We start from the raw sequence: 57,671 nt of genomic DNA, 5'->3' as shown, positions 1-57,671 counted from the left end.
GCTGCAACAGGTTGGCACCACCGGTGAAGTGCACGACTACAGCGCACTGATTGCTGAGCTGAAATCCCGTAAAGTTGTGGTCAGCGTCGCTGCCGACTTTATGGCGTTGGTACTGTTGACTGCACCGGGAAAACAGGGTGCGGATATCGTTTTCGGCTCTGCACAACGCTTCGGCGTACCGATGGGCTACGGCGGCCCGCACGCGGCATTCTTTGCTGCTAAAGACGAATTCAAACGCTCCATGCCAGGACGTATTATCGGCGTCTCCAAAGATGCGGCGGGTAATACCGCACTGCGCATGGCGATGCAGACTCGCGAGCAGCATATCCGCCGCGAGAAAGCGAACTCTAACATTTGTACCTCACAGGTCCTGCTGGCCAACATCGCCAGCCTGTATGCCGTGTATCATGGCCCGGTTGGTCTGAAGCGCATCGCTAATCGTATCCACCGCCTGACCGATATTCTGGCGGCTGGTCTGCAACAGAAAGGCTTAAAGCTGCGTCATGCGCACTACTTTGACACGCTGTGTGTTGAAGTGACCGATAAAGCGGCGGTTCTGGCGCGTGCTGAAGCGGCAGAAATCAACCTGCGCAGCGACATCCATAACGCGGTAGGCATTACGCTCGACGAAACCACTACCCGTGAAAACGTGGTGCAGCTGTTCAATGTTCTGCTGGGCGACAGCCACGGCCTGAGCATCGACACGCTGGATAAAGACGTGGCGCTCGATAGCCGTTCAATTCAGGACAGTATGCTGCGTGACGATGCGATCCTCAGCCATCCGGTGTTTAATCGCTATCACAGCGAAACTGAGATGATGCGTTATATGCACTCGCTGGAGCGCAAAGATCTGGCGCTGAACCAGGCGATGATCCCGCTGGGATCTTGCACCATGAAGCTCAACGCCGCTGCCGAGATGATCCCTATTACCTGGCCTGAATTTGCTGAGTTGCATCCGTTCTGCCCGCCAGAGCAGGCGGAAGGTTATCACCAGATGATCGGCCAGCTTTCCGAGTGGCTGGTAAAACTGACCGGTTATGACGCCGTCTGCATGCAGCCGAACTCCGGCGCGCAGGGCGAATACGCTGGCCTGCTGGCGATTCGTCATTATCACGAAAGCCGTAACGAAGGCCATCGCGATATCTGCCTGATCCCGGCGTCCGCCCACGGTACTAACCCGGCTTCCGCACAAATGGCGGGGATGCAGGTCGTGGTTGTCGCCTGTGATAAGAACGGCAATATCGACCTTACCTGCCTGCGTGAAAAAGCAGAACAACATGCTGCGAATCTCTCCTGCATCATGGTGACCTATCCGTCCACCCACGGCGTATATGAAGAAACGATCCGCGAAGTGTGCGACGTTGTGCACCAGTTTGGCGGTCAGGTTTACCTTGATGGCGCGAACATGAATGCTCAGGTTGGGATCACTACGCCGGGCTTTATCGGCGCAGATGTATCGCACCTCAACCTGCATAAAACGTTCTGCATTCCGCACGGCGGCGGCGGTCCAGGTATGGGGCCGATCGGCGTTAAATCGCATCTGGCGCCGTTCGTACCGGGCCACAGCGTAGTTCAGATTGAAGGAATGCTAACCCGTCAGGGCGCAGTATCTGCGGCGCCGTTCGGTAGCGCATCCATTCTGCCAATTAGCTGGATGTACATCCGTATGATGGGCGCAGAAGGTCTGAAACAGGCAAGCCAGGTGGCGATCCTTAACGCTAACTACATTGCCAGCCGTCTGAAAGATGCTTATCCGGTGCTGTATACCGGTCGTGATGGTCGCGTGGCGCATGAATGTATTCTCGACATTCGCCCGCTGAAAGAAGAGACCGGTATCAGTGAACTGGATATTGCCAAGCGTCTGATCGATTACGGTTTCCATGCGCCGACCATGTCGTTCCCGGTTGCGGGTACGCTGATGGTGGAACCGACCGAATCTGAAAGCAAAGTGGAACTGGATCGCTTTATCAACGCAATGCTGGCAATCCGCGCTGAGATCGACCGCGTGAAAGCTGGTGAATGGCCGCTTACAGACAACCCGCTGGTTAACTCCCCGCACACGCAAAACGAGTTGGTCGCGGAGTGGAATCATGGTTACAGCCGCGAAATCGCCGTCTTCCCGGCAGGTGTTGCGAACAAATACTGGCCGACCGTGAAACGCCTTGATGATGTTTACGGCGACCGTAATCTGTTCTGTTCCTGCGTGCCGATGAGTGAATATCAGTAACTTTTCCGCGTAGTAAAGCAGTTTCCAGGCCGGGTAAGGCGAAGCCGCCTCCCGGCTTTTTCATATCTGGAGGTATCCATGGGAATCGCACTTGTTACGGGTGGTAGTCGCGGTATTGGTCGGGCAACCGCGCTGCAGTTAGCGCAAGAGGGTTACACGGTGGCCGTTAATTTTCACCATAATATTCGTGCTGCAACCGAGGTGGTGAATATCATTGCCGCTGCCGGGGGAAAGGCGTTTGCTCTGCGGGCTGATATCAGCGATGAAAGTCAGGTTGGAGCGATGTTTGAGTCCATTGACCGCGAAGGGGAGCCGCTGACTGCGCTGGTGAATAATGCCGGGATTTTGTTTGAACAGAGCACGGTGGAAAGCCTGACTGCCGAAAGAATCAACCGCGTACTGGCAACCAATGTTACCGGCTATTTTTTGTGTTGTCGGGAAGCGGTAAAGCGCATGTCGTTCAAACATGGAGGGCAAGGTGGGGCGATTGTGAATGTCTCTTCGGCAGCGTCAAGGCTTGGCGCCCCTTTCGAATATGTTGATTACGCGGCCTCAAAAGGCGCAGTAGACACGCTTACCACCGGCCTGGCGCTGGAGGTTGCGGCGCAAGGGATCCGCGTGAACTGTGTGCGACCGGGTCTTATCTACACTGAAATGCACGCGTCTGGCGGCGAGCCGGGAAGGGTTGATCGAGTGAAATCCTCGTTACCTATGCAGCGCGGCGGACAGCCGGAGGAGGTCGCGCAGGCGATTACCTGGCTGCTGAGCGAGAAGGCATCATATGTGACGGGGAGTTTTCTGGAACTGGCTGGCGGGAAGTAGAGATTTATTTGCCGGATAGTGCTGTGCTTATCCAGCCTACGGGCGCATAACCTGTAGGCTGGATAAGATGCTTACGTCGCCATCTGGTAAAAAATCACAGATTCTCGCCGTTGCTGGCAATGACCTCTTTGTACCAGTTAAAACTTTTCTTGCGTGAACGCGACATATCGCCGGTGCCGTCGTCGTGTTTGTTCACGTAAATAAAGCCGTAACGTTTGCTGTACTGGCCGGTGGTGAACGAGACGCAATCGATGCAACCCCACGGCGTGTAGCCCATCAGGTCTACGCCATCATAGGTCACCGCTTTCATCATCTCTTCAACGTGGGCGCGCAGGTAGTCGATGCGGTAGTCATCGTGGATGCTGCCGTCTTCTTCCACTTTGTCGTAAGCGCCAAATCCGTTTTCAACGATAAACAGCGGCTTCTGATAGCGCTCGTACAGTTCGCATAACGCGTAACGCAGGCCGACCGGATCAATCTGCCAGCCCCAGTCGGATGCTTTTACGTGTGGGTTCGGCACGCTGCCCTCAAAACCGGAAATGGCATCGCCGCTGCCGCCTTCCGCTTTTACCGCGTTGGTCATGTAGTAGCTAAATCCGAGATAGTCGCAGGTGCCTTCTCGCAGGATTTGCTCATCGCCAGCTTCCATTCGGATGTTGAATTCGCGGCGCTCCCATTCGTTCAGCACATAGGATGGATAGTAGCCGCGCAGTTGAACGTCGGTGAAAACGTAACGCTCACGCATAGACTCCTGGGCGAACATCACATCTTCAGGCTTACAGGAGTATGGGTACAGTGGCACCATCGCCAGCATGCAGCCGACTTTCATTTCCGGGTTGATGCGACGTGCGGCTTTCACCGCCAGAGCGCTGGCCACGAACTGGTGGTGCAGCACCTGGTACATAGTTTCTTCCGGGTTTTCATGCTCGGTATACACCACGCCGGAGCAGCAATAACCAAACAGTGGCGCGCGCCAGTTTCGCTGGTTGTTGATCTCGTTAAAGGTCATCCAGTACTTGACCTTGTGTTTGTAGCGCTCAAAGACCACTTCAGCAAATCGGACAAAGAAATCGACGACTTTACGATTGGTCCAGCTACCGTACTGCTGGACCAGATGCAGCGGCATTTCAAAGTGAGAAAGGGTGATGACTGGCTCGATGTTGTACTTAAGCAGTTCATCAAACATGTCGTCGTAGAACTTTAGTCCTTCTTCGTTTGGCTGGGTTTCGTCCCCTTGAGGAAAGATGCGGGTCCAGGCGATTGACGTACGGAAGCATTTGAAGCCCATCTCGGCAAACAGCTTAATGTCTTCTTTGTAATGACCGTAAAAATCAACGGCTTCGTGGTTGGGATAGTACTTACCTGGCACAACTTCCTGAGTGATTTCCCGCGGAATGCCGTGTGCGCCACCGGTCAGTACGTCGCAAATGCTGGGGCCTTTACCACCTTTGTTCCAGCCTCCTTCAACCTGGTGCGCCGCCACCGCGCCGCCCCATAAAAAATCTTTTGGTAAGGTAAGTTTTTTCATCTGCGTCAGTCTCAAATTAATACAATCTGATTTTGAGTCTAACAAAGGAAAGATAAATGTCACGCTATAACAAAATAGCGTTAATGTGATTTGTTACATCAAAAAAACAGATTGTTTTTTTACGCTATTCTTTTCGCCAGCTTGCGGCCAAGTGATTCCAGAATATAAATAACAGGGATTTGCGTGGTTATATCGTATACCCCGGCAATGCGCGTTTGTGGAACGTGCCAGGAGAGGTTAAAGTCAGCGAGTTTCGCCAGACGCGAATGTTCATGGCTGGTGACCGACAGGACCTTACAGTTGTGCAGGCTGAACTGGCTGGCAAAACGCAGGATCTCTTCTGTTTCACCAGAAACGGAAAGCACGATCGCCAGCGCATTTCTGGCCATATCATTCGTTACCGGGAAATAAGGGTCATCAATGTGATTACTGAATTTTCCGACATTTGAGAAAAAACGTGCGCCATATTTGGCTAAAGCTCCGGATGTTCCCGCTCCGACGAATATAATACGTTCGGAGGATAATATAATATCAACAGCCTGATCGAGCAGATTATCGAACTCGTCGTTATTGACGCCTTTAAAGAAGCTGATGATTTCGCTGGCACCGAAATTAGCCTGTTGCGGTTCATTCTGCTCTAAATATAATTTGAAGCGTACGCGAAATTCTGAGTAACCTTCACACTTAAGCTTGCGGCAAAAGCGCAGCACGGTGGTTGTAGAAACGCCCACGGCATCGGCCAGTTCGCGAATGGTCATGTACATGACTTTGTCACGGTTTTTGATGACATAGTTGTAGACCAGCATCTCAAGATTGTTGAGACTGGCGATGGCAGCGTGGGAGAACATACTCACAATGGCAAAACTCACTCATCAGACTTCATCTACAGGGAATAATAACATGCAGCCAAATGACATCACTTTTTTTCAGCGTTTCCAGGATGACATTCTGGCCGGACGCAAAACCATCACCATTCGTGACGAGTCCGAATCACACTTCAAAACCGGTGACATTCTACGGGTTGGACGCTTTGAGGATGAGGGATACTTCTGCACGATTGAGGTTGTTGGCACCTCAACCGTTACGCTGGATATGCTGACGGAAAAACATGCCCAGCAGGAAAATATGACGCTTGAAGAACTTAAACATGTCATTGCTGAGATTTACCCGGATCAAACGCAATTTTATGTGATTGATTTTAAATGCCTTTAATTATAAAGGTACGCCTGTTAGCTGAAATTATAAAATTAACATAATGATTTTTATGGGTTAATTTTTATCTGGGAATTATTTTAGCTAACAGGTGTTCACTGGAACCATTCTCAGTTACGCTAGAGGAGCAATCACGATAGTGCACGTTTCTCGGGAGTAAGTTATGGTTCAGAAGCCATTAATCGCGCAGGGATATTCGCTGGCAGAGGAAATAGCCAACAGCATCAGTCACGGTATCGGGCTGGTGTTTGGGATTGTCGGACTGGTGTTATTGCTGGTCCAGGCAGTGGATACCAACGCCAGCGTTATGGCGATAACCAGCTATAGCCTGTACGGCGGCAGCATGATCCTGCTGTTTCTCGCCTCAACCTTGTATCACGCGATCCCCCATCAGAGAGCGAAAGTCTGGCTGAAAAAATTCGACCATTGTGCGATTTATCTGCTGATTGCCGGGACCTACACACCATTTCTGCTGGTGGGACTGGATTCGCCACTGGCACGTGGGTTGATGATTGTTATCTGGAGCCTGGCGCTGATCGGTATTTTATTCAAACTGACCATTGCGCACCGGTTTAAGGTTCTCTCACTGGTAACCTACCTGACAATGGGCTGGCTATCACTGATTGTGGTGTATCAACTGGCGGTTAAACTGGCTGTGGGGGGCGTGACGTTGCTGGCCGTTGGTGGTGTGGTGTATTCGCTGGGCGTAATTTTCTACGTTTGTAAGCGTATTCCATACAACCATGCTATCTGGCACGGCTTTGTGCTGGGCGGCAGCGTTTGCCACTTTCTGGCGATTTATTTGTATGTTGGACAGGCGTAATCCTTGATTCCGGATGGCGGCTAACGCCTTATCCGGCCTACAAAATGTGCCTGTAGGCCGGATAAGCGTAGCGCCATCCGGCGTTAATCTTTTACTCTTCCAGTGAATACGGCAGCGGCACAATATGCAGCGTTTTCGCGTCGTCACGAACGCGGAACACGCTGTCGGCTTCCATATCGTTATTCATCACAACCTGCACCAGTATCTGACCATCAGCCAGTTGCACCGCGGCGAGTACGGTGCCGGTACGGCGCCAGTTCTCGCCCATTTTCAGCTCCAGGTCTTCACCCGCTTCTGGTACCCGACTGGCCGCACCTGCCAGAGTCCACATGGCGCGTTTGTTGGCTCCGCGGAATTTTGCGCGAGCAACCATTTCCTGACCGGTATAGCAGCCTTTTTTAAAACTGATCCCGCCCAGTGCCTGCAGATTGGTGGCTTGCGGAATAAACTGCGCACTGTTGGCAGTATCAATAACAGGAATACCTGCTTCTATATCCAGCGCCAGCCACTGCTGGCTGTTATTTAACTCCGCTTCACCGCGCAGCTTCTCTACCAGGGTTTCCGCCGTTGCAACATTAACGATCAGCAGGAAACGCTCAGCAGGATGTTCGAACCACAACAGGGTGGAAGAACCGTCAGTAATAACCTGTTTATCGCTGTTTGGTAATTCGCTAAAGAGATTGGCCAGCGCCGCACGCGCCTGGAACCCCGCTACACCCAGCAGTACTCGCTCGTCGTCCGGGACAATCGCCACCTTCGAGAAAACCGCATATTTTTTCAGCTCAGTGAGCTGCGCATCACGCAGGCTACGGCGCTCAAGCCATGCAAAACCGTCACCCTGGCGGAACAGACGCAGGTTGCTCCACATTTTACCTTTGGCGTCACAATGTGCAGCCAACAGGTGCTGATGCTCGGTCATCTGGCTGACATCCGCCGTGACCTGACCCTGAATATACTTCTCACTGTCGACACCGGTGATGGTGGCGAGCGCCCAGTCATCGAGCGTCATTAGCGTCAGAGGCAAACGCGTTGACGCGAAAGGCTGGCGAGGAGGAAAAGATGTAAAAGCCATAATAATGTCCTGATTTGCTTAACGCAGTGATAATGACTAATGGTAAAAGAGCTATGGCCCATTGCAAGCGGTTTAAACAGGCTATTTGTGCCATATATTAAGCTTTGCGAGGAGACATCCAAAAATGCTGAATCCTTTGACTTAATGCGGTTTTATTTAGCGAACACGCTTCCGTTTAATGATATTCCCGTAAATGTGCGGGAAAAACACGTTACAATAGCGGGATACTTCGTTTTCGCGAGACAGGGAGAAGAACATGGATATTAACAACAAAGCGCGTATTCATTGGGCATGCCGTCGCGGTATGCGCGAGTTGGACATCTCGATCATGCCGTTTTTCGAACATGAATACGACAGCTTAAGTGACGAAGAAAAACGTATCTTTATCCGTCTGCTAGAATGTGATGATCCAGACTTGTTTAACTGGTTGATGAATCATGGGAAACCAGCTGATGCTCAGTTGGAGCAGATGGTGCGACTTATCCAGACACGGAATCGGGAACGTGGTCCAGTGGCAATCTGATTTACGCGTTTCATGGCGCGCGCAATGGCTTTCGCTGCTCATTCATGGGCTGGTGGCGGTATTCATTTTATTGATGCCCTGGCCATTGAGCTACACCCCATTATGGCTGGTTCTGCTCTCTCTGGTGGTGTTCGATAGCGTCCGAAGCCAGCGCCGAATTAACGCCTGTCAGGGCGAGATTCGGCTGTTGATGAACGGTCGACTGCGCTGGCAAGGGCAAGAGTGGTCTATTGTTAGCGCACCCTGGATGGTCAAAACGGGCATGATGCTGCGTTTGCGTTCTGATGTCGGAAAGCGTCAGCATTTGTGGCTGGCGGCAGACAGTATGGATGATGCTGAGTGGCGGGATTTGCGACGGTTAATACTGCAACAGGCGAAGCAGGGATAACGTCGATAAATGCCTGGTGGGGCGCAGCTTTAAGGTCTCGGTTCGGTCAATAAAGTAGGCCGGATATGGCGTATACGTCAGGATCCGGCAAAGTGGTTATCAGGACCAGTGTTCGGCCATTTCACCAAGAATTTGCTCGCACCAGGCCTGAATGCGTTCATCGCTGAGATCGTACTGATTTGTTTCGTCCAGCGCCAGGCCAACAAACAGCTGTCCATCGGCAATGATGGGTTTATCGCTGGTGAATTCATAGCCTTCGGTTGGCCAGTAACCAACAAATTTTACGCCCTTGGTGACCAGCTTATCATGCAGCATACCCAGCGCATCCAGGAACCATTCGCCGTAACCCAACTGATCGCCCATACCGTAAAGCGCAACGATTTTGCCCTCCAGGTTGAGGTCGTCCAGTTGCTCCCAGACTGCTTCCCAGTCCTCCTGAATTTCACCGAAATCCCAGGTCGGGATGCCCATAATGAGCACGTCATACTGCTCCATTAAGCTCGGGGAATCATCTTTGAGGTTGTGCAGTGTCACCAGTTCGGGACCCAGGATATCGCGGATTTTTTCTGCTGCCATTTCGGTGTAGCAGGTGCTGGAACCGTAAAAAAGACCCATGTTCATGACGTAAACATCTCAATTCTGCTGTAGCGTTGCGGGTAGTGTAACAGAATCGCCGCATTCTCGGCACAATGAGGCATAATGCATCAAAAATGAGAGTGGATTAAGGGGCGCGAGTGGAACAGGATCTGGCGCGCATCGAGCAGTTTCTTGATGCCCTGTGGCTGGAACGAAATCTGGCGGAAAACACATTAAGTGCGTATCGTCGCGATCTGACCATGCTTGTCGAATGGCTACATCACCGCGGCGCTTCGCTTGCGACTGCGCAGAGTGATGACCTGCAAGCATTTCTGGCTGAACGGATGGATGGGGGATATAAAGCCACCAGCTCCGCACGCTTGCTCAGTGCAACGCGGCGTTTTTTTCAGCATCTGTACCGTGAGAAATATCGCGAAGATGACCCCAGCGCCTCGCTTGCATCACCTAAACTTCCGCAGCGTCTGCCCAAAGATCTCAGTGAGGCACAGGTAGAACGACTGCTGCAGGCACCGCTCATCGAACAACCGCTGGAGCTTCGCGACAAAGCCATGCTGGAAGTGTTGTATGCCACGGGCCTGCGCGTGTCTGAACTGGTGGGGCTGACGATGAGTGACGTCAGCCTGCGTCAGGGCGTGGTCCGGGTGATCGGTAAAGGTAATAAAGAGCGCCTTGTCCCGTTAGGTGAGGAGGCGGTGTACTGGCTGGAAACGTACCTGGAACATGGTCGTCCATGGTTGCTCAACGGTGTATCGATTGATGTGCTGTTTCCCAGCCAGCGGGCGCAACAGATGACCCGTCAAACGTTCTGGCATCGTATTAAACATTATGCTGTGTTGGCTGGAATCGACAGCGAAAAGCTGTCTCCGCACGTCCTGCGGCACGCGTTTGCCACCCATCTGCTCAACCATGGCGCTGACCTGCGCGTGGTGCAGATGCTACTGGGGCATAGCGATCTCTCGACAACGCAGATTTATACTCATGTCGCAACGGAGCGCTTGCGGCAACTACATCAACAGCATCACCCGCGAGCGTGAGTGCTGACAGGAAAGGATAGGTTATGAAAAAACGTTTTATGATGTTCACTCTGCTGGCGACGGCGTTTTCCGGCATGGTACATGCAGACGATGCGGCGATTCGCCAGTCATTAGCGAAGCTGGGCGTTCAGAGTACCGAGATTCAGTCAGCTCCGGTTGCGGGCATGAAAACGGTACTGACCAATAGCGGCGTGCTGTACGTTACTGAAGACGGTAAACATATTATTCAGGGACCGATGTATGACGTGAGTGGCGCGAGCCCGGTAAATGTCACCAATCAGCTGCTAATGAAACATTTGAACGCGCTGGAGAACGAGATGATCGTCTACAAAGCGCCGCAGGAAAAACACGTCATTACCGTTTTTACCGACATCACCTGTGGCTACTGCCACAAGCTGCATGAAGAGATGAAAGATTACAATGCGTTAGGGATCACCGTACGCTATCTGGCCTTCCCTCGTCAGGGACTGGAAAGCCAGGCCGAGCAGGACATGAAGTCTATCTGGTGCGCGAAGGACAAAAACAAAGCCTTTGACGACGCCATGGCTGGCAAAGATGTGAAAGCGGCGACCTGTGATGTGAACATCGCTAACCACTACGCGCTGGGCGTACAGTTTGGCGTCAGCGGTACGCCGGCGATTGTGCTGAGCAATGGCTACGTAGTGCCAGGCTATCAGGGCCCGAAAGAGATGAAAGAATTCCTCGATGCGCATGCAAAACAAACCAGCGGTAAATAATTCGCGTGAAACAACAGATACAACTTCGTCGGCGTGAGGCCGACGAGACCGCCGAGCTACCTGCTGACTTGCCGCCATTGCTGCGCCGTTTATACGCCAGTCGCGGCGTGCGCAGCGCGCAGGAGCTTGAGCGTAGCGTGAAAGGCATGCTGCCGTGGCAGCATTTGAACGGCGTCGAAAAAGCGGTAGAAATCCTCTATAACGCCTTTCGTGCGGGAACCCGCATCATCGTGGTCGGTGATTTTGACGCCGATGGCGCCACCAGTACAGCGCTCAGCATCCTGGCAATGCGCGCGTTGGGCTGCAGCAACGTGGACTACCTGGTGCCTAATCGTTTTGAAGACGGCTATGGCTTAAGCCCGGAAGTGGTGGATCAGGCTCATGCTCGTGGCGCTCAACTGATTGTCACCGTAGATAATGGCATCTCGTCCCATGCGGGGGTTGAACATGCCAGAACGTTGGGGATCCCGGTCGTTGTGACCGATCACCACCTGCCAGGGGACACGCTGCCGGGCGCTGAAGCGATTATCAATCCTAACCTGCACGATTGTGAATTCCCGTCTAAATCGCTGGCAGGCGTTGGCGTGGCCTTCTATCTGATGCTGGCGCTACGCACCTTCCTGCGTGACAAAGGCTGGTTTGATGAACGAGGCATTACGCCGCCGAACCTGGCGGATTTGCTCGATCTGGTCGCGCTTGGCACGGTGGCCGATGTGGTCCCGTTGGATGCCAATAACCGCATTTTGACGTGGCAAGGCTTAAGCCGTATTCGTGCCGGAAAGTGTCGCCCGGGTATTAAAGCGCTGCTGGAGATTTCCAATCGCGATCCACTCAAATTGGCTGCCAGTGATTTAGGTTTTGCCCTCGGGCCCAGACTGAACGCGGCGGGGCGCCTGGACGATATGTCCGTTGGCGTGGCGCTGTTGCTGTGCGACAACATTGGCGAAGCGCGCGTGTTGGCTAATGAGCTGGACGCACTCAACCAGACGCGCAAAGAGATAGAGCAGGGTATGCAGGCCGAAGCGCTGACCCTGTGTGAAAAGCTGGAACGCAGTAGTGATATGCTACCGGGCGGTCTGGCGATGTATCATCCCGAGTGGCATCAGGGGGTGGTGGGGATTCTGGCATCGCGTATTAAAGAGCGCTTCCACCGTCCGGTGATTGCGTTTGCTCCTGCCGGTGACGGTACGCTGAAAGGCTCCGGGCGTTCGATTCAGGGGCTGCACATGCGCGATGCGCTGGAGCGCCTGGACACCCTTTATCCGGGCATGATCCTCAAGTTTGGCGGTCACGCCATGGCGGCGGGATTGTCGCTGGAGGAGGCGCAGTTTGAACGTTTTCAGCAGCGTTTCGGCGAACTGGTAACCGAGTGGCTGGATCCCGCTTTACTGCAGGGCGAAGTAGTGTCAGACGGACCTTTGAGCGCGGCGGAGATGACCATGGACGTCGCGCAAATGCTGCGTGATGCCGGGCCGTGGGGGCAAATGTTCCCTGAACCGCTGTTTGACGGGCATTTCCGTTTGCTCCAGCAGCGTCTGGTCGGTGAGCGTCATCTGAAGGTGATGGTCGAGCCTGTTGGCGGCGGTCCACTGCTGGACGGTATTGCGTTTAATGTCGATACCACCTGCTGGCCGGACAACGGTGTTCGTGAAGTTCAGCTTGCCTACAAACTGGATATTAACGAGTTTCGCGGCAACCGCAGCTTGCAGATTATTATCGACAATATCTGGCCAGTCTGACGAATTTAGTGTGTATAAAATTGAGCCGGGATCCGGTACAATCCCGCTCTTATAACCGCATTTTGACTAGTCCAATAAAAGAAATCAGACAATGTTTGAAATTAATCCGGTAAATAACCGCATTCAGGACCTCACGGAGCGCTCTGACGTTCTTAGGGGGTATCTTTGACTATGATGCCAAGAAAGAGCGTCTGGAAGAAGTAAACGCCGAGCTGGAGCAGCCCGACGTGTGGAACGAACCCGAACGCGCTCAGGCGCTGGGCAAAGAGCGTTCCTCCCTTGAGGCCATCGTTGATACGCTCGATCAGATGAGCCAGGGCCTGGAAGATGTCTCCGGCCTGCTGGAACTGGCTGTAGAAGCCGACGACGAAGAAACCTTTAACGAAGCCGTAGCAGAACTCGATACCCTGGAAGATAAGCTGGCCCAGCTGGAATTCCGTCGTATGTTCTCCGGTGAATATGACAGCGCAGATTGCTATCTCGATATTCAGGCTGGCTCCGGCGGTACGGAAGCGCAAGACTGGGCAAGCATGCTGATGCGTATGTATCTGCGTTGGGCTGAAGCGCGCGGCTTTAAGACCGAAATTATTGAAGAATCTGAAGGTGAAGTGGCGGGTATTAAATCCGTGACCATCAGAATTGCTGGCGAATATGCGTACGGTTGGCTGCGGACTGAAACCGGCGTACACCGTCTGGTTCGTAAGAGTCCGTTCGACTCCGGCGGTCGTCGCCATACGTCGTTCAGTTCTGCGTTTGTTTATCCGGAAGTTGACGATGATATTGATATCGATATCAACCCGGCGGACCTGCGTATTGACGTTTATCGCGCCTCTGGTGCGGGCGGTCAGCACGTTAACCGTACGGAATCTGCGGTGCGTATTACCCACATCCCGACCGGGATCGTGACGCAGTGTCAGAACGACCGTTCCCAGCACAAGAACAAAGACCAGGCCATGAAGCAGATGAAAGCGAAGCTTTATGAACTGGAAATGCAGAAGAAGAATGCCGAGAAACAGGCGATGGAAGACACTAAGTCAGATATCGGCTGGGGTAGCCAGATTCGTTCTTATGTCCTTGATGACTCCCGCATCAAAGATCTGCGTACCGGGGTTGAAACCCGCAACACGCAGGCGGTGCTGGATGGCAGCCTGGATCAATTTATCGAAGCAAGTTTGAAAGCAGGGTTATGAGGAACCAACATGTCTGAACAACACGTACAGGGCGCTGACGCGGTAGCCGACCTTAACAATGAACTGAAGACGCGCCGTGAGAAGCTGGCGAGCCTGCGCGAGCAGGGGATCCCATTCCCGAACGATTTCCGTCGCGATCATACCTCAGACCAACTGCATGCTGACTTTGACGCGAAAGAAAATGAAGAGCTGGAAGCGCTGAACATCGAAGTATCCGTTGCTGGCCGTATGATGACCCGCCGTATTATGGGCAAAGCATCATTCGTTACGCTGCAGGATGTTGGCGGTCGCATTCAGCTGTACGTTGCTCGCGACGATCTGCCGGAAGGCGTCTACAACGAGCAGTTCAAAAAATGGGATCTGGGCGATATCCTCGGCGCGAAAGGTAAGTTGTTCAAGACCAAGACTGGTGAGCTGTCTATTCATTGCACCGAGCTGCGTCTGCTAACCAAAGCGCTGCGCCCGCTGCCGGATAAATTCCACGGTCTGCAGGATCAGGAAGCGCGCTATCGTCAACGCTACCTGGATCTCATCTCTAACGATGAATCCCGCAACACCTTTAAAGTGCGTTCACAGATTATGGCGGGTATCCGTCAGTTCATGGTGGGTCGCGGCTTTATGGAAGTAGAAACCCCGATGATGCAGGTGATCCCAGGCGGTGCGGCAGCGCGTCCGTTTATCACTCATCATAACGCGCTGGATCTGGACATGTATCTGCGTATCGCGCCGGAACTGTACCTCAAGCGTCTGGTGGTTGGCGGCTTCGAACGCGTTTTCGAAATTAACCGTAACTTCCGTAACGAAGGCATCTCTGTTCGCCATAACCCAGAGTTCACCATGATGGAACTCTACATGGCTTATGCGGACTACAAAGATCTGATCGAGTTGACCGAATCACTGTTCCGTACGCTGGCGCAGAACGTTCTGGGAACGACTGAAGTGCCTTACGGTGAAGAAGTCTTCGACTTCGGTAAGCCGTTCGAAAAACTGACCATGCGCGAAGCGATTCAGAAATACCGTCCGGAAACCAATATGGCCTCCCTGGATAACTTCGACTCTGCAAAAGCGATTGCTGAATCTATCGGCATCAAGGTTGAGAAGAGCTGGGGTCTGGGCCGTATCGTGACCGAGATCTTTGAAGAAGTTGCGGAAGCGCACCTGATTCAACCAACCTTCATTACCGAGTACCCGGCAGAAGTTTCTCCGCTGGCGCGTCGTAATGATGAAAACCCGGAAATCACCGATCGCTTCGAATTCTTCATCGGTGGACGTGAAATCGGTAACGGTTTCAGCGAGCTGAACGATGCGGAAGATCAGGCGCAGCGTTTCCAGGATCAGGTTAACGCCAAAGATGCGGGTGATGACGAAGCGATGTTCTACGACGAAGACTACGTTACCGCTCTGGAACACGGCTTGCCGCCGACTGCGGGTCTGGGTATTGGTATCGACCGTATGGTTATGCTGTTCACCAACAGCCATACCATCCGCGATGTGATCCTGTTCCCGGCGATGCGCCCGGTTAAGTAAGATGTGAAATGCCGGATGGTGGCTGATGCCTTATCCGGCCTACTATTTATTATGTAGGCCAGGTAAGCGTCGCCCCATCAGGCAGTCAATTCCTGTTGGCAAACTTGCGCAGTAATTCTCGCGCCTTATCGTTTGCAACCTGTAATACCATCCATGGGCTAAAAGCCCATGGCGTCGCGTCAATTCCGCTTAAGACATCCTCAAGATTGCCCCACTGGCAATCCATCACTTCATCTGGGTTTAGCTGTAGCTCACTGACGATCTGTGCGGCATAAACCGGGCATACTTCGTTTTCCACTATTCCACTCGGGTCCGCAGCGCAATAACGAAAATCAGCATACACGGGGCTGAGCGCGTCAATGTCTACACCCAGTTCGAAGCGAGCCCGGCGGACAATAGCGGCTTCGGTACTTTCACCCAACTGCGGGTGACCGCAGACAGAGTTGGTCCAGACGCCTGGCCAGGCTTTTTTATGCAGTGAGCGGCGGGTCACCAGCAGTTGTCCCTGGTCGTTAAATATCCAGCAGGAAAACGCAGCGTGCAGAGGCGTTGTGGCGGTATGCGCCGCATACTTTTCCAGTGTTCCACAAGGCTGGTCCTGCTCATTCAATAATATGACATGTTCCTGTCGCATAGCATCCACCATCAATCTTAAGCACCCATATTATATGCTTAATTAAGTCATAATGATTAACAGAGGGTGTGAAATGCCAGCGTCGACGTCTCGTTGCGCGATATGATTTGGCTTCCGGTTTCTGGCTGCTATGATAAAGCGTCTGAAAATGTTGCGAGGTATTGTTTTGAGTGCAGGACGCCTGAAGAAAAATGGCCTGAGTATCGCGATGCTGCTGTGTGTCGGTCTGCTGTTAGCAGGGTGTTCCGGGAGCAAGTCGTCTGATACAGGAAGTTATTCCGGCTCCGTGTATACCGTGAAGCGGGGAGATACGCTATACCGTATTTCGCGCGCCACCGGGACCAGCGTGAAAGAGATCGCCCGCCTGAATAATATTTCACCGCCCTATACCATTGAAGTAGGACAAAAGCTAAAAGTTAGCAGCGGCGCGAAATCCAGTTCTGGCTCTGGCAAAGCAACCAAAAAATCCGCAACCAAAACGGCGGCGGTCAGACCATCTTCTTCTGTGCCGCAGTCGTCGTGGCCGCCAGTGGGGCAACGCTGTTGGCTGTGGCCCGCCAGCGGTAAAGTGATCCTGCCTTATTCAACCGCGGACGGCGGCAATAAGGGCATTGATATCTCGGCTGCGCGCGGTACGCCGATTTACGCGGCCGGAGCCGGGAAGGTGGTTTATGTCGGCAATCAGCTGCGGGGTTACGGTAATCTCATTATGATTAAGCACAGTGAGGATTACATCACTGCGTATGCGCATAATGACACCATGTTGGTGAACAACGGTCAAAACGTGAAAGCCGGGCAGAAGATCGCGACGATGGGCAGCTCGGATGCGACTACGGTGCGGCTGCATTTCCAGATCCGCTACCGGGCGACAGCTATCGATCCGCTGCGTTATTTGCCGCCGCAGGGCAGTAAACCAAAATGCTGACGGTGAATTAATCGCCAGTCAGTCGGTTAGTCCCTTGCCAAGAAGAGCGTAAGGTTTATAATCCCTTACGCACTTCAATGCGGGCGTAGTTCAATGGTAGAACGAGAGCTTCCCAAGCTCTATACGAGGGTTCGATTCCCTTCGCCCGCTCCAGTTCTTCTACTCACTGACTCTCCTGATTCAATTATCCTTCTAAATTTCAATGTGTTACTTCGTTTATCGTTAATCGGACTCATGTCATAACTATGTAGGCCAAAGCGACTGTGGTAGAAAGCTGGTGGGATTTGATACTCCTTCTGAGAGATACTCCCTGTGAAACTAACAATCCACATGAGCTAATAAAGGAATGTTTAAAGCGTCTGCACATCTACCAAAATTAATAAATTACATGTTTATTAAGGTAACTGATTTAATTCTAATCATCCGACCACGAGATTGTTCAAATACATAAAAAATACGAGTTAGCCTACTACTTCTTACCATTTCTAATACTTGCAAGGTCGAGCGGATCGTAAGCCTTGTATATATTACATCAATACTGTCGAAGAATACGGAAAATATAGTGAGATTGGCTATAGTTATACTGATTAAGATCTCACCCAGTACCAATAAAAATTTAAGCGTAGGGACATGCGTGACAATTCAGGCATATCACCTCTAAGCGTGGTGTGTATGTCGTGAATTTGTAAGATAATGTTTCTGTGGGTTTTGAGACTTTTCTCATTTTGAATAAAAGATGAAAGTTTGTTTTCACAGTCATTGCTAATAATACAACCAATAAGAGCAATAAATTGCCAACATTCATTAGTATTTCAAATCCAAAATGGAATGATTGATAGGTTTTAGTTATGGATGGTGAGGGGTTGATATCACATCCTTGTTGTGTAAAAGTTCATTTCATGTACTTAGCAATATTAATAAAATAAATTACTCGGTTGTTAGGTATTTGCTTAGAGGGTAGGTGTGCTTGAAAGTACGCCTTTACCTTTACCATGGATGAAATAGAGTTGTTTGAGGTTATGGAGGCTTCATGAAGTATCAACATTTCTGGCCACCAAATGATATTTACTTTGGGGTTGGCGTCGCTGGTATTATTGATGAAATGTCACTGATTACAAACGAAAGAAATTATTTATTCGTGAGCCTTAATCGATACAGCTTGCGCAGTACGTTGATCTTTTTTTCACGGAATAAAGATATTAATAAAATCATAATCATCATTTCCAGTTCACGATTGATGCCTTTAGCTCTTTTTTGGCTGGATAATATCAAAAATGTTATTGCTGTTTTCGATACCACAACGCCAGTGCCGGAGATGATAAAAAAAATAAGCCTGTATCGAAATGGTGACAAGATAACGGCAGGGCGGAGGGAATGCAGCTTTAAGATCAGCAAAAAAGATATCATGAAGATGAAGTATTTCTTGACCGAAAGCGGTATGGAGGAGCTACAGGATAGATTTATGAACTCACCGTCTACATTGTATCGTTGGAGAAAAGAGGTCGCCATGAAATTTGGTGTGCGGGACCCTCGGTATCTTCTATTGCCAGATTAAACAACCATGCATTAACTCAGTAACAATTACATTTTAAGATCCGGAATTTAATTACTGTTTTAGTACGGATTCTGCATACGACTTTCGTATGATTATAATTAGAAAATATACAATTCTAGTCTTAATTAGACTGAAAATTATCGCAATCACAATACCAATAGATATGCTGGCTAAGCTCGCCAGGGGCGGTAGCATTCCAGAAATATCTGGGATTAGTTTAAAATTAATAAATACTAAATAAAGGACTTATCAGTAATGATCAGCAAAGATGATGTGAAAATTGCCATTATCGGACTCGGATATGTTGGTTTACCGTTAGCCGCTGAATTTGGGAAAATTCGTCAGGTGGTTGGTTTTGATGTTAATCATAAACGTATACTTGAGCTAAAAGAAGGGATCGATGTCAATCTCGAAACTACAGAAGAAGAGTTACGTGATGCTCGTCATCTGACATTTACTTCATCAATTGATGAAATCAGAGAATGCAATTTTTACATCATTACTGTCCCGACGCCGATCAACGATTACAAGCAACCAGACCTCACCCCTTTGATCAGGGCAAGTGAAACCGTTGGCAAGGTACTGAAACCGGGGGATATTGTCGTGTATGAGTCTACGGTATATCCAGGATGTACCGAAGAAGAATGCGTGCCGATACTGGAGCGCATATCAGCGATGACATTTAACAAAGACTTCTTCGTTGGCTATAGCCCAGAGCGTATCAATCCCGGCGATAAAAAATACCGACTGACAACTATTAAGAAGATTACCTCTGGTTCAACTGCGGAAACGGCCTGTTTGGTTGATGCAATCTATCGACAGATCATCACGGCAGGAACATACAAAACCGAAAGCATTAAGATCGCGGAAGCGGCAAAAGTGATCGAAAATACCCAGCGTGATCTCAATATCGCGCTGGTAAATGAATTGGCTATTATCTTTAACCGATTAGAGATCGATACTGAAGCCGTGCTGCGAGCCGCGGGAAGTAAATGGAACTTCCTGCCATTCCGTCCGGGACTGGTTGGTGGTCACTGCATTGGTGTCGATCCTTACTATCTGACTCATAAATCTCAGGGCATCGGTTACTATCCAGAAATTATCCTCGCAGGCCGTCGACTCAACGATAATATGGGCAACTATGTTTCGGGACAGTTGATTAAAGCCATGATCAAAAAAGGAATTAACGTTGAGGGTTCTAACGTTCTGATTCTGGGGTTTACTTTTAAAGAAAACTGCCCGGACATCAGAAATACCCGCATTATTGATGTTGTAAAAGAATTGGGTAATTACAGTTGTAATGTTGATATTTATGACCCTTGGGTTGATGCCGAGGAAGTGGAAGAAGAATACGGGATTATACCTGTATCGGAAATCAAAACTGCATCTTATGATGCCATTATTGTCGCAGTCGGACATGAGCAGTTTAAGCTGATGGGGAGTCATGATATTCGTGGGTTTGGAAAAGATAAACATGTGCTTTATGATCTGAAGTATATTCTTCCCCCTGAGCAGTCAGATGTGAGGTTATAATCATGACAGCTTATGATGAATTAAAAATACAACTTGTTCTTGAACCAAAACGTTGGCTTATTACTGGCGTAGCCGGTTTCATCGGCTCAGGGTTATTGGAAGAACTGCTCTTTTTAAATCAAACGGTAATTGGGTTGGATAATTTTTCAACTGGCTATCAGCATAACTTAGAGGACGTGCGCGCCGCTGTCAGTGAAGAACAATGGTCCCGGTTTACCTTTATTCATGGGGATATTCGATCGTTTGCCGATTGCCGGGCTGTTTGTGAGAACGTCGATTACGTTTTACATCAGGCTGCTCTGGGAAGCGTACCACGTTCTTTACAGGATCCTATCACGACAAATAGTGCTAACATTGATGGTTTTTTAAATATGTTGACGGCGGCGAGAGATGCACATGTATCTGGTTTCACCTATGCAGCAAGCAGCAGCACTTATGGCGACCATCCCGATTTACCTAAAATAGAGGAACGGATCGGCCGACCATTAAGCCCGTATGCGGTAACAAAATACGTCAATGAATTATATGCTGATGTGTTTGCACGTAGTTATGATTTTAACGCTATTGGCTTACGCTACTTTAATGTCTTTGGCCGCCGCCAAAATCCTAACGGCGCATACTCCGCAGTCATTCCACGTTGGATACTATCACTACTTAAAGATGAACCGATTTATATCAATGGCGATGGTACAACGAGCCGTGATTTTTGCTATATAGAGAATGTAATTCAGGCCAATCTATTATCAGCAACGACTAATAACTTAGCCTCAAAAAATAAAGTCTATAATGTGGCTGTCGGAGATAGAACGTCACTTAATGAGCTTTATTATCTTATTCGCGATGGATTAAATTTATGGCGGGATGAGCAAAATTGTGCTGAGCCAATTTATAAGGATTTTCGTGACGGTGACGTTAAGCATAGCCAGGCTGATATAACCAGAATAAAAAAATTGCTTTCGTATGAGCCAGAGTTTGATATCAAAGAAGGACTGAAACAAACTCTAAAATGGTATATTGATAAGCAAACTATCTTGTATTCCTGAGTATAACTGCTCATTTTCTTTTTACGTGGATGAATTTAATGAAATCGTCAGGGATGTTTACGCTTACAGCAATTGGTAGTTGCCGTATTGTGAGTCCAGTAAAACGAGCTCAGCCTTATTTTAATTTTCAGGCTAACTTTAAGAAAATTTACGGGTTTACGCATACGAGCAGTGAGGCATTACAGCAAATTCGTTTTTTTCTAGGCTTGATAGATATTCCGGATCAGGTCCGACCATTTATTTTTAGACCTGCTGTAAGTTATTTAAACACCGATGTTCATAGTCCTTCTGATTTCTATATCGTTGAAATTTCGAGTCAGAAGAAGATTATGGCCTATGGATTCTGCTTACAAATAAATTATTTAACTCGTCATTTCTATGAGTTTTTTAGCCAAACAGAGCGAGCACGCGCCTACTGGTCGCTAGCGTCGCAAGGAAATCAGCACAAACTACTGGCCTATCTCAAAGACGATCCCTGTTTTGCAGGAATGTCGGAAAGCGATCGTGCCTTATTAAGCAGTATCAATGTCGAGCAGATGGATGAGCATGCTATCGAACAGGATATGCAGGAAATCGTTCAGCTTCTCGGTCGCGATCGCGTTATGTTTATGACCCATATTGATGCTGTCACTCGTGCAGGAACTGTCATTCAGTCCCGCAGTCGGTTGATTAAAAATGTCGACACCATCGCCGCAAGGATGGGTATTCCCTGCGTTAATCCAACAAATTTGATGGAAAAATGGGGGCAAAAACGTGCGTTGGAAAAAAATGGCGACGATCTTACTCATTATACCGACATGTTTGGTGATGCTATCGTTGCGACCATTTTTAAGAATGTGATCAACAGTACTAATCATCATCTTGATGAGGGGCGGCAAGAGAAACAAGACCAAATACGTGAACTTACCTTATCGATCACGAAGCAGCTTGCGGATGGCGACATTATTGCCGCGTCACAGCAACTTTTTGCCGCATTAAGACATCAACAGAAAGAGCCCGTTCTGATTCAACTTCGATCCGTAATTTTTAGTCGCTTAGGTTATTATGAACAGGCTTATCAGGATATTAGTGATGTTGAGAAAATTATCGGTACGACTGACAGTACCTTACGTTGCCGGCTGAGGTCTCTACATGGATTAGCGCGTTGGCAGGAAGCTTTATCGACGGCCGAGATGATGCTTTCTAATGAGATTGAAGATGAAGAAGTACTTACCGTTGCCGCCAGCTCAGCCGATGCTTTACAGCTATTTGACAAGTCATATCAATACTGGAAACGTGTACTGTTATTGAATCCTGTAACCCAAAGCGGATGGGTTAGTTTCCTGAGTAGCACACAATATTTCAATGGTGGCAACGCATTTTCCGACGCTTTCCAGGCCGGCATTCAATCGCAGTGTTTAAATGATGCGTTTATGGAGACAGCGCTATCATTGGCAGTCAAATTCAGGGATGAATTGATTTTCATGAAGACGCTCGAGCAGTTACTCCGCCATGAGTCAGAATTTGCGCTGACGGTGTTGTCGACAATTCATGATACCGGCCTCGTAATCCGAACGGCTTTCTGCATCAAGAATATGAACTATCAACAGGCGCTTAGCACCTCGTATAAAGATAAACTCCACGATGTTTTTGAGGCATGGAACAATACTGCGCTGTCGCTACATTCGGTTGAAGATTTTGTCTCACTGAGTACTTCGCTGGTGTACAGCTACTCTGCATTTATGGTTTATCCCCACGCACGTATTTCTCGCTTTAATAATGAAGTTAAAGCGGCATGGCGCGATAAATTAAGAGAAATGTATGAGCGCGAGGATTATGAAAATATCCTGGCAGGGGCAAAAATTGTGTGGCCGCTTCTGGAGTTCGATCCTGTTAGCACCGTATATTGTGCAAGAACGTTGGTGAATCTTGGTGCCTGGAAAGAAGCGTGCACACTGGCCCACATGACCTTGATTCGTAACTCGAACATTACCAGCCTGCAGTCGATTATGTTACGTAGCATACGTCACATTAACGATATCCCATTTCTCATAGATTTGATTGCTAACGTCATGAGCATTTCTCCATCCTTCCAGAATGCATCAATGAACGACTTGTTCGAGAAAGAATGTCGCAATGTCGCTACCAGAGCCCTTAAATGTGTCCGCCAGAAGAAAAGCGAAGGGCGTCTGGATGAAGCATTGTCTTTATTGATTAGCATGAAACGTATTGATCCTGATGTTTCTCGTCTGATGCGTGAATATAAGCAAATTATCAGATTATTTAATGATTCTCTGAGGGATGGCGGTAGCGCTATCGCTTCTTATGAACATCTTGATTATGCGAAAAAATTACTCGTTTTTGATAGCGAAAATGCCTACGCCTTGAAATATGCCGCATTAAATGCGATGCATTTGCGCGACTACTCGCAGGCTTTGCAGTATTGGCAGCGACTGGAGAAAGTGAACGGGCCAACGGATTCGGTGACAAGGCAGGTAACGACCTGCATAACCGCATTGCAAAAGAATACATCAGGGAAGTCATAATGATAACGCAGGAAGAAAAGTTAGCGGCGCTAGGAAACACGCTTTCAGCATTGAAAAAAGAGAGGAAGCTTGCGCAAGCTATTGCGTTAATTGACAGTGAATTACCGGCCGAGGATTTAACTTCATTAGCGACGCTAAAAAAAGCAGAATTTCTTCATGATTTTAATGAAACGGAACGTGCGTACGCGCTCTATGAAACGCTGATTGCACAAAACAATGACGAAGCTCGTTATGAGTATGCGCGTCGTTTATATAATGCTGGGCTAGCCAAAGATGCACAGATGATTCTGACAAACGTTAGCAGCGGCGTTCAGAAAAAATATAACAATTATTTAGGCAAAATAAATAAGATCTGCGATTTACTCGAGCGCCTTGAAGGGGAAGCGATCCCTGTGGGGACCAACACCCGTATTATTGCGATGAAGCATGCCATCTTGTCATATCGAAATCGTCAGACGCGGCGGCTTCCTGTCGGGTCTTTCGGTCGCCTTTCACTCTGTACTGGCTCGTTAGGTAGCGGTGGCGCAGAGCGTCAGATTTCCAGGCTGGCTATCGAGATCGCCAGAAAATACCAGCAACAGGGGAAAATTGGCGGCCTAAAAGTAGAAGAACCGGTGGAACTTATTATTCGCTCCCTGTCACCGGAGCTCAGACAAGACTTTTTCCTAAAAGAAGTGCTGGAGGAACAGGTTGAGGTACTGGAAATCGCAAAGATTACCGGAAACTTCTTTGACGATGCGACAATCGAATCTCCGGAACTGCGCTTATTGCTCTCTCATCTCCCACCAGTGTGTAACTATGGCATCAAGCATCTGGTGCCCCACTTATGCGAGCGTAAGCCGGACTATCTCTCCGTCTGGCAGGATGGCGCTTGTCTGATGATTGCGCTTGCAGCGCTGATTGCTGGCGTACCCAGAATTCAACTAGGATTACGCGGGTTGCCGCCTGTGGTGAGAAAACGTCTTTTCAAGCCGGAATATGAGCCTCTCTACCGGGCACTGGCGGTCGTGCCTGGCGTTGATTTTATGAGTAACAACCATTGTGTGACCCGGCATTATGCCGACTGGTTGCAGTTGGATGCGCAGCACTTCCAGGTTGTATATAACGGCGTCTTACCGCCATCCACCGAACCTTCTTCTGAGGTGCCACAAAAAATCTGGCAGCAGTTTACGCAAAAAACGCAGGATGCGGACACGACTATTGGCGGTGTTTTCCGCTTTGTAGGCGATAAGAATCCTCTCGCCTGGATTGATTTTGCAGCACGCTATTTACATCACCATCCCGCCACGCGTTTTGTGCTTGTTGGCGATGGGGATTTGCGCGTTGAAGCTCAGCAACGCGCCGAGCAATTGGGGATTCTGGAGAGGATATTATTTGTCGGCGTCTCGCGTGACGTGGGGTATTGGTTGCAAAAAATGAACCTATTCATTTTGTTCTCTCGTTATGAGGGATTGCCCAATGTGCTTATTGAAGCACAAATGGTCGGGGTACCAGTGATTTCGACTCCTGCAGGCGGATCGGCTGAATGCTTTATTGCGGGTATTTCAGGTTTTATTCTTGATGATGCACAGACGGTCAATCTTGACCAGGCTTGTAGCTATGCAGAACAGTTGGTCAATTTATGGCGTAGCAGAACCGGTATTTGCGAACAGACGCAGTCATTTTTACAAGAGCGTTTTACCGTGGAGCATATGGTGGAAACGTTTGTACAGACCATTGCCTCACAGCCACGTTAATTATTGGACGGCATTTTTTCAATTTTTTTATTTATATAATAAGTTATGAAAAAAATTATTATTGTATTAATGACATTTATCCTGCTCTCAGGATGCACTATTCCCAGAGCGGGATTTAAGTCCAGCTTGATTAATCAGGATGATCCTCATTATCGTCTGGTCGAAGTCACGCCAGAATTAAAACTGAGTGATGCCGATAATGCGACGAAAACTATTGTCGATCCGGTCTTTGCCGAAAATAACTGGCACTGGACATCTTTGGCTAAAGGTGATGTGCTGCATATCACTATTTTATCCTCGGGCGGCGCGGGGTATTTGTCCAATAACGCGAGCGGCGACCGGGCGGATTTTGAAAATATTCTTGTGACTGACAGTAATATTGTTCAGGTGCCTTATGCTGGGACAATTCCTGTTACCGGCATGGATGTGACGCAACTGGCTGAAGAGGTCAGAAAGCGGCTTTCGCGCGTTGTCCTGAACCCTCAGGTACTGGTAACGCTCACTGCCCGCACGGGGGCCATGGTGACCGTCGAGGGCAGTGGGAAAACGGGGCGTTACCCTCTTGAACGGAGTATGAATCGTCTAAGTCATTTTTTGGCAACGGCGGCGGCGATGGAAACTACCAGCGCAGATATGATGGAAGTTCACGTGACGCGTCAGCAGCATTATTTTAATGCGCGCCTGTCAGATATTTATCAGTATCCAGCGTTGGATATTGTCTTACAGCCGGATGATCGCATTACTCTGCGCCAGGTGACCGAATATGTGAATGTTCTTGGTGCGGCGGGTGTTCAGGGGAAACATGCTCTGGTTCAGCGTCATTCCAGCGTAGTGGATGCCTTGGCGCTGGCTAAAGGATTAAACGACAATCTTGCCGATCCGCAATCAGTGTTTCTGTACAAGCATAATGAAGCAGAACAAGCGAAGCAGCAGATGCGTAAGTTGAATATCTATCATGTCAATATGGGTCTACCTGATTCATTTTTTTTAGCGCAGGCCATGCGAGTGGAAGATGGTGATATTATCTATATCTCTAACGCCTCTTTGACAGATTTCGCTAAGGTAAAAGCCGCATTCGATAGCTTTTTGATCCGTGGCTCTAATTCTTTCTAATGTCGCTATATGAATATTTTGAAAAATAATACTTATTATTTTGTAAAACTCATTTCCGTCTGTGAGTTGATTATTTTACTCATGTCGCGCGACATCAAGACGCGATATAATGGTAATGTGCTAAATTATATGATGGTATTGGCCGTGCCATTGGTATGGATAACCATTACCGTTATTTCCTTCCAATATTTGAATCGTGCAGTTCCAATATTTACTGACGATATCAGCTTTGTTATTTCAGGTATATTACCGTATCTGTTATTTCGCTACACCATTACTGCAACCATGCGCACTCGTTCATTCTTTACATCACTGGCGGTTGTCTCTCAGGTTAAAAAACGATATGTGATTTTTGCTCTCGCCGCAGTCGAATTTGTTAATGCGGTTATCATTTATATTATTGTTTCATTGATTAACTTTCTTATCTTCTCCCGTTGGGAAGCCCATAAACCGATCCTTATTTTTGAAGGGATGGTTATCGCCTGGCTGCTGGGGCTATCGTTTGGTTACTTTTGTGATGCTCTGTCTGAACGGTTTTCGCTGGTCTATAAAGCGGTTCCTGTGGTGTTAAGACCTATGTTTTTGATTTCAGCTGTATTTTATACTGCGAATGAATTGCCATATTCATTATTAAGTATATTCAGTTGGAATCCTCTTCTTCATGTCAATGAGATAGTCAGAGAAGGAATGTTTGAAGGGTACCACTCTTTTTACCTTGAACCTTTTTATCCTCTGGCATTTTCCGCAACGTTATTCCTCGCGGGCATCATTTTTCACCGGGTTTATGACACTAAAAATCACTGACTTTAGCTTCAGGAGAGACGCGTTCGTGTTCGGTTTATTAGGTTGTACACGCTATTTTGAGTCTGATAAAGGCCCGCGAGTGGTCCTTGATAAAACAGATTTTGTCATGGATTACCATGAGCATATCGGTATTCTGGCGGCTCCTGGTTCAGGCAAAACGACGCTAACTCGAGTGCTGTGCGGCATAGATGCTCCTGATGAAGGGGATTTTCTGGGGCTGCGGGGTGATGCACTTCCGCTGGGGGCAAATGCTTTTGTTCTGCCCGGATTAACCGGCGAAGAGAATGCGCGCATGATGGCCAGTCTTTATGGTCTGGATGGAGATGAGTTTTCACATTTTTGCTATCAATTGACCCAGCTTGAACAGCGCTATACCGACAGGGTGAGTGAATACTCTGTCACGATGAAAGCGCATCTGGCATTTGCCATTAATTTACTGCTTCCCTGCCGTCTTTATATTGCCGATGACAAGCTGTATACCGGGGACAATGCCTCACAATCGCGTATGCAGGAGGCGCTAGCTCATGAGCTAAAGCAGAAAGGGTTGATTGTGCTAACACGCAACCCCCGGCTTATTAAAGAACACTGCCATGCCTTTGGCGTATTGCTGCATGGGAAAATTACCATGTGTGAAGATTTAGCCCAAGCGTCTGCGCTTTTTGAACAATATCAGTTAAATCAGGCGATGATGCAAACTGATGATTATTCTTTTGATATTTAAATAGAAAATATACGGATAGCGTGTGGAAAATTCAGAACGTATTAAAAAATGGAAAGAAGGAAGGGCGAAGGTAGCAGAAGAAAGCCGAGCCTCGCGACTGCAACAAAAAGAAGAATGCGCCCTTCGCCAGAAGGAAAAAATGGCAGAATCGATAAGTCATAATCGACCAGACTCAGTCTGGTCCGCGACGGATGCTGATTCTGTCCGTAGAGCATCATTGGTTATTAAAGAACGGCGTGTTCAGCAAGCCAAACGATCGCTACGTCGACTCTTTCTTTATATTGCTTTGCCGCTACTGATTATTATGCTTATGTCGTGGTTATTAACCTCGCGTTTTTACAGCGCGGATGCCACCTTTATTGTGCAAACTGATGCCAGCCAGGATAATTTTTCTGGAACAGCTTTCTTTGGCGCAGGTAATGAGATGTCAGAAGGCTTTCAGGTTCGCGAGTTTATTCTTTCGAAAGAAATGATGGATCGAATGGAAAAAGAACTCGGCTTTTTATCTTATTTTGCGCAAGATGATATCGCATTATTTTCCCGCTATCACGCGCCGCTGGGAATTAATGATGATCCCTATCGTTACTATTTATCAAAAGTCTCGGTCGCTATTGATATTCAACAGGGCATGCTGCGTTTAAACGTGAAGGCACGGAGTGCGGAACAGGCTGAGTTTTTTGCCCAGCGTATTTTGGCTTTTGCGGAACAGCACGTTAATACCGTTTCAGCGCGGATGCAGCAGGAACGGATATTATGGCTGGAGAACGATGTTAAATCGGCCCAGGAAAATCTGGGGGCGGTTCGGCTTGAATTGCTAAAAATACAGCATATACAAAAAGATATTGAACCACAGGAAACAGTGACCGCGATTTATCAACTGATTGCAGGTTTTGAAACGCAACTGGCGGAGGCGAAAGCGGAATATGCGCAATTAATGGCTAATGGTTTGGATCAAAACCCCCTTATTCCCAGACTGTCGGCCAAAATCAAGGTCCTGGAAAAGCAGATCGGCGAGCAGCGTAACCGTCTGTCCAATAAGTTAGGGTCGCAGGGATCTTCAGAAAGTTTGTCTTTGTTTGAAGATCTTCGCCTGCAGAGTGAAATCGCTAAAACACGCTGGGAATCTGCGTTACAAACCTTACAGCAGGGGAAGCTGCAAGCGCTACGTGAGAGGCGGTATTTGCTGATCATTTCTCAACCAATGGTGGTGTCGGACACCACCCGCTATGCCGATGGTACAAAGTGGTTACTGTTCTTTGTGTTGCTGGGTATCGCGTACCTGGTGACCTCGCTCCTGATAACCATCAGGCGGATGCGTGAATAAAGCTTATTAAGGAAAAACGATGAGCTTGCTCTCTACATGTGAAAAAATATCGCCTACCACCCTGCTCAAACAAGAGGATTGGGATGGGCTATACCGCTATTTTGCTCAGCATCCTGAAAAAGTGCTCGATAGTGCCGGAAATGAGCAGAATATTATTATCTTCGCCATTGCGTGTTTACGTAAAGATGAAACAGATGCCGGGATGGCGTTATTGTCCGACCGTGTGCTGACGGCAAGGAATAGTCGTAATTTATTGCGACGATGGGTTATTTCGCCGCTGGCATCACATCATCGGGACACTGTACTACAGGTGGTTAACAAACTGCTGGCGGTGAATGCGTGCCAGCCGGATGATGTTCTGCTGGTCGCAAGCGCACTGCTTAAAAGTAAACAATATACGACTGTTGCTGATTTAACCGAGCGGGCACGGCTCGTTTTTTCTGGTAACAGCAAAATTTTTGCGCTCCATTTGCGCAGCTTGACTCTGGCGGATAAAGGGCAACAGGCAATCTCGCTGGCCAGAATTCAGGCGCAGGAAGTTCCCCCACGGGTAGATATGATTGCGACCTGCCTCAGTTTCTTAAATAAAAGCCCCCTACCAGGCGATTATGACCTGGCCTGCGCATTGCTCCCTTTCTTCGCTTTAGAAAAGCAGGAGTCGGCGGGTCTGGCGATTGATACGCTCTGCGCTGTTGGCAAATATCAGGAAGCCATTCAGACTGGAGAATCCGCATTAGCCCGTGGGTTAGATGGCGCTGCGCTGCGTCGTAGCCTGGGGCTTGCCTGCTATCAATCCGGCCGCAGCCAGGAAGTGAAGCTTCAGGCCGCTGAGCATTGGCGTCATGCTCTACGTTTTACCCCTGATAATTTGCGTATCGTGACCCTGTATACCGATGCCTTAATCAGAACGGGTCAGAACGAGAAAGCCATTCCGTTGCTGCAACAGTCGCTCGCTTGTCATCCTGCACTTCATTATGTCAGAGCAATGTATGCTCGAGCGCTGCGTCAGGTGGGGCAATACGCTGCTGCCAGCGATCAATTTGTACAACTGGCAAAGGAAAAAGGGGTTACGAGCAAATGGAACCGTTATGCCGCGGCGGCGTTGTTACAGGCGGGGAAAACAAGCGAAGCGGAAAACGTTTTTGCACACTATGTTCGGGCCAGGGGAAATCATCTGCCTCAGTCATTCGAGGAGGGGCTGTTGGCGCTTGATGGGAAAATTTCCGCCGTTAACCTGCCGCATGAGCGCCTTGACTGGGCATGGGAAATTGCCGGCAAACAGTCAGGTATCGAGCGCCATGAATGGGAGCGCCGAGCGAAGTGGGGCTATCTTGCAGATAATTTTCTCCTCGACTGGCTTGAATGCCGAGGAGAGCAGGCCGACGAACCCATGTACCGATTGGCCGATATATCGCATGTTGAGCAGTTTTTCCGAGGGCTGCAGCTCGATCAGCGTGGCTGCATTATTGTCTCGGCTCATCTGGGCGCAATGTATGCCGGGCCGATGATCCTGTCTTTGCTGGAGATGAACAGCAAATGGGTGGCTTCCACTCCTGGCGTGCTCAAAGGGGGCTACGGTGAGCGATTGATTTCGGTTAGCGATAAAAGCGAAGCGGACGTGGTCAGGGCATGCATGCAGACCTTACATAGTGGGCAGTCGCTTGTGGTGGCGATAGACGGTGCGCTGAATTTGAGTGCGCCGACTATCGACTTTTTCGGTCAGCAGATTACCTACTCTTCCTTTTGCTCTCGCCTTGCCTGGAAAATGCACTTGCCAACCGTATTTGGTGTTCCGGTTTGGCGAGACGGGCGCATCCATTTTGTGCTGGAGAAAATGGTCTCTCCGCATAGATTCGAAAGTCAGTCTTCTTTCATTGCTCGCTGGAAGGACAATTACCTTAAATGTGTTACTCAAATCCTGAAAAGCGGTCCGGAAAACCTGAGACTTTCGGGAGGGATTTGGCGAAACATCACGCGTAGGGATGAATCAACTTCGGGCTGAAAAGACGTCAGTCCTACGATGCTTATGACGCATCAGGTGGGACCGCCCGCTAAGTAAAACTGAGTGAGTGTATTTTTAAAGCATCCGTTCATTAACGTTCGGGTGCTTTTTTCGTTCTAACAGGCTTAACTATTTGAGAATTAAATAATAACTACGTTATGCCGGGATTGTTATTCTGTTGGTCTGAATGTACGACATATTGGCCGGATGACAGGAGGCATTACTATGCGCTTGGGTCACACAAATTTAGCTGTGGGTTACCAGAGGGCAGTATCCTGAAGTCATCCCTAAGTAGTGTTAAATAGCGGCACCGGAATCTGCTGGTAGGGTGCTGTCGCCTGCGCCCAGGTTGCGTTGCAGTAATACCGTATCAAGCCAGAGTCCATGTTTAAAGCCAATGTTCTTTAGCGTGCCGATTTGCGTAAATCCGGCCTGTTGATGGACCTTCAGCGATCCCTGATTATTGCTGTCGCCGACGATGGCGATCAACTGCCGATAACCGTGCGTTTCGGCCCAGTCAATGACATGGCGGAGCAACGCTTTTCCCGCCCCCTGACGCTGTGCCGTCGGGTCAATGTAAATCGAATCTTCGAGGGTATAGCGGTAGGCATAACGCTCGCGATAGCGAGTGAGATAACAATACCCTATGACCTTATCTTCCTGCAGCGCAACAACCCACGGCAGTCCCAGACTGCGGATTTTTTCCAGACGTGCCAGCATCTCGCGGGTATCCGGCGGGTCAGTTTCAAAGCTGCCGGTACCGTGAATAACATGATGGGCGTAGATATCGCGTATGGCGTGGATGTGCTCTTCTTCTGCGTTAACGATTTTCATTGTTCAGTCCCTGTTGGCGTCTTAGTCAAGATTACCTGAAAGGCTGAAGGGAAGGTAAGTGCAAAAAATTATGCTGAGAGCGCTACGCTCAATAAAATTAAGCTTGCTATCTGTAGGGTTAAAAAGTTGTTTGTGGTTGATATCGTCAATAATACACAAGGTTGATAAATACATTCCCGAGTAGAGCAAAACACAATTTCTCGTGCAGGTATTCTGTCGAATATCAAAATACCAATTATGGTAGGTTTCACTCATGGATTAAAAAACTCGTTTGATTTCATTGGATTTTTACTGTACCTAATTCTTCTCGCAACTGTATCCTTATTTTCATCTTATTGGTCCTGTTTGAGGACGGAAATTAAGTTATATTACGTATATTGTTATCTTTATTCTTAGCAGAGTGCACATATCAGATTTTTCTCTATCCATCTCGCAAAATAGTTACCATGCAAACAGTTGCGCGGTGTAGCTATGCTAACCAGCAATAGTTATCAGCAGCACAAGGTTTCGTCATGCAAACTTAATCTAAATCCAGAATTCAATCCCAAGAGTATTAGGAAAATTTGGTCTAAAATACTTTTTTTGTCTAAGAATTTTCTTATCACATAGCCACGAACTACGCTGAGTGATAAAATTTTTGAGTTTACGCCTCCTTTCCAACGATTAGAGGACGAGGCTCGGGTAGTCAATAATACGAAAGAATTAATTGCTTCATAACCCTATTACGAAATAAGCGATAGTGCATGTTACATGGTCGGCAACCGTCAGGGATTGACCGTAATCTATTGAAAACGCTTATTTTTACTCTGATGTAAGTTATAAGGGCAGATATGTTAAGTATGCGTCGACATGCCAACTTCATTAAACGTTTTAAGTCTTTAAGCTGTTTATTTACGGCAAGCGTTCTTTTTCCTATGCAAATCTCTGCAGCGGTATCAGATTATGACGCTTTGGTTATTGAAGCGCGAAGTGGTAATAGTGCGCCGTTATTGCGCTATCTTGAGGATCAGGGAAAGCAAAGCGCGCTATCGCCAAATCAGGTTGCCGACTGGCTGCAAGTTTCCAGTTGGGTTGAGAACAACGATAAAACCACCATTGCAATCTGGCAGCGCTATCGTGGGCAGATGGAAGTGCCTGCGCGCGGCAAAGTCGCCGCTGCTCGTGCGTACCGTAACCAGAAAAACTGGAATGATTCATTGGCGGTATGGGAAAGCGTTTTACAGGAAGAACCTGACAACGTTGACGTACGTACCGGCTGGATAATGACATTGGCGGATGCTCGCTACAACCAGCAAGCCCTTACTGAAGCGAATAAATGGGCACAGGCGCATCCGGGCGCAGACTCCGACGCGTTACTTGCCTATGTCTATCATTCCCAGGGGAAAAACTGGGACGCGCTGTTGGTTGCCAGCCAGGCAGATGACGTTGATCCAGATAATAAAAATGCAAAATCCACGCTGCTATCTGCTCTGTCAGCAAACCGCGTTTCCGGGCCCGCTCTAAATATGGCGGAGGTAGTACCTACAGCAGATCCTGTGAAGCGTCGCCTTGAACTTGATGCTGCCGCCGAAATGGTACGTTCCTCCTATACGTCCGCGCGGAATGAAGAAGAACGGTTTATCGTGGCGGATAAAGCCCTGGCCCGTTATGACCAGTTACTGGCTGCCTGGAAGGATGAACCATCCGCGCAGAATGATGTTCGTCGGGCGAGAATTGACCGCATGGGCGCTTTGCTGGTTCGTAAACGTACTTCTGAAGTGATTAATGAATACGAATCGCTGTCTGCAAGCGGCGAAGTGCCAAACTACGCAAAACGCTGGGTAGCATCGGCATGGTTAAGCGAGCGCCAGCCAGAAAAAACCGAAGCGATGCTGATGAGCATCTACTATCCGAACGGACCGATTCCTGTTATGCCGCTCGGCCCAGAGGATCAACAGGATCTGTTCTACGCGCATATCGATAATGAAAACTTTGATGCTGCTAAAAAGCAGGCCGAAAACTTAATCAAAGAGAGTCCGTACCTGCGACGTATCTATGGTTCGCCAACGCCGCAGCCTAACGATAACTGGCTGCTCGGACAGTCGCTGCTGACGCAATATCATATTGCTGCCAATGAATTGCCAGAGGCAGAAAAGCTCGCAGAGCATCTGGCGCGAACAGGCTCAGGTAACCAGGGACTGCGCATATCTTATGCCTCTGTACTTGAAGCGCGTGGCTTGCCACATGCGGCGGAGAAAGAGTTGAAGCTTGCGGAAGTGATTGAGCCAAGCAACCTGGAGCTGGAGCGTCAGCAGGCTTACGTTGCGCTGGATCTCCAGGAGTGGAAGCAAGCCGATGAACTGACGGATGACGTTATCGCCCGTAGCCCGGATGATGAAGCGACGCTGCGCCTCGCGCGTATTCGTGATGTCCACAAAATGTCGGAAGTGCGTATTAGCGGCACGCAGGGGATCTCGTCCGATAGCCCGGTCAGCGGTAAGAATGATTTCAACATCAACACGGCGATTTACTCCCCGCCAATTAACGACAACTGGCGACTGTTTACCGGATTCAACTTTGCTACCGGTGAATTTGAAGAAGGGAAGGGGATCAGCCGCGATCTGGCGGCAGGCGCGGAATGGACTTCCCGTGATTACTGGGCGGAAATGGAAGTGTCTGGCCGAAATTATGGCGATGGTCAGAAGATTGGTGGACGTCTTTCCGGTTGGCATGACTTCAATGACAACTGGCGCGTAGGCGGTTCGGCCGAGCGTTTGTCGCGTAATACGCCACTGCGCGCGCTGCGTAGCGGCGTGTATGCCAACGGCGGCGATATGTTTGTCCGCTGGTATCAAAACGAACGACGTGAATATCAACTGTCGTTCGCCGCATCACATTTCTCAGATGGTAACGATCGCATCGAATACGGACTCAGCGGAAAAGAACGCATGTGGACGACGCCGCGCTTCACTCTGGACTTTACCCCAGGCATCGGCGGGAGCACTAACACCAAAGAGAATGTGCCGTATTACAACCCGAAGAGTGATTTTTCCGTTGTTCCGGGCCTGAGCGCGGAGCAGGTTCTTTACCGCCACTATGACACCGTCTGGACTCAGCAAGGCCTGGCAGGTGTCGGTGGCTACTGGCAGCAAGGCCAGGACGCTGGTGCCATCGTTCAGGTGGGATATGGACAACGGCTCAAATGGAACAACGTCGTAGATGGTGGGGTGATGCTGATTTGGGATAAACGCCCCTACGACGGTAAACGTGAGCGGAATATCTCCCTCGCTTTCGATTTAAATGTCAGGTTTTAAGGATTGTTCATGCTGAAAAGATGCCTGTGGCTTAGCGCATTAATCGCTGGCTGGTTGATGATTACCGCGTGCAGTAGCGCGCACAATACAACGCCTCGCTATGTTCCTCCCGCGCAGAGAACGCCGCTGACGGCGGATCATCCGTGGCCGAAAAATAGCTTTCTGGTGCTCGGCTACCACGACGTTGAGGATGGCGCCGCCGACCAGCGCTATCTTTCTGTGCGCACCAGCGCGTTGAGCGACCAAATGGCGTGGCTGCGTGATAATGGCTATAACCCGATCAGCGTGCAGCAAATTTTGGACGCCCATGACGGTAAAATCGTGTTGCCAGAAAAAGCGGTACTGCTCACCTTTGATGACGGATATAGCAGTTTTTATACCCGCGTCTGGCCGCTTCTGAAAGCCTACAACTGGCCTGCGCTTTGGGCTCCGGTAGGGAGTTGGGTTGATGCCCCCGCCAACAAAAAGGTCGATTTTGGCGGGCTAATGACGGCGCGAGATAAATTTGCCACCTGGAAAATGGTCGAAGAAATGGGCAAATCGCCGTTGGTGGAAGTCGGTGCGCACACCTGGAACTCGCATTTCGGTGGCGAAGCCAACCCGCAGGGAAGTAAAGAACCGGCGGTGGCGAACCGCCTGTATGATAAGAAGACCGGCGCTTACGAAACGGACGAACAGTACACGCGACGCATAAACGCGGATATCTCTCTTATCACCAATAAGATTAAATCGGTGACCGGGAAATCGCCACGCGCGTGGGTCTGGCCTTACGGCGCGGCCAACGGCACAACGTTAAACCTGGCTAAAGATCATGGCTATAAGATGGCCTTCACGCTCAACGAAGGGCTGGCGAATGCCGCGTTTCTCGACGATATTCCACGCGTGCTGATCTCTGATAACCCCTCTCTGAAGCGCTTTGCCAGCCAGGTTGCGCAGGTACGTGAACCGCAGACGATGCGCGTGATGCATGTCGATCTGGATTACGTGTATGACAAAGATCCGGCCCAGCAGAAGCGAAACATCGACAAGCTTATCCAGCGCGTTTATGACATGCGCATTTCTCATGTCTTCCTGCAAGCCTACGCCGATCCGCAGGGCGACGGGAATATTCGCGAGCTCTATTTCCCCAACCGCTGGCTGCCAATGCGCGCCGACCTCTTTAACTATATCTCCTGGCAGTTACAAACGCGGGCAGGGGTGACGGTGTATGCCTGGATGCCGGTTCTGGCTTTCGATCTCGACGCTTCCATTCCACGCGTAACCGCCTGGGATCCGAAAACGGGCCGTACTGCGATCAACCGCGAGAACTATGTTCGTCTGTCTCCCTGGGACAGCGAAGCGCGTAAACGCATCACTGAAATCTATGAAGACCTGGCGAAGCATGCCAGCTTTAAAGGGATTTTGTTCCACGACGATGCTTTCCTGACGGATTTTGAAGATGCGTCACCGGAGGCGGTAGCCGCCTACCGCGCCGCAGGTCTTCCGGGCAGCATTGAGCAAATCCGTAGCAACCCACAGTCGTTTGAGCGCTGGACGCGACTAAAAAGTAAGGTGCTGATCGACTTCACCAAACAGCTGACCCAGGCGGTGCGTAATATTCGCGGTCCGCAGGTGCAAACTGCGCGCAATATTTACGCGATGCCGGTACTGGAACCGGAGAGTGAAGCCTGGTTTGCGCAGAATCTGAATGATTTCCTCAATACCTATGACTGGACGGCACCGATGGCGATGCCATTCATGGAGCAGATCCCGGCTAATGATGCCAACGCCTGGCTCGACAGATTAGTGAATGCCGTTGCACAAACGCCCGGCGCGCTGGACAAAACCGTGTTTGAACTACAGGCACGAGACTGGCGTAAATCCGGGGACGAGGCTGAAATCAGCGGAAAACAAATAGCCGAATGGATGCGCCAACTGAAATTAAGCGGTGCAGGTAACTACGGCTATTACCCGGATGATTTCATCAGCGACAAACCTGAGATGTCAGAGATTCGCTCGACGTTCTCCTCATACTGGTACCCGCAAAAATGACAGATCGCATTATTGCTTTCCTGATACTTTGCCTGATGTTCAGCCTGCCGTTTGGCGTGGCTGTCGTCTTTACAGGTGAAGTGATGTTGAACTTTGTCTTCTTCTGGCCCTTATTCATGTCAGCATTGTGGATAAGCGGCGGGGTCTATTTCTGGTTTTACCGTGAACGCCACTGGAAATGGGGAGATGACACGCCGCCGCCGACGCTACAGGGAAATCCGCTGGTTTCCATTTTGATCCCTTGTTTTAACGAAGGGATCAATGCGCGTGAAACCATTGAGGCCGCGCTGGCGCAGCGATATAAGAACATCGAAGTGATTGCCATCAACGATGGTTCAACGGATGATACCCACGACGTGCTGGAACAACTGGCTGTGGAATACCCCAGTCTGCGGGTGATTCATCTGGCTGAAAACCAGGGCAAAGCGCTGGCGCTTAAGACCGGGGCAGCCGCGGCGCGCAGTGATTACCTGGTGTGTATTGATGGCGATGCGTTATTGGACCGTGATGCCGTTGCCTATATTGTGGCTCCGCTTATCCAGTTCCCGCGCGTCGGTGCAGTGACCGGGAATCCACGTATTCGAACCCGCTCCACCTTAATCGGTCGGGTGCAGGTCGGTGAGTTTTCTTCCATTATCGGCTTGATTAAGCGTACACAGCGAGTCTATGGGCAGATCTTTACCGTTTCTGGCGTGGTTGCGGCGTTTCGTCGTCGCGCGCTGGCCGAGGTCGGTTACTGGAGCCCGGACATGATCACCGAAGACATCGACATCAGTTGGAAGCTGCAATTGCGCCACTGGTCAGTATTCTTTGAGCCGCGAGCACTGTGCTGGATCTTAATGCCTGAAACGTTAAGAGGGCTGTGGAAGCAGCGTCTGCGCTGGGCTCAGGGGGGAGCAGAGGTGTTTATCGTTAACATGCGCCGCCTGTGGTCGTGGGAGTTCCGCCGCATGTGGCCGCTGTTTCTTGAGTTCTGTTTTTCTACCGCCTGGTCGTTTGCCTATGCTGTCAGTATCGTGTTGTTCCTGTTAGGGCTGATGATCCCGATGCCGGACTCGCTGTATGTACAACATCTGTTCCCGCCGGCCTTTACCGGACTTATCCTCGGCGTGGTGTGCTTGCTGCAGTTTGCGGTGAGCCTGATGATTGAGCGGCGCTACGAAAAAGGCATTGGCGCGTCGTTGTTCTGGATTATCTGGTTTCCGGTGGTGTACTGGATGCTAAGCCTGTTCACCACGCTGGTCGCTTTCCCGAAAGTCATGCTCAAACGCAAACGCGGCAGGGCGCGTTGGGTGAGTCCCGACCGTGGAATTGGGAGGATCGAATCATGAGCCAGCCACTGATCTTTACGGAGCGGCGTTTGTTGCCGCGCATTATTGACGTGCTGTTGACGGTCATCGCCTGGGTTGGATTTATCTATTTGATCTATAAAGGGCTGATCGCGGCTCTGGCGCACTCACCTTATATGGGCGTGCGACCCTTTTTCACCACGCTGGATACGGTCACGTTTTACATCCTTGTCGCGCTGGTCAACGGACTGGTGCTGATAAGCTGGGCGAAGTACAACCAGTATCGTTTTCGTGTAGAACGCCGCAGCCGCAGGCCCGGACTGGAAGACCATGAGCTGGCGGAAAGTTTACGCATTACCCGGGAACTGGTTACAGAACTCAACAAAGCGCGGGTGCTGACGGTCCACCATCATGAGAATGGTGAAATCAGTCATATCGATGTGGACAGGGATATCGCCGATAACCGCCTGCCGCCGCCGACGCCTGCGATGCTGGAGTATTTGCCGCCAGAGCCGCAGCCGTCGATGCAGAAAAGGTCTGAGTGATATTTCTGGTGCCAACTGCTTTCTTCGGCCTCGCACAGGTCTATGATTAGACCCAGACAATAAAAAATGCGAGGCAATGTCGTGGATAAGGAACTACTGGATGCAGGTTACCGGGCCTATACCGGCGAGAAGATTGATGTCTACTTCAATACGGCGATATGTCAGCATTCGGGCAACTGTGTGCGGGGAAGCGCTAAGCTGTTTAATCTGAAGCGTAAACCGTGGATCATTCCGGATGAAGTGGATGTCGCAACGGTCATTAAAGTGATTGATACCTGTCCGAGCGGTGCGCTGAAATATCGCCAGAAATGAGTGAGGGGACCATGGAAATTCTTGCAGGCCACAATAAGTTTTATGTTAACGATGCTGAAGGCAATCAGGTTGCCGAGATTGTCTTCGTGCCGACGGGTGAGCATCTCAGCATTATTGAACATACCGATGTCGATCCCAGCCTGAAAGGTCAGGGCGTTGGTAAACAGCTGGTGGCGAAGGTGGTGGAGAAAATGCGTGCCGAAAACCGCAAAGTTATTCCGCTGTGCCCGTTTGCCAAACATGAGTTTGATAAAACCCGTGAGTACGACGATATTCGCGCCTGAAAAGATTACGTACCCCGGAAGGCATAATCGCCGTCCGGGGCATCACTCCCGATGCAGCAAATCCTGATAAATTCCCGTCAACACCCCTTGTGGGCCAAACTCCTTTTTAATCCACTGCGTTACCCGACCGGTTGCTGAATGCTGGGTTGCCAGCAACATCCGTGAATCCTGACGCGGGTTGTGGATCTTCCGCGTGACCAGCAACGACTTTTCCATCGCCTCGCGCACCATATAGTCCGGCAGAAAACCGATGCCCTCACCCAGGATCTGGCACTGGCATTTGGTATTAAAATCGGGAACCAGGATCGACTCCTGGCCGTGTAACAGCCAACCGACCTTTTTGTTGATGGTGTGCGCGGTGTCTTCCACCATGATGTTCGGGTACAGGCGCAACTGGCTCTCAGAAATCGGTTCAGGCATAAAAGCCAGCGGATGATCCGGGGCAATCGCAAACGACCAGCGGATCGCGCCGATCTCGGTGTAATCAATCCCGCCGCCATCCAGTAAAGTATCCGGCGCGCCGATAGCGATGTTGGCAAGGTTGTTGATGATCGAATCCCAGACGCCGTTATACACCTCGGTGGTGACGGTTATCTGGCAGGTAGGGAACTGTTTCTTGAGTACCTGCAGCAGTCGCGCCGTGTGTTGAGGGGTATATAACAGCTGGTTAATACAGATACGTACCCGGGCTTCAATACCCTGAGCAATGGTATCAATGCTGCGCTTGATGGCGTGGAAATCGTTGAGCAGGTCGGTGGCCTTGCGAAACAGATAGCGACCAGATTCGGTCAACTCAATGCTACGGGTGCTACGCGTAAACAGCACCACATCAAGCCCCAGCTCCATGCGCTTAATGGTGTAACTAATTGCCGATGTGGTTAAGCCAAGTTCTTCAGCCGCTTTGCTAAAGCTGCTATAGCGGGCAGCCATGGTAAATGCCAGCAGGTTTTCCTCGGTAAAAATTGAATTCATCTTTCTCCCCTCCGGCGGCAAACGCGTATCCGCGATGCGATGATTGTTGAATGTATTTGTAATCCTTATACAGAGCAATCAGTTTTGAACAGAATTTAACACTAGTTTTACATTTGATTTGAAGGCAATCACACTTCTGTATATTAATTGCAGGCCGCTATCCGTGCAGCATCGCGCCTGATTTTCCTGACTATTGATTAATGGCAAAAAGCAGCTCTGTCATAAGGAAAAGATTGCACTACAGCACGTTTTGTTCTCATTGTTAAATATAATTCAATAATCGACACGCTTACGATGAATGAATTTTAAGCGGATATTATTCTCTGCGCTCTGTTGCTATTCTCAGCTTATTGGATATTTAAAAAGTCTAAAAAACTGCAGGAGAGCGATTATGTCAGAGAAAGAACTCATTACTGAATTTCTGCTGGCGGCAGAGCAGGGCAGTGCTGATGGATTAAAATCCTGCCTGGCAAAAAGTGTGGATATTAATGCCACTAACCGCCAGGGACGCACCGCCATTATTATTGCCAGCCTGAATAAGCATTATGACTGTGTTTCTTTATTGATTGCCGCTGGTGCCGATATTAATAAACAGGATCAAACCTGTTTTAATCCATTCCTGATTAGCTGTCTGACTAATGATTTAACGTTGCTGCGTATCGTATTGCCGGCCAACCCCGATCTCAATTGCCTGAGCCGGTTTGGCGGCGTTGGTATTACGCCTGCCAGCGAAAAAGGCCATGTCGAGATCGTCCGCGAACTTCTGCTGCGTACCGATATCAATGTTAACCATACCAACTTTGTCGGCTGGACGCCGTTACTGGAAGCCATCGTGCTTAATGACGGCGGCGCGAAGCAGCAAGAAATCGTTAAGCTGCTGCTCGACCATGGCGCAAACCCACACATGACGGATAAATACGGTAAAACCCCGCTGGAACTGGCGCGGGAGAAAGGGTATCACGAGATTGCCGAACTGCTGATTGCGGCCGGAGCCTGACAGAGGAGCGCCACTATCGCTACGCCATCACGGCGATGCGTACAGGCGCTAACCGCAGACGGCGCGTTTCTCGCTTTCCGGGGAACGGGACGGGTGGAACAGGTTTTTTCCCGCGCGGTAAACCTGTTAATACCCGAACAGCAGCGACTGCTGACGTTACTGAGTGAAGGTTGTGATAACGCGCCTAACAGCTGTCGGCTGGCGCTGACGCATTGTGAAGAGCTGTTTTACCCCGGTGAGTGGGTCAGTTTTACCAGGTCGGGAATAGCAGTTGGCAACGATAAATGGATAGAAACCTCCGGGTGCCTGCCGTGGCGCATACCACGCTGGACGCCAGATGCAGTAAGCCTTGCCGCAATCCGCTGGCTGTGCTGGGAAGAGCTTATCCGCCAACAGCTAAGAAGCGATGACTCATTATTTTTGTACCAGGGAGATAACCCGTTTTATCAGGAAATCACCCGTCAATTACTCAACCGCCGACAAACTTTACTGGCGGCGTTACATACAGGAGAAAATATCTCTACAGCGGTCAGCCATTTAATTGGTCTGGGGATTGGTCTGACGCCCTCATCGGATGATTATTTAGTGGGCTTAAGCACCATTCTATTTATTCCCGGGCATCCGCTGGGGAAATATCGTGAAGATTTTTTAGTTGCCTTACAACGTGCTGGAAATAATACAACGTTACTCAGCAAAATAACGCTGGAGGAAGCCTTTCATCAACGTTATCGGGAAAGCGTCGGACGGCTGCTGAACCATATTATTACTGAGCAACAACTCGTTTCTACGCAATATATTACTGACATTAAAAATATCGGCTCAAGTTCTGGCTGCGACATGCTGTATGGCATGGCGGATGCCTGCGCCCTGAGCCACAGGTCCGGAGGGAATTATGTCGATCAGGATAGTTGTTAAAAAGAACACGTATTTTGATTCTGTCTCACTGATGTCTATTTCCACACGCGCAAATAAGCTCGATGGCGTTGAGCAGGCGTTCGTGGCTATGGCGACAGAAATGAATAAGGGCGTACTGAAGAATCTCGGCCTGCTGACGCCTGAACTTGAAGAGGCGAAAAGTGGCGACCTGATGATCGTCATTAAAGGCGCCAGCGAGGCGGCGAACGACCAGACGCTGGTGGCGATTGACGATCTGTTTACGCATAAAGAGCAGGGCGGTCAGCATGAAGCGCGCTATGCCACGCTGGCCAGCGCGAAGAAGCACGTCCCTGACAGCAATCTGGCGGTGATCTCGGTCAATGGCCTGTTTGCCGCGCGTGAGGCGCGTCAGGCGCTGCAAAATAACCTCAACGTGATGTTGTTCTCTGACAACGTCTCTCTTGAAGACGAACTGGCGCTTAAGCAGTTGGCGCATGAAAAAGGGCTGTTGATGATGGGGCCAGATTGCGGAACCGCCATTATCAACGGCGCGGCGCTGTGTTTTGGCAACGCGGTGCGTCGCGGCAACATCGGGATTGTTGGTGCGTCCGGTACCGGTAGCCAGGAACTGAGCGTACGTATTCACGAGTTTGGCGGCGGGATTTCCCAACTGATTGGCACCGGTGGTCGCGATCTAAGTGAGAAGATTGGCGGCCTGATGATGCTTGACGCGATTGGCATGCTGGAGGCCGATCCGCAAACTGAGATCATCGCACTTATTTCCAAACCTCCTGCGACCGCGGTGGCGCGCAAGGTGCTGGAACGTGCGCGCGCCTGTCATAAGCCCGTTGTGGTGTGTTTCCTCGGCCGTGAAGCCGCGCCTGCAGATGAAAAAGGTCTGCAGTTTGCACGCGGAACTAAAGAGGCGGCATTGAAAGCGGTATTGCTGACCGGCGTGAAAAAAGAGAGCCTGGATCTCCATCCGCTCAACTGGCCGCTGATTGAAGAGGTTCGCGCCCGCCTCACCCCGCAGCAAAAGTACATCCGTGGCTTATTCTGCGGCGGCACGTTGTGCGATGAGGCGATGTTTGCCGCCATGGAAAAACATGCCGAAGTTTATAGCAACATTCATCCGGATCCGGCGTTCCGCCTAACGGATCTCAATCGCAGCGTGGCGCATACCTTCCTCGATTTCGGTGATGACGATTTTACCAATGGTAAACCGCACCCGATGATCGATCCGACCAACCGCATTAGTCGTCTGTTGCAGGAAGCGCGCGATCCTGAAGTCGGCGTGATCGTTATGGACTTCGTTCTTGGATTTGGATCGCATGAAGATCCGGTTGGCGTGATGCTTGGGGCGATCGTTGAAGCCAAAGCGATCGCCGCCGCAGAGGGGCGTCCGCTTGAGATCCTCGGCTATGTGCTGGGAACCGATCTTGATACGCCGTCACTGGAAAAACAGTGTCAGATGCTGACCGATGCTGGCGTTATCTGGGCGAGCAGTAGCACCAACACCGGATTGCTGGCGCGTGAATTTATCTGTAAGGGGGAGGAAGCCTGATGAGCCAGACACTGTTTAACCAGCCGCTGAACGTGATTAACGTCGGCATCGCGATGTTCAGCTATGACCTGAAAAAGCAAAACGTACCCGTGACTCAACTCGACTGGACGCCGCCGGGCCAGGGCAACATGCAGGTCGTGGCTGCGCTGGACGACATTGCCGATTCGCCGCTGGCAGACAAAATTGCTGCCGCTAACCAGCAGGCGCTGGAACGCATTATTCAGTCGCATCCGGTGCTGATTGGCTATGACCAGGCGATCAACGTCGTACCGGGCATGACCCGTAACACCATCCTGCACGCCGGGCCGCCAATCCGCTGGGAAAAAATGTGCGGCGCAATGAAGGGCGCGGTAACCGGTGCGCTGGTGTTTGAAGGGCTGGCGAAAGATCTGGATGAAGCCGCCGAACTGGCCGCCTCGGGTGAAATCATCTTCTCACCCTGCCACGAGCATGACTGTGTCGGCTCGATGGCGGGCGTGACCTCGGCATCGATGTTTATGCACATCGTTGAGAACAAAACTTACGGCAACCGCGCATATACCAATATGAGCGAGCAGATGGCGAAGATCCTGCGCATGGGGGCGAACGATCAGAGCGTTATCGAGCGCCTGAACTGGATGCGCGATGTGATGGGACCGATGCTGCGCGACGCCATGAAGCTGGCGGGCGAAATCGATCTGCGTCTGATGCTGGCTCAGGCGCTGCATATGGGCGATGAGTGTCACAACCGCAACAACGCCGGGACGGCGCTGCTGATTCAGGCGCTGACGCCGTGGATTATTCAGACCGGCTATCCGGTTGAGCAACAGCGAGAGGTGTTCGAGTTCGTCCTCAGCAGCGATTACTTCTCCGGACCGACCTGGATGGCGATGTGTAAAGCCGCAATGGACGCCGCACACGGTATCGAATACAGCACCGTGGTGACGACGATGGCGCGTAACGGCGTTGAGTTCGGTCTGCGCATCAGTGGCTTACCGGGTCAGTGGTTTACCGGTCCGGCGCAGCAGGTGATTGGTCCGATGTTTGCGGGCTACAAGCCCGAAGATTCCGGGCGCGATATTGGCGATAGCGCGATTACCGAAACCTACGGCATTGGCGGTTTCGCCATGGCGACGGCACCGGCCATCGTGGCGCTGGTGGGCGGTACGGTCGAGGAGGCGGTTGATTTCTCGCGCCAGATGCGTGAAATCACCCTCGGCGAAAACCCCAACCTCACCATTCCATTGCTTGGTTTTATGGGGGTACCGACCGCTATCGATATTACGCGCGTGGGCAGCACCGGCATTCTGCCAGTGATCAACACCGCCATTGCGCACAAAGATGCGGGGATCGGCATGATCGGCGCTGGAATAGTTCACCCGCCGTTCGCCTGTTTTGAAAAGGCGATCCTCAACTGGCGCGACCGCTACTGCCAATAACAATAACCGGGGCTAACGCGGTTAGCCCCACAGTAGCGAAGCGAAAAACGTTGCTTACCTGCAGGGCTGGGCGATCTCCGCGATCGCAAACGATGCTTAACCTGTGAAGGATATTCCATGAACAGCATAAAACTTGAATGGAAACGTGGTGACTGGGCAGCTTACTTCGGGCTGATGACCAACAACCTGACTAACCTGCTGACAATGATGGGGCTGCTCATTTTTGTTGTCGGGATCCCTACCGAAATTGTCTATGGTCGCATTGCGCCTGCCTTTGGCCTGGCGGTGCTGGTGGCCAGCGTCTGCTATGCCTGGTTTGGCCTGCAGATGGCAAAACAAACCGGACGTAAAGACGTGACGGCGCTGCCGTCCGGACCGAGCGCACCGTCGATCTTTACTGTGACTTTCCTGGTGCTGATGCCGGTTTATCAGCAAACCAAAGATGCCAACTTCGCTATCCAAATCGCGCTGGTGTGGTGTTTTGTTGAAGCGTTGATCCTGGTGGGCGGCTCCTTCCTGGGTGAGACCATCCGCAAGATGATCCCGCGCACGGTACTGCTGTCTTGTCTGTCCGGCCTGGGGTTGCTGCTGCTGGCGATGAACCCGATGCTGCAGGCATTTGAAGCGCCGACCGTCTCTTTCATCGTCCTGTTGCTGATCTTCATTAACTGGTTCGGTAAGAAGCCGATTTTTGCCCGTATTCCTACCGGTTTGCTGCTGCTGATTGCCGGTACGGCCCTGGCGTGGATCTCTGGTTTGCAAAGCCCGGAGGCCATTAAATCGTCGATGGCTTCCTTTGGTTTTAACCCACCGGAAATCCATGTCGACAGCTTCCTGCAAGGTTTGCCGCACGCGCTGCCGTATCTGGCTTCTGCTGTTCCTCTGGGTCTGGCGAACTACATTTTTGACCTCGAGAACATTGAAAGCGCGCATGCGGCGGGGGATGAGTACAACACCCGTAAAGTCATGATGGCGAACGGTTTTGCTTCCATGCTCGGTTGCATGCTCGGCAACCCGTTCCCGGTGACCGTGTATGTTGGGCATGCGGGCTGGAAAGCGATGGGTGCCAGCATCGGTTATACCCTCGCTTCAGGCATCACCATGTTCCTGGTGCCGTTATTTGGGTTAGGAGCGTTTATGCTCGCCATTATTCCGATGACCGCGATAGTGCCGATTTTGGTATTTATCGGTGTGGTGACCGCCAATCAGGTGGTGCGAGAGACGCCCAAAGTCGAGGTTCCCGTTATCTTCATCTGCTTGTTCCCGTGGATTGCTAACTGGGCATTGACCATCGTCAACAGCGTGATGGGGGCCGCCGGAACATCTGCGGGGAAACTGGGGAGCGATCTGCTGCACAGCAAAGGTGTCTATTACGACGGACTGGTGCATCTGGGAAGCGGCGCGCCGCTGGCCAGCATGCTGTGGGGCTGCGTCGCTATCTTCGCCATTATGAATAAGCCGCTGCGCGGGGCGATTGCCGCAGCCTTTGGTGCGCTGTTATCGCTGTTTGGCGTGATCCACTCTCCAGCGGTTGGCTTTGCCGAAGGCAGCTCGATGATGTTTGTTGTGGCCTACCTGATGATGAGCGGCATGTTTGTCCTCAAGCATGTTCTTGATAGCCGTGAAGCGGTGACTGCGCCAGAGCAGGAACCGACGAAAACGACCTGAATCGCCTGCACGCGGAAGATAACACTATGAAAGAACTTGTAGTCGTTGCCATTGGCGGCAACAGCATTATCAAAGATAACGCCAGCCAGTCGATTGAACATCAGGCTGAAGCGGTGAAAGCGGTGGCGGATACGGTGCTGGAGATGTTGGCATCGGACTACAACATTGTGCTGACGCACGGTAACGGGCCGCAGGTTGGGCTGGATCTACGGCGTGCGGAAATCGCACACGAGCGTGAAGGGCTGCCGCTTACCCCGTTGGCAAACTGCGTCGCCGATACGCAAGGCGGCATCGGCTATCTGATCCAACAGGCGCTGAACAACCGACTGGCACGACGCGGCGAGCAGAAGGCGGTCACGGTGGTCACGCAGGTGGAGGTCGACAAAAACGATCCGGGCTTCGCTAACCCCACCAAGCCTATCGGGGCGTTCTTTAGTGAAGCACAGCGCGATGAACTGCAGCGGGTCAATCCGGGCTGGCGCTTTGTTGAGGATTCAGGGCGCGGTTACCGCCGGGTAGTCGCCTCTCCACAACCGAAGCGCATTGTCGAGGCGGAGGCGATCAAAACGCTGACCCAGCAAGGCTTTGTGGTGATTGGCGCAGGCGGTGGCGGCATCCCGGTGGTGCGTAGCGAGCAGGGGGATTACCAGAGCGTGGACGCAGTGATTGATAAAGATCTCTCCACGGCGCTGCTGGCGCAGGAGATTCGCGCTGACATTCTGGTCATCACCACCGGCGTCGAGCAGGTCTGTATTCATTTTGGCAAACCCAACCAGCAGGCGCTGGATACGGTGGATGTCGCAACGATGACCCGTTACATGCAGGAGGGGCATTTCCCGCCGGGTAGCATGTTACCCAAGATCGTTGCCAGTCTGGCGTTTCTGGAGCGTGGCGGTAGACGAGTGATCATCACCACGCCGGAATGCCTGCCTGCCGCACTGCGTGGCGAAACGGGCACCCATATTGTCCATTCCTGAGAGGAAACGTGAATGAAGGAAAGTAACAGCCGCCGTGAATTTTTAAGTCAGAGTGGAAAAATGGTGACAGCTGCCGCGCTGTTTGGCGCAGTGGCTCCGGTCGCGTATGCTGCTAATCCTGTCGGGAACACCTGCGGGTCGAAGAGCACAATGACGATTAACGATAAGCACTATTACCTGGATAACGTCCTGCTGGAAGCCGGGTTTGATTACGAAAATTCGGTGGTGGTGCATACCCGTACCGCGCTACAAACCGTTGAAATCCAGGACGGGAAAATTGTTGCGCTGCGCGAGAATAAGCAGCATCCGGATGCGACGCTGCCGCACTATGATGCGGGAGGAAAGCTGATGCTGCCCGCCATGCGCGACATGCACATCCATCTGGATAAAACCTTTTATGGCGGTCCCTGGCGTTCGCTGAACCGTCCGGCAGGCACTACCATTCAGGATATGATCCGCCTGGAACAAAAGCTGCTGCCTGAACTCCAGCCTTACACACAGGAGCGCGCGGAAAAGCTCATCGATCTGCTGCAGTCAAAAGGCACCTCGATCGCGCGCAGCCATTGCAATATCGAACCGGTTTCCGGGCTGAAAAATCTCGAAAACCTGCAGGCGGTACTGGCGCGTCGTCAACCGGGTTTTGCCTGTGAAATCGTGGCGTTTCCGCAGCATGGCCTGCTGTTATCAAAATCTGAACCGCTGATGCGCGAAGCGATGCAGGCGGGAGCGCATTATGTCGGCGGTCTTGACCCCACCAGCGTCGATGGGGCGATGGAAAAATCCCTCGACACCATGTTCCAGATTGCGCTGGATTACGATAAAGGCGTGGATATCCATTTGCATGAAACCAGCCCGGCGGGCGTGGCGGCAGTGAATTACATGGTGGAGACGGTGGAGAAAACGCCACAGTTAAAGGGCAAACTGACCATCAGCCACGCGTTTGCGCTGGCAACGTTGAACGAACTGCAGGTAGATACGTTGGCGGGCCGCATGGCGGCACAGCAGATTACCATTGCCTCGACGGTGCCGATCGGTACCTTGCACATGCCGCTTAAACAGCTGCGTGACAACGGTGTGGAAGTGATTACCGGAACAGACAGCGTGATTGACCACTGGTCGCCGTACGGGCTGGGCGACATGCTGGAAAAGGCAAATCTGTACGCGCAGCTCTATATTCGCCCCAACGAACTCAACCTGTCGCGGGCGTTGTTCCTCGCTACTGGCGATGTGTTGCCGCTCAACGATAAAGGTGAGCGCGTCTGGCCGAAAGCGCAGGATGAAGCCAGCTTTGTGCTGGTGGATGCCTCCTGTTCGGCGGAAGCCGTCGCGCGAATTTCCCCACGCACCGCGACCTTCCATCAAGGGCAACTGGTGTGGGGGAATGTCGCAAGCTAATCTGGTTTTACGCGCAGCGGCAATCGCTGCTGCGCTCTTTGCTTGTTAGCCGACAATTCCCAGATAGCCGTGGATCCCCATATACAGCCCCACCATGCCAATGAGTGCGCTGGAAAAATAGGGAGCTTTGCGTGCCAGCGTGTTAAATCCGCTCCAGCGTTTGGCCGCCTGTTGCACACTGATTGCCGCTCCCACACCCACCGTTACCAGCGTCAGCGCCAGCCCGAGGCTGAAGCACAGTACCATGGTCGCGCCCAGCGTGAAGGCTTTGAGCTGGATGCAAATCAGCAGTACCGTAATGGCGGCAGGGCACGGGATCAACCCGCCGGTCAGACCAAACAGTAATATCTGGCCGTTGGTGACCTCTTTGTCCGCAAAGCGCCGCTGAATATCGGTGGCATGCGCTCGTTCGTGGGCATCCTGATACTCTTTTGAACCTTCGTTCAGCCCGGCCAGTGCGGCATGATCGTGTTCATGATGATGATGGTGATCGTCATCGCGGCCATCATGATGGTGGTGATGACCGTCATGATCATGGTGATGCTCGTGAGCGTGGTGATGATGCCCATGATCGTGGTCATGATGCGTCTGGGCCAGCCAGTTCTGCTCTCCCTGCCTGGTCCGCCAGAACATCCAGAATGCGGTCCCGAGAATAATAATCGCCGAGACAAACTGCAGCCAGGGCTCGACGGCCTGGGCGGTAAACGCTTTGCTGATATACATCCCGCCTAGCGCAATCAGCCATACCACGGCGGTATGCGACAGCGTTGCCGCCAGCCCCAGCATCACCGCCTGTTTGATGGTTCCCTTAATAGCAATAATAAAGGCCGCCATCATCGTCTTGGAATGCCCTGGTTCCAGCCCGTGTAACACACCCAATAGAATCGCGCTGGGAATGAAAAACCAGGCGTTGCCTTGCTGAAGAAGCGTAGAAAACTCACCCATGAGAATGATTCTTAGTTGTTTAATTTTGCTTGATTCTACTCCCCCCCAGTATTAAATACTACCCCCCAGTAGAATGAGGATGGTATTGTCGCTACAGCCAGACGTTAAAAAGGTAAAGCTATGTCACATACGATCCGCGACAAACAAAAGCTGAAAGCCCGAGCCAGCAAGATTCAGGGGCAGGTAGCGGCGTTGAAAACCATGCTGGATGAACCGCATGAATGCGCGGCGGTATTGCAGCAAATAGCGGCGATCCGCGGTGCGGTAAATGGATTAATGCGTGAAGTGATTAAAGGTCATCTAACCGAGCACATTGTGCATCAGGGCGATGAAATTAAGCGCGAAGAGGATTTGGATGTGATCCTGAAAGTGCTGGATTCGTACATCAAATAAGTCAGTTTAACGGCTCATCCACGTTCAATACCGTCCAGTTAAGCATGTAGGGTGAACATGTGATTCTTTCTCAGGGTTCCGTTCACCTCAGCAGTGTTATTTTTCTGAAGCATTGATACCCGTGAACGTGTAAAGGGCGTTCTTCGCCACGCCCTTTACAATCCCGGCTCCCGGCGGGAAAATTGCCGCTCCGCGGTCCCCTCCGCTTATTCCTCCAGGCTACCGGGTCGGGCGCGAGGTAGCGTCCCTGCAAAGCGCGCCCTGAGCCAGCATCCATGCTGGCTCTCCCCGGCTTACGGAAACACGTCGGCAATTTTCAGCCGGACCAGCCCACACCTCACCATCTGCGTTTTTGGTCTGAACAGCAAAACAGATTTAACTGGAAATCAGAGCGTTGAAGCGATGACTCGGGTCCGGCTGAAAATCGATGAGGAGTTGACGTCTGACCGGGGCTGTCCGCAGGGATGCGGACAGAGGGGACGGGCTGCATGGACGCAGGCTCGGCCCCGACCCGACAGGCAGACGGCATAAGACGAATGAATCGCGTAGCGACGATTTTCCCGCCGGGAGCCTGGGTTGCAAGGGAGGCGGCGGTGAGCCTCCCTTGCACGTTCACAGGAATCGGTGCTTCAGAGAAACGATGAACATGAGGTGAACGGAACCCTTCTCTGAGATAGCATGTTCATTACTTCCGCCAACACAGGTTGATACTTTCTGAAATTGAGTTGTTAACTGAACGACATCGCACCCACTTTCAGGAGAATGAGCCGTTCAACAACACGTTCTAGCCAAAAAACATCACAGATACGCACAGCAGACCGACAATCAGGGTGATCAGATTACCCACTGAACGGTACGGCTTCAGTGCCGGGATCAGATAGGTCGATAATGTCGGCATGATAAACAGAATCATGGCAATCAGTGGCCCGCTTATCGCGTAAATCATTGAAATGGCATTAGGGTTAATGCAGCAGATGATGAACGTAATGGCCGAAACCAACATAATGGACAGGGCGCGGTTAAAAGCCCGGCTTTTCTTCACTCCCACCTGATGCAACGACGTTTTTACTACTTCCGTTGCCCCTTCAATCACGCCAAAGTAGGTGCCGAGGAACGATTTTGACATCGCCACAACGGCAACGATGATCCCGGATATCGACAGCCAGGCCGGCGCGTTGGGCATCATCGATAGCGCTGACAGAATGGTCACGCCTTCATTTTTCGCGTCTTCGATATAGTTTGTCGGAATCGAAAGCAAACAGCTGAAGACGAAAAACAGCACGCTCAGGCAGATGATGACGTAGGCTACCTTCATGATTTTTTTGCATTTACCCATGGCCTGCTCGCCGTATTTCTCACGTCGGTCAATGGCGAACGTAGAGATAATTGGCGTATGGCTAAAAGCGAAAACCATCACGGGAATAGATATCCAAACCTGATGCAGCGTGTGCTGATCGAAAGACATCTGGCCAGTGAGTAACGTTGGTTGCCAGCTTCCGGTCAGGTAAAGCGAAAGGAATAAAAAGTATGCGATCAGCGGGAACACCAGAAAGCCCATGACCCGAATGGTGGCTTGTCGGCCCATCAGAAAAATCAGGTTCAGCACCAGCACCACGCCAAAACTGACCAGCATGCGGATCCGCAGATCGATGGTGATATGTTTTGCCAGCTGTTCGGTGAGTGAATTGGTTATCGCTACGGCGTAGATCAGCACCACCACAAAGAAGGCAATAAAATAGAGAGTGGTAATCAGGCTGCCAATCTTCTTGCCGTAGTAGTGCGTAACCGCGCCGGTAATTCCTTCACCTGCCGAGGTTTTTGAGGACAGGATAAACTGGCACAGCGCCTTGTGCGGCCAGTAGGTTAAAGGCCAGGCGACGAGTGCGGTGATAAACAATACCACCGCGCCTGCAGAACCCAGCTGTATGGGGAGGAAGAGGGTTCCTGCGCCGACGGCAGTCCCATATAGTGCGAAGCTCCAGAGAGTCTCTTCTTTTGACCAAAATTTCGACATTATTTGAACGTATCAACTATAAAATAAACAAAAAGAAGCGCAATTTACCACAAATGGCAGGGGCTGGGGGAGGTGTGAACGAGTGGGCTAGTGAATGGATTAATAGCCGGAACCGAGAAGATTCCGACTATTATTTTAATTATCAGGCAGTAACGCGCTGCTGGCGACGCTTCATAACACGCTCGCGTAACGTGTCATAAGCCCAGTTATAGAACATGGTGTACGGCAGGAAGAACAGGAAGAAACCTATTTCCAGCGTGAATGCCTGAATCAGGCTGACGTTTAGCACATACGCCACGATGCTCACCCCGATCACAATAAAACCGCTCTCGAAGCCTAAGGCGTGAAATGCCCGCACTTTCGCCGTACGTTTTACCAGATGTGATGGCCACAGGCGGTCAAACAGGGCGTTATAAATGATATTCCAGATCATCGCCGTGGTGGCGAGAAGAACGGTCAGTCCGCCCATTTCCAGCACCGAGCGCTGCATCAACCATGCGGTGGTTGGTGCGAGAACAGCGGTGGCAATGCCTTCAAAGCAGACGGCATGAAAAATACGCTCCACTAGCGAGCGGCGTTGGACTGTATCGTGTTGCATAACCTAAAACCTTCTTTAATGCCCGGATAACGGAATGGTGGCAATTTTATCGTTTTATGTGATATCTAAAAGATAGTATCCATCGATAAAGTAGATAGTTCATGCGTTACTCTCCTGAAGCGTTAACGGCATTTGTGGAGACCGTGTCCTGCGGCTCATTTTCTGCGGCGGCCCGGCGGCTGCGCAAAAGCCAGTCCACCATCAGTACGGCCATTGCGCATCTGGAAGCCGATCTTGGTTTTGCGCTCTTTGACCGCTCATCCCGCCAGCCAACGCTGACTGAAGAAGGTAAGCGGGTGCTGGGCTATGTGCAGGCCATTTTGACGGCCAGCGAACGTCTCGATGAGGCGGCGATCTCGCTGTCGGGTGAGACGGAAGCGCGTCTGACTTTCGTGCTTTCGGACACGCTACACCCGGATGTGCTGGAAGAGTTGATGGTGCAGTTTGACCGCAAGTTTCCCCATACCGAGTTTGAATGTCTGATTGGCGAAGATGAAGACGTGATCGATCTGCTGCAAAAAGGACGTGCTCAGGTGGGGTTGATCGAAGCGCGCGAGGATTACCCGACCGACATGGGCGTTACGCGTCTGCCGATGCAAACCTGGATGGGATTATACGTCGCGGCGTCGCATCCGCTGGCGGCTCATGAAAAACTGCAGTGGGAACAGCTACATACCTGGCGCGAGTTGCGTCTGAATACCTATCTGGAAAACGGCACCAACGTGGCGCGTGGCCCCGTCTGGTCGGCGCCTAACTATTTGTTGCTGCTGAGTATGGCGGTGCAGGGATTCGGCTGGTGCGCGCTCCCTTGTGCGCTGGTGGAGGAGTTTGCGGCAGAAAAACCGCTGGTTCAATTGAATCTGCCCGGTTGGCCAAAGGCTATCTCTATCGATCTGTTGTGGAATAAAAAATCCCCCCCTGGCGTGGCGGGAAGTTGGCTGCGCGACCATTTACAGCAGAGTGGCGTTCAGATGACCAATAAATGATACGAATTTCCTTTGTGATAAAAATCACCGTTTTTAAACAACCTTGATAACTCTTTTTAACAATCATCTACTATTGCGGTGTTATTTTGCGCTGAGGTGGTGATGAAAGAGGTTGTGATAGTCGGGGCGTTACGGACACCGATTGGCTGCTTCCAGGGGACGCTGGCGCGCCACTCTGCCGTTGAATTAGGTAGCATGGTGGTCAGGGCGTTACTGGAACGCACTGGCGTGGATGTTCACGCCGTGGATGAAGTGATCCTCGGACAGGTACTTACCGCAGGCGCCGGGCAGAATCCGGCGCGTCAATCCGCCATCAATGGTGGGCTACCCAATACCGTTTCCGCCATCACCATTAACGATGTCTGCGGCTCGGGTCTGAAAGCGCTGCATCTGGCGACCCAGGCTATCCAGTGCGGCGAAGCCGACATTGTGATTGCGGGCGGGCAAGAAAATATGAGCCGTGCGCCGCATGTTCTTACCGATAGCCGCACCGGTGCACAGTTGGGAAACAGTCAACTGGTCGACAGCCTGGTGCATGACGGACTGTGGGACGCTTTCAACGATTACCATATGGGCGTTACTGCGGAAAACCTGGCGCGGGAATACGGCATCAGCCGTGAATTACAGGATGCCTACGCGCTGCACTCACAGCACAAGGCACGGATGGCAATCGATGCCGGACGTTTTAAAGATGAAATCGTGCCGGTGGTAACGCAGCGTAATGGGCAATCTTTCGTGGTGGATACCGACGAGCAGCCGCGCACCGATGCCAGCGCCGAAGGGCTGGCGCGTCTGGATCCTACCTTTGACCGGCTCGGTTCGGTCACCGCGGGTAACGCTTCATCCATCAACGATGGCGCCGCCGCGGTGATGATGATGAGCGAAGCCAAAGCGCAGGAGCTGAATTTACCGGTGCTGGCCCGCATTCGCGCCTTTGCCAGCGTCGGGGTTGATCCCGCACTGATGGGGATTGCGCCAGTGTATGCGACGCGCCGCTGTCTTGAGCGTGTGGGCTGGCAACTGGCTGATGTTGATCTTATTGAAGCTAACGAGGCGTTCGCCGCGCAAGCATTATCCGTTGGGAAAATGCTGGAGTGGGATGAACGGCGGGTAAATGTGAACGGCGGAGCCATTGCTCTCGGCCATCCGATTGGCGCATCTGGCTGCCGAATTCTGGTTTCACTGGTACATGAAATGGTGAAGCGTCGGGCGCACAAAGGACTGGCAACGCTGTGTATTGGCGGCGGTCAGGGGGTGGCGCTCGCTATCGAACGAGACTAATCCCCGTCATACTTCAAGCTGCATGTGCGTTGGCTTTACTCGCTCACCCCAGTCACGTACTTATGTACGCTCCGGGGAATTCGCTGCGTCGCCGCCTTCCTGCAACTCGAATTATTTAGGGTATATATTTTTCTTCTCGAACAGTTTTCTGCCGTGTTATCTCTTCCTCTATAAAAAAGCCCTCCAACAGGAGGGCAAGGCCAGTTACAGAAACATACACTCTAAACCCTGCCAACATATCAAAACGTTGTTTCATTTCATGTGATTGACTGCGCACTTTGTTTGAAAAGGTGTGCAAACATCGTATGAGCCCGACTGTATTTTCAGTGTCTTATCCCTACCACTAATGAACTACTTTTTTGTGTATTTATCTATCTAATTGTTTTAAATAATTTTATTTGAAATGTTCTCGCGAATTATATGCGCTAGCGTGATCGCAATTACACTTTTGACAATAAGATGCAGAAAAAGTGAAACATCGTTTTAGTTGTAATTGAAAACCCATTCCGGGAGGGATATCATGAGCGCATAAGATAAAACGGAACAGCGTTTTGCTATTCGTTTAAGCATTCACGGTCAATTTATCACTGGAGGTAAATGTGGACGTAAGACAAAGCATCCATAGTGCGCATGCGAAAACCCTGGACACTCAGGGGCTGCGTAATGAGTTTTTGGTCGAAGAAGTGTTTGTCGCAGATGAATACACCATGGTCTACAGCCACATCGATCGCATCATTGTTGGCGGCATTATGCCAGTGGCCAAAACCGTCTCTGTGGGTGGCGAAGTCGGCAAACAGCTGGGCGTAACCTATTTCCTCGAGCGTCGTGAGCTGGGTGTGATCAACATCGGCGGCCCTGGCACGATTACCGTTGACGGCCAGTGCTATGAAATTGGCCATCGCGATGCGCTGTACGTCGGGAAAGGGGCAAAAGAAGTGGTATTCGCCAGCATCGACACGGCGAAACCGGCGAAGTTTTACTACAACTGCGCGCCGGCACACACGACTTACCCAACCAAAAAAGTCACGCCAGCAGACGTTGCGCCAGTGACGCTGGGCGATAACCTCACCAGTAACCGTCGTACCATCAACAAATACTTTGTGCCGGATGTGCTGGAAACCTGCCAGTTGAGCATGGGCCTGACGGAACTGGCGCCGGGTAACCTGTGGAATACCATGCCGTGTCATACCCATGAACGTCGTATGGAAGTCTACTTCTACTTCAATATGGAAGAAGATACCTGCGTCTTCCACATGATGGGTCAGCCTCAGGAAACGCGTCATATTGTGATGCACAACGAACAGGCGGTGATTTCTCCGAGCTGGTCAATTCACTCCGGTGTCGGCACAAAAGCTTATACGTTCATTTGGGGCATGGTCGGCGAAAACCAGGTCTTTGATGATATGGACCATGTTGCAGTCAAAGATCTGCGCTAATCGCGGGCGACAGCCGTGCCTGCTGCGGCAGGCAATATAAAAATTAAGGATTTACAATGATTTTGAATGCATTCTCTCTTGAAGGAAAAGTCGCCGTTGTGACCGGTTGTGACACCGGCCTGGGTCAGGGTATGGCGTTGGGTCTGGCTGAAGCAGGTTGCGATATCGTCGGTATCAACATTGTTGAACCGACGGAAACCATCGAACGCGTGACCGCACTGGGCCGCCG

General features: G+C 50.9%; 50 protein-coding genes and 1 tRNA gene (2 of these 51 running past the window's edge). 41 read left to right on the top strand and 10 right to left on the bottom strand.

The window, feature by feature from the left end; translation table 11 throughout:
• Positions 1–2,227 carry the 3' portion of an aminomethyl-transferring glycine dehydrogenase gene (gcvP, locus tag LA337_19115; GenBank protein ID UBI15252.1) on the top strand. It extends 647 nt beyond the left edge of the window, so the window shows 2,227 of its 2,874 coding nt (coding positions 648–2,874); the start codon falls outside the window, past its left edge; the stop codon is at positions 2,225–2,227.
• A gap of 78 nt (positions 2,228–2,305) precedes the next feature.
• Positions 2,306–3,049, top strand: a complete 744-nt coding sequence (locus tag LA337_19110; GenBank protein ID UBI15251.1) for an SDR family oxidoreductase — start codon at positions 2,306–2,308, stop codon at positions 3,047–3,049.
• Between the two features lie 94 nt (positions 3,050–3,143).
• Here the strand turns inward: LA337_19110 and bglA are convergent, their stop codons facing one another.
• Positions 3,144–4,577 carry a 6-phospho-beta-glucosidase BglA gene (gene bglA / locus LA337_19105; protein UBI15250.1) on the bottom strand — a complete coding sequence of 478 codons (1,434 nt, stop codon included), beginning with the start codon at positions 4,575–4,577 and terminating at the stop codon, positions 3,144–3,146.
• Positions 4,578–4,696: 119 nt separating this feature from the next.
• A complete protein-coding gene (locus LA337_19100; protein UBI18515.1) occupies positions 4,697–5,425 on the bottom strand; it encodes a MurR/RpiR family transcriptional regulator in 729 nt (242 codons plus the stop codon).
• Positions 5,426–5,477: 52 nt separating this feature from the next.
• On the opposite strand from LA337_19100, the gene yqfB reads away from it, so the two are divergent.
• Both yqfB and LA337_19090 read left to right on the top strand, forming a co-directional pair.
• Positions 5,478–5,789: a N(4)-acetylcytidine aminohydrolase gene (gene yqfB, locus LA337_19095; protein UBI15249.1), complete on the top strand. Its 312-nt coding sequence runs from the start codon at positions 5,478–5,480 to the stop codon at positions 5,787–5,789.
• A gap of 163 nt (positions 5,790–5,952) precedes the next feature.
• Entirely contained in the window at positions 5,953–6,612 is a 660-nt protein-coding gene (locus LA337_19090) for a hemolysin III family protein (GenBank protein UBI15248.1), read from the top strand.
• A 91-nt stretch (positions 6,613–6,703) separates the two neighbouring features.
• Here the strand turns inward: LA337_19090 and ygfZ are convergent, their stop codons facing one another.
• On the bottom strand, positions 6,704–7,684 hold the full coding sequence (gene ygfZ / locus LA337_19085; protein UBI15247.1) for a tRNA-modifying protein YgfZ: 981 nt from the start codon (positions 7,682–7,684) through the stop codon (positions 6,704–6,706).
• 256 nt (positions 7,685–7,940) lie between these two features.
• On the opposite strand from ygfZ, the gene sdhE reads away from it, so the two are divergent.
• A complete protein-coding gene (gene sdhE / locus LA337_19080) occupies positions 7,941–8,207 on the top strand; it encodes an FAD assembly factor SdhE (protein ID UBI15246.1) in 267 nt (88 codons plus the stop codon).
• Positions 8,188–8,595, top strand: coding sequence for a protein YgfX (locus tag LA337_19075; protein ID UBI15245.1), 408 nt, complete (start codon positions 8,188–8,190; stop codon positions 8,593–8,595). Before sdhE ends, LA337_19075 begins: the two co-directional genes overlap by 20 nt.
• Before the next feature lie 99 nt (positions 8,596–8,694).
• Here the strand turns inward: LA337_19075 and fldB are convergent, their stop codons facing one another.
• Positions 8,695–9,216 (bottom strand): flavodoxin FldB, encoded by a 522-nt coding sequence (gene fldB / locus LA337_19070; GenBank protein ID UBI15244.1) that lies wholly within the window; start codon positions 9,214–9,216, stop codon positions 8,695–8,697.
• A 113-nt stretch (positions 9,217–9,329) separates the two neighbouring features.
• On the opposite strand from fldB, the gene xerD reads away from it, so the two are divergent.
• The 5 genes from xerD to lysS all read left to right on the top strand — a co-directional run bounded on the left by xerD (position 9,330) and on the right by lysS (position 15,419).
• Positions 9,330–10,226, top strand: coding sequence for a site-specific tyrosine recombinase XerD (gene xerD, locus LA337_19065; protein ID UBI15243.1), 897 nt, complete (start codon positions 9,330–9,332; stop codon positions 10,224–10,226).
• A gap of 23 nt (positions 10,227–10,249) precedes the next feature.
• Complete coding sequence (gene dsbC / locus LA337_19060; GenBank protein UBI15242.1) at positions 10,250–10,963, top strand: bifunctional protein-disulfide isomerase/oxidoreductase DsbC; 714 nt, start codon at positions 10,250–10,252, stop codon at positions 10,961–10,963.
• A gap of 5 nt (positions 10,964–10,968) precedes the next feature.
• The gene (gene recJ, locus LA337_19055; protein ID UBI15241.1) at positions 10,969–12,702 is read left to right on the top strand and encodes a single-stranded-DNA-specific exonuclease RecJ; all 1,734 of its coding nucleotides are present in this window, start codon (positions 10,969–10,971) and stop codon (positions 12,700–12,702) included.
• Positions 12,703–12,793: 91 nt separating this feature from the next.
• A protein-coding gene (gene prfB / locus LA337_19050) for a peptide chain release factor 2 (GenBank protein ID UBI15240.1) occupies positions 12,794–13,892 on the top strand; the annotation gives its coding sequence in 2 pieces (ribosomal slippage) (positions 12,794–12,868 and positions 12,870–13,892; 1,098 coding nt in all).
• A gap of 9 nt (positions 13,893–13,901) precedes the next feature.
• Positions 13,902–15,419, top strand: coding sequence for a lysine--tRNA ligase (gene lysS / locus LA337_19045; GenBank protein UBI15239.1), 1,518 nt, complete (start codon positions 13,902–13,904; stop codon positions 15,417–15,419).
• Positions 15,420–15,504: 85 nt separating this feature from the next.
• Here the strand turns inward: lysS and idi are convergent, their stop codons facing one another.
• A complete protein-coding gene (gene idi / locus LA337_19040; GenBank protein UBI15238.1) occupies positions 15,505–16,053 on the bottom strand; it encodes an isopentenyl-diphosphate Delta-isomerase in 549 nt (182 codons plus the stop codon).
• Between the two features lie 166 nt (positions 16,054–16,219).
• On the opposite strand from idi, the gene LA337_19035 reads away from it, so the two are divergent.
• The 12 genes from LA337_19035 (at position 16,220) to vexE (ending at position 31,334) form a co-directional block, all read left to right on the top strand.
• Positions 16,220–16,978, top strand: a complete 759-nt coding sequence (locus tag LA337_19035; protein ID UBI15237.1) for a peptidoglycan DD-metalloendopeptidase family protein — start codon at positions 16,220–16,222, stop codon at positions 16,976–16,978.
• Positions 16,979–17,057: 79 nt separating this feature from the next.
• Positions 17,058–17,131 (top strand) — tRNA-Gly (locus LA337_19030).
• 877 nt (positions 17,132–18,008) lie between these two features.
• Positions 18,009–18,533: a Vi polysaccharide biosynthesis protein TviA gene (locus LA337_19025; protein UBI15236.1), complete on the top strand. Its 525-nt coding sequence runs from the start codon at positions 18,009–18,011 to the stop codon at positions 18,531–18,533.
• Positions 18,534–18,788: 255 nt separating this feature from the next.
• Positions 18,789–20,066, top strand: a complete 1,278-nt coding sequence (gene tviB, locus LA337_19020) for a Vi polysaccharide biosynthesis UDP-N-acetylglucosamine C-6 dehydrogenase TviB (GenBank protein UBI15235.1) — start codon at positions 18,789–18,791, stop codon at positions 20,064–20,066.
• A 2-nt stretch (positions 20,067–20,068) separates the two neighbouring features.
• Positions 20,069–21,109, top strand: coding sequence for a Vi polysaccharide biosynthesis UDP-N-acetylglucosaminuronic acid C-4 epimerase TviC (tviC, locus tag LA337_19015; GenBank protein ID UBI15234.1), 1,041 nt, complete (start codon positions 20,069–20,071; stop codon positions 21,107–21,109).
• Positions 21,110–21,138: 29 nt separating this feature from the next.
• Positions 21,139–23,634 carry a Vi polysaccharide biosynthesis protein TviD gene (gene tviD / locus LA337_19010; GenBank protein UBI15233.1) on the top strand — a complete coding sequence of 832 codons (2,496 nt, stop codon included), beginning with the start codon at positions 21,139–21,141 and terminating at the stop codon, positions 23,632–23,634.
• Positions 23,634–25,370 (top strand): Vi polysaccharide biosynthesis glycosyltransferase TviE, encoded by a 1,737-nt coding sequence (gene tviE / locus LA337_19005; GenBank protein UBI15232.1) that lies wholly within the window; start codon positions 23,634–23,636, stop codon positions 25,368–25,370. The genes tviD and tviE overlap by 1 nt, the downstream gene beginning before the upstream one ends.
• A 45-nt stretch (positions 25,371–25,415) precedes the next feature.
• A complete protein-coding gene (gene vexA, locus LA337_19000) occupies positions 25,416–26,483 on the top strand; it encodes a Vi polysaccharide ABC transporter protein VexA (protein ID UBI15231.1) in 1,068 nt (355 codons plus the stop codon).
• Between the two features lie 9 nt (positions 26,484–26,492).
• Positions 26,493–27,287, top strand: a complete 795-nt coding sequence (vexB, locus tag LA337_18995) for a Vi polysaccharide ABC transporter inner membrane protein VexB (GenBank protein ID UBI15230.1) — start codon at positions 26,493–26,495, stop codon at positions 27,285–27,287.
• Positions 27,288–27,312: 25 nt separating this feature from the next.
• Positions 27,313–28,008: a Vi polysaccharide ABC transporter ATP-binding protein VexC gene (gene vexC / locus LA337_18990; protein ID UBI18514.1), complete on the top strand. Its 696-nt coding sequence runs from the start codon at positions 27,313–27,315 to the stop codon at positions 28,006–28,008.
• Positions 28,009–28,030: 22 nt separating this feature from the next.
• On the top strand, positions 28,031–29,332 hold the full coding sequence (gene vexD / locus LA337_18985) for a Vi polysaccharide ABC transporter inner membrane protein VexD (protein ID UBI15229.1): 1,302 nt from the start codon (positions 28,031–28,033) through the stop codon (positions 29,330–29,332).
• 19 nt (positions 29,333–29,351) lie between these two features.
• Positions 29,352–31,334 (top strand): Vi polysaccharide transport protein VexE, encoded by a 1,983-nt coding sequence (gene vexE / locus LA337_18980; protein ID UBI15228.1) that lies wholly within the window; start codon positions 29,352–29,354, stop codon positions 31,332–31,334.
• 297 nt (positions 31,335–31,631) lie between these two features.
• On the opposite strand, the gene LA337_18975 is transcribed toward vexE, so the two are convergent.
• Positions 31,632–32,168, bottom strand: coding sequence for a GNAT family N-acetyltransferase (locus LA337_18975; protein UBI15227.1), 537 nt, complete (start codon positions 32,166–32,168; stop codon positions 31,632–31,634).
• Positions 32,169–32,998: 830 nt separating this feature from the next.
• Here LA337_18975 and pgaA point away from each other — a divergent pair.
• The 6 genes from pgaA (at position 32,999) to LA337_18945 (ending at position 39,922) form a co-directional block, all read left to right on the top strand.
• Positions 32,999–35,461, top strand: coding sequence for a poly-beta-1,6 N-acetyl-D-glucosamine export porin PgaA (gene pgaA / locus LA337_18970; protein ID UBI15226.1), 2,463 nt, complete (start codon positions 32,999–33,001; stop codon positions 35,459–35,461).
• A gap of 9 nt (positions 35,462–35,470) precedes the next feature.
• Entirely contained in the window at positions 35,471–37,492 is a 2,022-nt protein-coding gene (gene pgaB / locus LA337_18965) for a poly-beta-1,6-N-acetyl-D-glucosamine N-deacetylase PgaB (protein ID UBI15225.1), read from the top strand.
• On the top strand, positions 37,489–38,823 hold the full coding sequence (gene pgaC / locus LA337_18960) for a poly-beta-1,6 N-acetyl-D-glucosamine synthase (GenBank protein UBI15224.1): 1,335 nt from the start codon (positions 37,489–37,491) through the stop codon (positions 38,821–38,823). The genes pgaB and pgaC overlap by 4 nt, the downstream gene beginning before the upstream one ends.
• A complete protein-coding gene (pgaD, locus tag LA337_18955) occupies positions 38,820–39,326 on the top strand; it encodes a poly-beta-1,6-N-acetyl-D-glucosamine biosynthesis protein PgaD (protein UBI15223.1) in 507 nt (168 codons plus the stop codon). Before pgaC ends, pgaD begins: the two co-directional genes overlap by 4 nt.
• Before the next feature lie 81 nt (positions 39,327–39,407).
• Complete coding sequence (locus LA337_18950; protein ID UBI15222.1) at positions 39,408–39,638, top strand: (4Fe-4S)-binding protein; 231 nt, start codon at positions 39,408–39,410, stop codon at positions 39,636–39,638.
• An 11-nt stretch (positions 39,639–39,649) separates the two neighbouring features.
• A complete protein-coding gene (locus LA337_18945; protein UBI15221.1) occupies positions 39,650–39,922 on the top strand; it encodes an N-acetyltransferase in 273 nt (90 codons plus the stop codon).
• Between the two features lie 42 nt (positions 39,923–39,964).
• Here LA337_18945 and LA337_18940 read toward each other — a convergent pair whose 3' ends face one another.
• Positions 39,965–40,894 (bottom strand): LysR family transcriptional regulator, encoded by a 930-nt coding sequence (locus LA337_18940; protein UBI15220.1) that lies wholly within the window; start codon positions 40,892–40,894, stop codon positions 39,965–39,967.
• Positions 40,895–41,285: 391 nt separating this feature from the next.
• Between LA337_18940 and LA337_18935 the strand changes: the two genes are divergently transcribed.
• The 7 genes from LA337_18935 to LA337_18905 all read left to right on the top strand — a co-directional run bounded on the left by LA337_18935 (position 41,286) and on the right by LA337_18905 (position 49,789).
• Positions 41,286–41,891 (top strand): ankyrin repeat domain-containing protein, encoded by a 606-nt coding sequence (locus LA337_18935; GenBank protein UBI15219.1) that lies wholly within the window; start codon positions 41,286–41,288, stop codon positions 41,889–41,891.
• Between the two features lie 93 nt (positions 41,892–41,984).
• Entirely contained in the window at positions 41,985–42,806 is an 822-nt protein-coding gene (locus tag LA337_18930; GenBank protein UBI15218.1) for a DUF2877 domain-containing protein, read from the top strand.
• The gene (gene fdrA, locus LA337_18925; protein ID UBI15217.1) at positions 42,784–44,331 is read left to right on the top strand and encodes an acyl-CoA synthetase FdrA; all 1,548 of its coding nucleotides are present in this window, start codon (positions 42,784–42,786) and stop codon (positions 44,329–44,331) included. Before LA337_18930 ends, fdrA begins: the two co-directional genes overlap by 23 nt.
• Entirely contained in the window at positions 44,331–45,749 is a 1,419-nt protein-coding gene (locus LA337_18920; protein UBI15216.1) for a DUF1116 domain-containing protein, read from the top strand. The genes fdrA and LA337_18920 overlap by 1 nt, the downstream gene beginning before the upstream one ends.
• A gap of 117 nt (positions 45,750–45,866) precedes the next feature.
• A complete protein-coding gene (locus LA337_18915; GenBank protein ID UBI15215.1) occupies positions 45,867–47,417 on the top strand; it encodes a xanthine permease in 1,551 nt (516 codons plus the stop codon).
• Between the two features lie 26 nt (positions 47,418–47,443).
• Complete coding sequence (locus LA337_18910) at positions 47,444–48,394, top strand: carbamate kinase family protein (GenBank protein ID UBI15214.1); 951 nt, start codon at positions 47,444–47,446, stop codon at positions 48,392–48,394.
• A gap of 12 nt (positions 48,395–48,406) precedes the next feature.
• Positions 48,407–49,789, top strand: a complete 1,383-nt coding sequence (locus tag LA337_18905; protein UBI15213.1) for an amidohydrolase family protein — start codon at positions 48,407–48,409, stop codon at positions 49,787–49,789.
• A gap of 45 nt (positions 49,790–49,834) precedes the next feature.
• Here the strand turns inward: LA337_18905 and LA337_18900 are convergent, their stop codons facing one another.
• The gene (locus LA337_18900; protein ID UBI15212.1) at positions 49,835–50,734 is read right to left on the bottom strand and encodes a nickel/cobalt efflux protein RcnA; all 900 of its coding nucleotides are present in this window, start codon (positions 50,732–50,734) and stop codon (positions 49,835–49,837) included.
• Between the two features lie 120 nt (positions 50,735–50,854).
• Between LA337_18900 and rcnR the strand changes: the two genes are divergently transcribed.
• A complete protein-coding gene (rcnR, locus tag LA337_18895) occupies positions 50,855–51,127 on the top strand; it encodes a Ni(II)/Co(II)-binding transcriptional repressor RcnR (protein ID UBI15211.1) in 273 nt (90 codons plus the stop codon).
• 784 nt (positions 51,128–51,911) lie between these two features.
• Here the strand turns inward: rcnR and LA337_18890 are convergent.
• Positions 51,912–53,141, bottom strand: coding sequence for an amino acid permease (locus LA337_18890; GenBank protein UBI15210.1), 1,230 nt, complete (start codon positions 53,139–53,141; stop codon positions 51,912–51,914).
• A gap of 142 nt (positions 53,142–53,283) precedes the next feature.
• A complete protein-coding gene (locus tag LA337_18885; GenBank protein UBI15209.1) occupies positions 53,284–53,739 on the bottom strand; it encodes a multidrug/biocide efflux PACE transporter in 456 nt (151 codons plus the stop codon).
• A gap of 101 nt (positions 53,740–53,840) precedes the next feature.
• On the opposite strand from LA337_18885, the gene LA337_18880 reads away from it, so the two are divergent.
• From LA337_18880 to kduD, 4 genes are all read left to right on the top strand, one after another.
• On the top strand, positions 53,841–54,725 hold the full coding sequence (locus LA337_18880) for a LysR family transcriptional regulator (protein UBI15208.1): 885 nt from the start codon (positions 53,841–53,843) through the stop codon (positions 54,723–54,725).
• Positions 54,726–54,827: 102 nt separating this feature from the next.
• Positions 54,828–56,006, top strand: coding sequence for an acetyl-CoA C-acetyltransferase (locus LA337_18875; protein UBI15207.1), 1,179 nt, complete (start codon positions 54,828–54,830; stop codon positions 56,004–56,006).
• A gap of 599 nt (positions 56,007–56,605) precedes the next feature.
• Positions 56,606–57,442: a 5-dehydro-4-deoxy-D-glucuronate isomerase gene (kduI, locus tag LA337_18870; GenBank protein UBI15206.1), complete on the top strand. Its 837-nt coding sequence runs from the start codon at positions 56,606–56,608 to the stop codon at positions 57,440–57,442.
• Between the two features lie 56 nt (positions 57,443–57,498).
• Positions 57,499–57,671, top strand: partial view of a 2-dehydro-3-deoxy-D-gluconate 5-dehydrogenase KduD gene (gene kduD / locus LA337_18865; protein UBI15205.1) — the beginning only. It continues 589 nt past the right edge of the window; the window shows 173 of its 762 coding nt (coding positions 1–173); it begins with the start codon at positions 57,499–57,501; the stop codon falls past the right edge of the window.

The sequence above is a fragment of the Citrobacter europaeus genome, assembly GCA_020099315.1.
GTDB lineage: Bacteria > Pseudomonadota > Gammaproteobacteria > Enterobacterales > Enterobacteriaceae > Citrobacter > Citrobacter europaeus.
The sequence above is the reverse complement of the archived record's forward strand: the minus strand, read 5'-3'. Positions and strand labels throughout refer to the sequence as shown.

What these genes read in the sequence shown, in the direction of transcription:
- LA337_19110 (UBI15251.1), top strand. Translation starts at nt 2,306, where the DNA reads ATGGGAATCGCACTTGTTACGGGTGGTAGTCGCGGTATTGGTCGGGCA.
- bglA (UBI15250.1), bottom strand. Translation starts at nt 4,577, where the DNA reads ATGAAAAAACTTACCTTACCAAAAGATTTTTTATGGGGCGGCGCGGTG.
- LA337_19100 (UBI18515.1), bottom strand. Translation starts at nt 5,425, where the DNA reads ATGTTCTCCCACGCTGCCATCGCCAGTCTCAACAATCTTGAGATGCTG.
- yqfB (UBI15249.1), top strand. Translation starts at nt 5,478, where the DNA reads ATGCAGCCAAATGACATCACTTTTTTTCAGCGTTTCCAGGATGACATT.
- LA337_19090 (UBI15248.1), top strand. Translation starts at nt 5,953, where the DNA reads ATGGTTCAGAAGCCATTAATCGCGCAGGGATATTCGCTGGCAGAGGAA.
- ygfZ (UBI15247.1), bottom strand. Translation starts at nt 7,684, where the DNA reads ATGGCTTTTACATCTTTTCCTCCTCGCCAGCCTTTCGCGTCAACGCGT.
- sdhE (UBI15246.1), top strand. Translation starts at nt 7,941, where the DNA reads ATGGATATTAACAACAAAGCGCGTATTCATTGGGCATGCCGTCGCGGT.
- fldB (UBI15244.1), bottom strand. Translation starts at nt 9,216, where the DNA reads ATGAACATGGGTCTTTTTTACGGTTCCAGCACCTGCTACACCGAAATG.
- dsbC (UBI15242.1), top strand. Translation starts at nt 10,250, where the DNA reads ATGAAAAAACGTTTTATGATGTTCACTCTGCTGGCGACGGCGTTTTCC.
- lysS (UBI15239.1), top strand. Translation starts at nt 13,902, where the DNA reads ATGTCTGAACAACACGTACAGGGCGCTGACGCGGTAGCCGACCTTAAC.
- idi (UBI15238.1), bottom strand. Translation starts at nt 16,053, where the DNA reads ATGCGACAGGAACATGTCATATTATTGAATGAGCAGGACCAGCCTTGT.
- LA337_19025 (UBI15236.1), top strand. Translation starts at nt 18,009, where the DNA reads ATGAAGTATCAACATTTCTGGCCACCAAATGATATTTACTTTGGGGTT.
- tviB (UBI15235.1), top strand. Translation starts at nt 18,789, where the DNA reads ATGATCAGCAAAGATGATGTGAAAATTGCCATTATCGGACTCGGATAT.
- tviC (UBI15234.1), top strand. Translation starts at nt 20,069, where the DNA reads ATGACAGCTTATGATGAATTAAAAATACAACTTGTTCTTGAACCAAAA.
- tviD (UBI15233.1), top strand. Translation starts at nt 21,139, where the DNA reads ATGAATTTAATGAAATCGTCAGGGATGTTTACGCTTACAGCAATTGGT.
- tviE (UBI15232.1), top strand. Translation starts at nt 23,634, where the DNA reads ATGATAACGCAGGAAGAAAAGTTAGCGGCGCTAGGAAACACGCTTTCA.
- vexA (UBI15231.1), top strand. Translation starts at nt 25,416, where the DNA reads ATGAAAAAAATTATTATTGTATTAATGACATTTATCCTGCTCTCAGGA.
- vexB (UBI15230.1), top strand. Translation starts at nt 26,493, where the DNA reads ATGAATATTTTGAAAAATAATACTTATTATTTTGTAAAACTCATTTCC.
- vexE (UBI15228.1), top strand. Translation starts at nt 29,352, where the DNA reads ATGAGCTTGCTCTCTACATGTGAAAAAATATCGCCTACCACCCTGCTC.
- LA337_18975 (UBI15227.1), bottom strand. Translation starts at nt 32,168, where the DNA reads ATGAAAATCGTTAACGCAGAAGAAGAGCACATCCACGCCATACGCGAT.
- pgaA (UBI15226.1), top strand. Translation starts at nt 32,999, where the DNA reads ATGTTAAGTATGCGTCGACATGCCAACTTCATTAAACGTTTTAAGTCT.
- pgaB (UBI15225.1), top strand. Translation starts at nt 35,471, where the DNA reads ATGCTGAAAAGATGCCTGTGGCTTAGCGCATTAATCGCTGGCTGGTTG.
- pgaC (UBI15224.1), top strand. Translation starts at nt 37,489, where the DNA reads ATGACAGATCGCATTATTGCTTTCCTGATACTTTGCCTGATGTTCAGC.
- pgaD (UBI15223.1), top strand. Translation starts at nt 38,820, where the DNA reads ATGAGCCAGCCACTGATCTTTACGGAGCGGCGTTTGTTGCCGCGCATT.
- LA337_18945 (UBI15221.1), top strand. Translation starts at nt 39,650, where the DNA reads ATGGAAATTCTTGCAGGCCACAATAAGTTTTATGTTAACGATGCTGAA.
- LA337_18940 (UBI15220.1), bottom strand. Translation starts at nt 40,894, where the DNA reads ATGAATTCAATTTTTACCGAGGAAAACCTGCTGGCATTTACCATGGCT.
- LA337_18935 (UBI15219.1), top strand. Translation starts at nt 41,286, where the DNA reads ATGTCAGAGAAAGAACTCATTACTGAATTTCTGCTGGCGGCAGAGCAG.
- fdrA (UBI15217.1), top strand. Translation starts at nt 42,784, where the DNA reads ATGTCGATCAGGATAGTTGTTAAAAAGAACACGTATTTTGATTCTGTC.
- LA337_18920 (UBI15216.1), top strand. Translation starts at nt 44,331, where the DNA reads ATGAGCCAGACACTGTTTAACCAGCCGCTGAACGTGATTAACGTCGGC.
- LA337_18915 (UBI15215.1), top strand. Translation starts at nt 45,867, where the DNA reads ATGAACAGCATAAAACTTGAATGGAAACGTGGTGACTGGGCAGCTTAC.
- LA337_18910 (UBI15214.1), top strand. Translation starts at nt 47,444, where the DNA reads ATGAAAGAACTTGTAGTCGTTGCCATTGGCGGCAACAGCATTATCAAA.
- LA337_18905 (UBI15213.1), top strand. Translation starts at nt 48,407, where the DNA reads ATGAAGGAAAGTAACAGCCGCCGTGAATTTTTAAGTCAGAGTGGAAAA.
- LA337_18900 (UBI15212.1), bottom strand. Translation starts at nt 50,734, where the DNA reads ATGGGTGAGTTTTCTACGCTTCTTCAGCAAGGCAACGCCTGGTTTTTC.
- rcnR (UBI15211.1), top strand. Translation starts at nt 50,855, where the DNA reads ATGTCACATACGATCCGCGACAAACAAAAGCTGAAAGCCCGAGCCAGC.
- LA337_18890 (UBI15210.1), bottom strand. Translation starts at nt 53,141, where the DNA reads ATGTCGAAATTTTGGTCAAAAGAAGAGACTCTCTGGAGCTTCGCACTA.
- LA337_18885 (UBI15209.1), bottom strand. Translation starts at nt 53,739, where the DNA reads ATGCAACACGATACAGTCCAACGCCGCTCGCTAGTGGAGCGTATTTTT.
- LA337_18880 (UBI15208.1), top strand. Translation starts at nt 53,841, where the DNA reads ATGCGTTACTCTCCTGAAGCGTTAACGGCATTTGTGGAGACCGTGTCC.
- LA337_18875 (UBI15207.1), top strand. Translation starts at nt 54,828, where the DNA reads ATGAAAGAGGTTGTGATAGTCGGGGCGTTACGGACACCGATTGGCTGC.